General features: G+C 71.4%; 45 protein-coding genes and 1 pseudogene. 22 read left to right on the top strand and 24 right to left on the bottom strand.

Annotated elements, in window-relative coordinates:
* Positions 1-570 precede the first annotated feature (570 nt).
* The 8 genes from ACRDTB_RS15250 to ACRDTB_RS15215 all read left to right on the top strand — a co-directional run bounded on the left by ACRDTB_RS15250 (position 571) and on the right by ACRDTB_RS15215 (position 9592).
* Positions 571-921 (top strand): hypothetical protein, encoded by a 351-nt coding sequence (locus ACRDTB_RS15250; protein ID WP_431430922.1) that lies wholly within the window; start codon positions 571-573, stop codon positions 919-921.
* A 76-nt stretch (positions 922-997) separates the two neighbouring features.
* The gene (locus ACRDTB_RS15245; RefSeq protein ID WP_431430921.1) at positions 998-2185 is read left to right on the top strand and encodes a saccharopine dehydrogenase family protein; all 1188 of its coding nucleotides are present in this window, start codon (positions 998-1000) and stop codon (positions 2183-2185) included.
* A gap of 429 nt (positions 2186-2614) precedes the next feature.
* Entirely contained in the window at positions 2615-3772 is a 1158-nt protein-coding gene (locus tag ACRDTB_RS15240) for a BMP family lipoprotein (protein ID WP_431430928.1), read from the top strand.
* Between the two features lie 77 nt (positions 3773-3849).
* Positions 3850-5526, top strand: a complete 1677-nt coding sequence (locus tag ACRDTB_RS15235; RefSeq protein ID WP_431430920.1) for an ABC transporter ATP-binding protein — start codon at positions 3850-3852, stop codon at positions 5524-5526.
* The gene (locus ACRDTB_RS15230) at positions 5526-6632 is read left to right on the top strand and encodes an ABC transporter permease (protein WP_431430927.1); all 1107 of its coding nucleotides are present in this window, start codon (positions 5526-5528) and stop codon (positions 6630-6632) included. Before ACRDTB_RS15235 ends, ACRDTB_RS15230 begins: the two co-directional genes overlap by 1 nt.
* A 2-nt stretch (positions 6633-6634) precedes the next feature.
* The gene (locus ACRDTB_RS15225) at positions 6635-7921 is read left to right on the top strand and encodes an ABC transporter permease (protein WP_431430919.1); all 1287 of its coding nucleotides are present in this window, start codon (positions 6635-6637) and stop codon (positions 7919-7921) included.
* The gene (locus ACRDTB_RS15220; RefSeq protein WP_431430918.1) at positions 7914-8312 is read left to right on the top strand and encodes a cytidine deaminase; all 399 of its coding nucleotides are present in this window, start codon (positions 7914-7916) and stop codon (positions 8310-8312) included. Before ACRDTB_RS15225 ends, ACRDTB_RS15220 begins: the two co-directional genes overlap by 8 nt.
* Positions 8309-9592, top strand: a complete 1284-nt coding sequence (locus ACRDTB_RS15215) for a thymidine phosphorylase (protein ID WP_431430917.1) — start codon at positions 8309-8311, stop codon at positions 9590-9592. The genes ACRDTB_RS15220 and ACRDTB_RS15215 overlap by 4 nt, the downstream gene beginning before the upstream one ends.
* A gap of 65 nt (positions 9593-9657) precedes the next feature.
* Here ACRDTB_RS15215 and ACRDTB_RS15210 read toward each other — a convergent pair whose 3' ends face one another.
* Positions 9658-10758 (bottom strand): PA containing protein, encoded by a 1101-nt coding sequence (locus ACRDTB_RS15210; RefSeq protein WP_431430926.1) that lies wholly within the window; start codon positions 10756-10758, stop codon positions 9658-9660.
* A gap of 261 nt (positions 10759-11019) precedes the next feature.
* On the opposite strand from ACRDTB_RS15210, the gene ACRDTB_RS15205 reads away from it, so the two are divergent.
* Positions 11020-12123, top strand: a complete 1104-nt coding sequence (locus ACRDTB_RS15205; RefSeq protein WP_431430915.1) for an adenosine deaminase — start codon at positions 11020-11022, stop codon at positions 12121-12123.
* Here ACRDTB_RS15205 and ACRDTB_RS15200 read toward each other — a convergent pair.
* The 11 genes from ACRDTB_RS15200 to ACRDTB_RS15150 all read right to left on the bottom strand — a co-directional run bounded on the left by ACRDTB_RS15200 (position 12116) and on the right by ACRDTB_RS15150 (position 24329).
* Entirely contained in the window at positions 12116-13396 is a 1281-nt protein-coding gene (locus tag ACRDTB_RS15200; RefSeq protein WP_431430914.1) for a primosomal protein, read from the bottom strand. The two genes, ACRDTB_RS15205 and ACRDTB_RS15200, sit on opposite strands and share 8 nt — an antisense overlap.
* 76 nt (positions 13397-13472) lie before the next feature.
* Positions 13473-13997 (bottom strand): YbaB/EbfC family nucleoid-associated protein, encoded by a 525-nt coding sequence (locus ACRDTB_RS15195; protein WP_431430913.1) that lies wholly within the window; start codon positions 13995-13997, stop codon positions 13473-13475.
* Complete coding sequence (locus ACRDTB_RS15190) at positions 13994-14401, bottom strand: YbaB/EbfC family nucleoid-associated protein (RefSeq protein WP_431430912.1); 408 nt, start codon at positions 14399-14401, stop codon at positions 13994-13996. The genes ACRDTB_RS15195 and ACRDTB_RS15190 overlap by 4 nt, the downstream gene beginning before the upstream one ends.
* 161 nt (positions 14402-14562) lie before the next feature.
* Positions 14563-15666, bottom strand: a complete 1104-nt coding sequence (locus tag ACRDTB_RS15185; protein ID WP_431430910.1) for a C40 family peptidase — start codon at positions 15664-15666, stop codon at positions 14563-14565.
* 268 nt (positions 15667-15934) lie between these two features.
* A complete protein-coding gene (locus tag ACRDTB_RS15180) occupies positions 15935-16276 on the bottom strand; it encodes a hypothetical protein (RefSeq protein WP_431430908.1) in 342 nt (113 codons plus the stop codon).
* A 46-nt stretch (positions 16277-16322) separates the two neighbouring features.
* Positions 16323-17189: an aldehyde dehydrogenase family protein gene (locus ACRDTB_RS15175; RefSeq protein ID WP_431430907.1), complete on the bottom strand. Its 867-nt coding sequence runs from the start codon at positions 17187-17189 to the stop codon at positions 16323-16325.
* Positions 17182-18618: an aldehyde dehydrogenase family protein gene (locus tag ACRDTB_RS15170; protein ID WP_431430905.1), complete on the bottom strand. Its 1437-nt coding sequence runs from the start codon at positions 18616-18618 to the stop codon at positions 17182-17184. The genes ACRDTB_RS15175 and ACRDTB_RS15170 overlap by 8 nt, the downstream gene beginning before the upstream one ends.
* 1 nt (position 18619) lies before the next feature.
* Complete coding sequence (deoC, locus tag ACRDTB_RS15165) at positions 18620-19588, bottom strand: deoxyribose-phosphate aldolase (protein WP_431430904.1); 969 nt, start codon at positions 19586-19588, stop codon at positions 18620-18622.
* A gap of 10 nt (positions 19589-19598) precedes the next feature.
* Complete coding sequence (locus tag ACRDTB_RS15160) at positions 19599-20174, bottom strand: DinB family protein (protein ID WP_431430903.1); 576 nt, start codon at positions 20172-20174, stop codon at positions 19599-19601.
* Between the two features lie 169 nt (positions 20175-20343).
* Positions 20344-20994 carry a DUF1707 SHOCT-like domain-containing protein gene (locus ACRDTB_RS15155; RefSeq protein WP_431430902.1) on the bottom strand — a complete coding sequence of 217 codons (651 nt, stop codon included), beginning with the start codon at positions 20992-20994 and terminating at the stop codon, positions 20344-20346.
* Positions 20995-21089: 95 nt separating this feature from the next.
* Positions 21090-24329 carry an NHL repeat-containing protein gene (locus ACRDTB_RS15150; RefSeq protein ID WP_431430901.1) on the bottom strand — a complete coding sequence of 1080 codons (3240 nt, stop codon included), beginning with the start codon at positions 24327-24329 and terminating at the stop codon, positions 21090-21092.
* A gap of 130 nt (positions 24330-24459) precedes the next feature.
* Between ACRDTB_RS15150 and upp the strand changes: the two genes are divergently transcribed.
* Genes upp through ACRDTB_RS15125 form a run of 5 tightly spaced genes read left to right on the top strand, consistent with a single transcriptional unit; the run spans position 24460 to position 27162 of the window.
* Positions 24460-25083 carry a uracil phosphoribosyltransferase gene (gene upp / locus ACRDTB_RS15145; protein WP_431430900.1) on the top strand — a complete coding sequence of 208 codons (624 nt, stop codon included), beginning with the start codon at positions 24460-24462 and terminating at the stop codon, positions 25081-25083.
* A 40-nt stretch (positions 25084-25123) separates the two neighbouring features.
* Positions 25124-25330 (top strand): type II toxin-antitoxin system VapB family antitoxin, encoded by a 207-nt coding sequence (locus ACRDTB_RS15140; protein WP_431430899.1) that lies wholly within the window; start codon positions 25124-25126, stop codon positions 25328-25330.
* Positions 25331-25368: 38 nt separating this feature from the next.
* Positions 25369-25755 carry a type II toxin-antitoxin system death-on-curing family toxin gene (locus ACRDTB_RS15135; protein WP_431430925.1) on the top strand — a complete coding sequence of 129 codons (387 nt, stop codon included), beginning with the start codon at positions 25369-25371 and terminating at the stop codon, positions 25753-25755.
* 34 nt (positions 25756-25789) lie between these two features.
* Positions 25790-26185 (top strand): MerR family transcriptional regulator, encoded by a 396-nt coding sequence (locus tag ACRDTB_RS15130; RefSeq protein WP_431430898.1) that lies wholly within the window; start codon positions 25790-25792, stop codon positions 26183-26185.
* Positions 26182-27162 (top strand): aldo/keto reductase, encoded by a 981-nt coding sequence (locus ACRDTB_RS15125; RefSeq protein ID WP_431430896.1) that lies wholly within the window; start codon positions 26182-26184, stop codon positions 27160-27162. Before ACRDTB_RS15130 ends, ACRDTB_RS15125 begins: the two co-directional genes overlap by 4 nt.
* Here the strand turns inward: ACRDTB_RS15125 and ACRDTB_RS15120 are convergent.
* Positions 27159-27611: a flavodoxin family protein gene (locus ACRDTB_RS15120; RefSeq protein ID WP_431430894.1), complete on the bottom strand. Its 453-nt coding sequence runs from the start codon at positions 27609-27611 to the stop codon at positions 27159-27161. The two genes, ACRDTB_RS15125 and ACRDTB_RS15120, sit on opposite strands and share 4 nt — an antisense overlap.
* 202 nt (positions 27612-27813) lie before the next feature.
* On the opposite strand from ACRDTB_RS15120, the gene ACRDTB_RS15115 reads away from it, so the two are divergent.
* Entirely contained in the window at positions 27814-28023 is a 210-nt protein-coding gene (locus tag ACRDTB_RS15115) for a hypothetical protein (protein ID WP_431430893.1), read from the top strand.
* A gap of 216 nt (positions 28024-28239) precedes the next feature.
* On the opposite strand, the gene ACRDTB_RS15110 is transcribed toward ACRDTB_RS15115, so the two are convergent.
* The 3 genes from ACRDTB_RS15110 to ACRDTB_RS15100 are packed head-to-tail and all read right to left on the bottom strand — an operon-like array spanning position 28240 to position 32444.
* Complete coding sequence (locus ACRDTB_RS15110; RefSeq protein ID WP_431430924.1) at positions 28240-29838, bottom strand: phospho-sugar mutase; 1599 nt, start codon at positions 29836-29838, stop codon at positions 28240-28242.
* Positions 29839-29885: 47 nt separating this feature from the next.
* Complete coding sequence (locus ACRDTB_RS15105) at positions 29886-30683, bottom strand: purine-nucleoside phosphorylase (RefSeq protein WP_431430892.1); 798 nt, start codon at positions 30681-30683, stop codon at positions 29886-29888.
* 21 nt (positions 30684-30704) lie between these two features.
* Positions 30705-32444 (bottom strand): serine/threonine-protein kinase, encoded by a 1740-nt coding sequence (locus ACRDTB_RS15100; protein WP_431430890.1) that lies wholly within the window; start codon positions 32442-32444, stop codon positions 30705-30707.
* 58 nt (positions 32445-32502) lie between these two features.
* Between ACRDTB_RS15100 and ACRDTB_RS15095 the strand changes: the two genes are divergently transcribed.
* The 5 genes from ACRDTB_RS15095 to ACRDTB_RS15075 all read left to right on the top strand — a co-directional run bounded on the left by ACRDTB_RS15095 (position 32503) and on the right by ACRDTB_RS15075 (position 38942).
* Positions 32503-33972 carry a methylmalonyl-CoA mutase subunit beta gene (locus ACRDTB_RS15095; RefSeq protein ID WP_431430889.1) on the top strand — a complete coding sequence of 490 codons (1470 nt, stop codon included), beginning with the start codon at positions 32503-32505 and terminating at the stop codon, positions 33970-33972.
* Positions 33969-36161 carry a methylmalonyl-CoA mutase gene (gene scpA / locus ACRDTB_RS15090; protein ID WP_431430888.1) on the top strand — a complete coding sequence of 731 codons (2193 nt, stop codon included), beginning with the start codon at positions 33969-33971 and terminating at the stop codon, positions 36159-36161. Before ACRDTB_RS15095 ends, scpA begins: the two co-directional genes overlap by 4 nt.
* Positions 36161-37183 (top strand): methylmalonyl Co-A mutase-associated GTPase MeaB, encoded by a 1023-nt coding sequence (meaB, locus tag ACRDTB_RS15085; RefSeq protein ID WP_431430887.1) that lies wholly within the window; start codon positions 36161-36163, stop codon positions 37181-37183. The genes scpA and meaB overlap by 1 nt, the downstream gene beginning before the upstream one ends.
* A gap of 10 nt (positions 37184-37193) precedes the next feature.
* On the top strand, positions 37194-37514 hold the full coding sequence (locus ACRDTB_RS15080) for a hypothetical protein (RefSeq protein WP_431430885.1): 321 nt from the start codon (positions 37194-37196) through the stop codon (positions 37512-37514).
* A gap of 135 nt (positions 37515-37649) precedes the next feature.
* Complete coding sequence (locus ACRDTB_RS15075) at positions 37650-38942, top strand: M20 family metallopeptidase (protein ID WP_431430884.1); 1293 nt, start codon at positions 37650-37652, stop codon at positions 38940-38942.
* Positions 38943-38946: 4 nt separating this feature from the next.
* On the opposite strand, the gene ACRDTB_RS15070 is transcribed toward ACRDTB_RS15075, so the two are convergent.
* From ACRDTB_RS15070 to ACRDTB_RS15060, 3 genes and pseudogenes are all read right to left on the bottom strand, one after another.
* Positions 38947-39237 (bottom strand): hypothetical protein, encoded by a 291-nt coding sequence (locus ACRDTB_RS15070; RefSeq protein WP_431430883.1) that lies wholly within the window; start codon positions 39235-39237, stop codon positions 38947-38949.
* A gap of 303 nt (positions 39238-39540) precedes the next feature.
* Positions 39541-40718 (bottom strand): annotated as a pseudogene (locus ACRDTB_RS15065) (IS30 family transposase).
* 174 nt (positions 40719-40892) lie between these two features.
* On the bottom strand, positions 40893-41345 hold the full coding sequence (locus ACRDTB_RS15060) for a gamma-glutamylcyclotransferase (protein WP_431430882.1): 453 nt from the start codon (positions 41343-41345) through the stop codon (positions 40893-40895).
* Between the two features lie 130 nt (positions 41346-41475).
* On the opposite strand from ACRDTB_RS15060, the gene ACRDTB_RS15055 reads away from it, so the two are divergent.
* Positions 41476-42879 carry an NAD(P)H-quinone dehydrogenase gene (locus ACRDTB_RS15055; protein ID WP_431430880.1) on the top strand — a complete coding sequence of 468 codons (1404 nt, stop codon included), beginning with the start codon at positions 41476-41478 and terminating at the stop codon, positions 42877-42879.
* A gap of 7 nt (positions 42880-42886) precedes the next feature.
* On the opposite strand, the gene ACRDTB_RS15050 is transcribed toward ACRDTB_RS15055, so the two are convergent.
* From ACRDTB_RS15050 to ACRDTB_RS15040, 3 genes are all read right to left on the bottom strand, one after another.
* Positions 42887-43474, bottom strand: coding sequence for a hypothetical protein (locus ACRDTB_RS15050; RefSeq protein WP_431430878.1), 588 nt, complete (start codon positions 43472-43474; stop codon positions 42887-42889).
* Between the two features lie 119 nt (positions 43475-43593).
* A complete protein-coding gene (gene glpK, locus ACRDTB_RS15045; RefSeq protein ID WP_431430876.1) occupies positions 43594-45099 on the bottom strand; it encodes a glycerol kinase GlpK in 1506 nt (501 codons plus the stop codon).
* Positions 45096-46130, bottom strand: a complete 1035-nt coding sequence (locus tag ACRDTB_RS15040; RefSeq protein WP_431430875.1) for an MIP/aquaporin family protein — start codon at positions 46128-46130, stop codon at positions 45096-45098. Before ACRDTB_RS15040 ends, glpK begins: the two co-directional genes overlap by 4 nt.
* A 217-nt stretch (positions 46131-46347) precedes the next feature.
* Between ACRDTB_RS15040 and ACRDTB_RS15035 the strand changes: the two genes are divergently transcribed.
* A complete protein-coding gene (locus ACRDTB_RS15035; RefSeq protein WP_431430923.1) occupies positions 46348-48060 on the top strand; it encodes a glycerol-3-phosphate dehydrogenase/oxidase in 1713 nt (570 codons plus the stop codon).
* Between the two features lie 53 nt (positions 48061-48113).
* Here ACRDTB_RS15035 and ACRDTB_RS15030 read toward each other — a convergent pair whose 3' ends face one another.
* Positions 48114-48926: an ESX secretion-associated protein EspG gene (locus tag ACRDTB_RS15030; RefSeq protein ID WP_431430874.1), complete on the bottom strand. Its 813-nt coding sequence runs from the start codon at positions 48924-48926 to the stop codon at positions 48114-48116.
* A 13-nt stretch (positions 48927-48939) separates the two neighbouring features.
* The coding region (locus tag ACRDTB_RS15025; protein ID WP_431430873.1) for a hypothetical protein at positions 48940-49264 on the bottom strand (325 nt) is incomplete at its 5' end.

Below are 49264 nucleotides of genomic sequence, written 5' to 3'. Positions count from 1 at the left end.
AGCTGCCGCCCGGACTTGTCACTCTTACGTGGACTCACAAGGTCCGATGTCATCACTCTCAGTGCCCATCCCGCCGGACCTCAGCCCGGCGTGTCGGGCCAGAAACACCGATCTTGAAACAGTCCTGCCCCAGCTGACCGTCTGCGCGGTTGGTTGCATAGCTCGCCGCTCGTTGCCTTGGCTGCGGCCGGGTTGAGTTGGTCGGCTTGGCCGGGGGCTGGTGTGGGTTGGCGGGTTGGTCCGGGTTGCGGCTTGGCCTTGGCGGCTGGTTCGGGATGCTTGGTTCGGGTGGCTTTGTTCCGGTGGCACGGATCGCTCTGGCTCCGGTTGGGGTGGTTTGGGTTGCTCTGGCTGGGTCGGGTGGTTCGCGTTCTGTGGGTTGTGGGTTGGTGGGGCGACTCGGGTTCGATGGTGTGGTGGGTCGGGTTGGCATGAGTGGGCATGGGTCGGTTGGGGCGGTGCCTGTTCGGACTCGGGGTGGGTGGGGCGTGTGGACGGGTACGGGGACCTGCTAGAACTGGCTCTATCCAATGGGCTGATCCGGCCTGGCCGACTCGAGGGGAGCGATTCGTGGAGTTCGTTCGGCTCTTGCTGGTGTTTCTCCACCTGCTCGGTATGGCGGTTCTCGTCGGCATGTTTCTGCTGTCGCGGCGGGCTCCTGCCGGGGCGCCGTTGAATGTGGGGTGGGTGCATGGTGCGGCGCTCCAGCTGATCACCGGGCTGGCGCTGCAGCTGCTCGCGCCGTTCACGGATACCGAGTACAGCCACGTCAAGCTCGGCATCAAGCTGCTCGTGCTGCTCGTCATCGCTGGGCTCGCTCTCGTCTACGTGATCCGTCGGGTCGCCGCGCCGAGCTGGTTGCCGCCGACGCTGGCCGGGCTGGTCGTCGTGAACGTCGGGCTCGCTGTCTTCTGGACCTGAGCCGCCGGCCCCTTTCGTTCGCGGTGGGTAGGGTCGGCAACCCGGGTGGGAACGCCCGCGAGGAGGGAGTTCGGGCATGTCCGTCGGCCGTGAGTTCGACGTGGTTCTGTTCGGCGCCACCGGGTTCACCGGAGGACTGACCGCCGAGTACCTGGCGGCCAACGCGCCCAACGGATGCCGCTGGGCGGTCGCCGGGCGGAACCAGGCCAAGCTGGAGGCGCTGCGGACGCGGCTTGCCGCGGTCAACCCGGCCTGCGAGTCGCTCGACCTCCTCCACGCCGACGTCGCCGACCCCGTGTCCCTGCGCGCGGTCGCGGCCCGGAGCCGGACCGTGGTCACGACCGTGGGTCCGTACATCAACTTCGGTGAGCCGCTCGTCGCCGCCTGCGCCGAGGAGGGAACCGACTACCTCGACCTCACGGGCGAGCCCGAGTTCGTCGACCGGATGTACCTCGCTTACCACGCGCGCGCCGTCGCCTCCGGCGCACGGATCGTGCACAGCTGCGGGTTCGACTCCATCCCCGCCGACCTCGGCGCCTACTACACGGTGCAGCAGTTGCCCGACGACGTGCCGATCAAGGTCCAGTGCTACATGTCCGCGTCGGCCTCGTGGTCCGGCGGCACCTACCACTCGGCGATCACCGCGTTCTCCCGGATGCGCACGACGGCCTCGGCGGCGGCGCAGCGCCGTCGCGCCGAGGGTCGGCCCGAGAACCGGAAGGTGCACGGCCTCAAGGGCCTGCCCCGCCACGAGAAGGTCGTCGGCTCGTGGGTGCTGCCGGCGCCCATCATCGACCCGCAGGTGGTGCTCCGGTCGGCACGGGTACTGGACCGGTACGGGCCGGATTTCTCCTACGGCCACTACCTCGCGGTCCGCACGTTGCCCACCGCGACGGCGATCGCGGGCGGGGTCGGCGCGGCCGTGCTGCTGGCGCAGGTGCCACCGGCCCGCCGGTGGCTGCTCGGCCGGATGCGGGCGGGCGACGGGCCGGACGCGGAGAAGCGGGCGAAGTCGTGGTTTCGCGCGCGGTTCGTGGCCGACGGCGGCGGACGGCGCGTGCTCACCGAGGTCGGCGGCGGAGACCCCGGCTATGGCGAGACCGCGAAGATGCTCGCCGAGTCGGCCCTGTGTCTCGCGTTCGACGACGTGCCGGCCACGGCGGGGCAGGTGACCACGGCCGTCGCGATGGGCAATGCGTTGACAGACCGGCTCACGCGCGCGGGCATGACCTTTCGTGTGGTCGACGAACGGGCGGCCACCTAGCCAATCCGGCATGGACGGACGTGGTGGTGAGGTGGGGCTGATCGGGGTCATGCCTCGATCGTGCCCGCGGTGGCGGGGGCTGCGCCGGGACGCGGTGGGAACTGTGGACAACCGGGCGGGTTGTGGATGAAGCGCGTTGCCGGCGATCGTGTGCGGGCCTCTCGTCGGTGGTGTGCGCTAGAAGAAGGCAGGTGCGGCGGACGGCCCACCGCGGTCGACGCAGTACTACTTCCGTTGTAGGACGAATGGCCCTAGCGGTGATCTGACCGCACGTGAACGATCACCGTGTGTGCGCCTGAGGCGCGGCGCGAAAACGATTGGGTCACGCGCGTCTATGTGGCGGTGGCGCCGGACGACCCGCAGAGTACGGTCTCGCGAATAAGTTGGCGTTCGGTGTGTGCCGAGCGTGGAAGCCGGGAGGAGAAAGCCTTGCGCTTCAAGCGGGGAGTCGCGGTCGCCGCGATCGCTTTGACCAGCGTGCTGTCCGTGGTCGGCTGTGCGAAGGATTCGGGAACTTCGAACAACGCATCGGGCGGCACTGGCGGAACCGAGGGTTGCAAGACGGTGGACAAGCCGCCCGCCGCGGAGGGCGCGGCGAGCTCGTCCGATGCCGGAGCGGAGGTCGACGCGAGCAGTCTCAAGGTCGGCCTCGCGTTCGACATCGGCGGCCGCGGTGACGCGTCCTTCAACGATTCGGCGGCGGCCGGTCTCGACCAGGCCATCGAGCAGATGGGCGTGAAGAAGGAGAACACCAAGGAGCTCACCGCCACCGACCAGGAGAGCGAGTCCGCCAAGCAGTCCCGGCTCCGGCAGTTGGCGCAGGAGGGCCGGAACCCGATCGTGGCCGTGGGCTTCGCCTACTCGGCCGCGGCGGCGGAAGTCGCCAAGCAGTACCCGAACATCCAGTTCGCGGTGGTCGACGGCTTCGTCGAGGGCGCCCCGAAGAACGTCACCTTCCTCGGCTTCGCCGAGCACGAGGGTTCGTTCCTGGTCGGCGTGATCGCCGCACTGAAGAGCGAGAGCTGCACCATCGGCTTCGTCGGCGGCGTGAACATCCCGCTGATCCAGAAGTTCCAGGCCGGGTTCGAGCAGGGCGTGAAGGCCGTGGCGCCGGAGGCCAAGATCGTCTCGAACTACATCACCGAGGCCGGTGACCTGACGGGCTTCACCGACGCGCCGAAGGGTGAGGTGCTCGCGAAGGGCCTGATCGACCAGGGTGCCGACGTGGTCTACCACGCCGCCGGAGCCTCCGGTAAGGGCGTGTTCGCCGCGGCCAAGGCGGCTGACGTGATGGCGATCGGCGTCGACTCCGACCAGTACAACCAGAAGACCGTCGCCGAGTACAAGGACGTGATCATCTCGTCCATGCTCAAGCGGGTCGACGTCGCGGTGTACAACTACATCGCCGCGGTGGCGAGCAACGACCTCGCGAGCCTGCCGGAGGTCTTCGACCTCAAGGTCGACGGCGTCGGCTACTCCACGTCCGGCGGCAAGATCGACGCCGAGACCGAGGAGTGGGTGGAGGCATACAAGCAACAGATCATCGACGGCGAGATCACGGTCTCGGACACGCCGTCCGGTAGCTGACCGATTTCTGCGTGACACCCGTGGGTGTGCGGCGGGGCCGCACACCCACGGGTCTTTACCGTGAGAAGGGCTCCTCGATGACCGAGAGTGATCTCGACAGTGACGTTGCCGCGCCACCCGCGGTCGAGCTGACCGGCATCACGAAGCGGTTCCCCGGTGTGGTCGCCAACAGCGATGTCCACCTGACCGTGCGCGCCGGCGAGGTACACGCGATCTGCGGCGAGAACGGCGCCGGCAAGTCCACCCTGATGAAGATCCTCTACGGAATGCAGAACCCGGACGAAGGCACCGTCGCGGTGAACGGCGAGCACGCGCACTTCAGGTCACCGTCCGAGGCGATCAGAGCCGGGATCGGCATGGTGCACCAGCACTTCATGCTCGCCGACAACCTGACGGTGCTGGAGAACGTGGTGCTCGGCGCCGAGCCGATGTACGGCATCGGCCGCAGGGCCAAGGCCCGGGTCCGCGAGCTCGCCGGCACCACCGGCCTCGACGTCGACCCGGACACCCTGGTCGAGCGGCTCGGCGTCGCCGACCGGCAGCGGGTGGAGATCCTCAAGGTGCTCTACCGCGGCGCGCGCATCGTCATCCTCGACGAGCCGACCGCGGTGCTCGTGCCGCAGGAGGTCGACGAGCTGTTCGACACCCTGCGCTCGATGCGCGACGACGGCTACACCTTTCTCTTCATCTCCCACAAGCTCGACGAGGTGCGCGCGATCGCGGACACCGTCACGGTGATCCGCCGCGGCACCACGGTCGGCACGGTCGACCCGAGCACCGTGACCACGCGGCAGCTGGCCGAGATGATGGTCGGCAGCGAGCTGCCCAGCCCGGAGACCCGCACCTCGACGGTTACCGACAAGGAGATCCTGCGCATCGAGGGCCTGACCCTGCGCGCGCCGGACGGTCGGCCGCTGCTCGACTCGCTCGACATCGTGGTCCGCTCCGGCGAGGTGCTGGGCATCGCCGGCGTCGAGGGCAACGGCCAGACCGAGCTCGTCGAGACGATCATGGGCATGCGCAAGGCGGCCAGCGGCCGCATTTTCCTCGACGGGCGCAACGTGACCAGGGCCAGCACGCTCGCGCGGCGCGAGGCCGGCATCGGCTACATCCCCGAGGACCGCACGCGCTACGGCCTGCTGCTCACCCAGCCGCTGTGGGCCAACCGGATTCTCGGGCACCAGACCAGAAGTCCCGCCTCGCACGGCTTCCTGCTCAACGTCGCCGGCGCGCGGGCCGACACCAAGCGCATCGTCGAGCAGTTCGACGTCCGCACGCCGGGCATCGAGGTGACGGCGGCGTCCCTGTCCGGCGGCAACCAGCAGAAGCTCGTGGTGGGCCGGGAGCTGTCGGGCGACCCGGTGCTGCTGATCGCCTCGCACCCGACCCGCGGCGTGGACGTCGGCGCGCAGGCCGCGATCTGGGACGACATCCGCACCGCGCGCGCCCGCGGGCTCGCCGTGCTGCTGGTCTCGGCAGACCTCGACGAGCTGATCGGCCTGTCCGACTCCATCAAGGTCATGCTGCGCGGCAAGTTCGTGGCCGACGCCGACCCGGCCACGGTCAGCCCGGAGGACCTGGGCTCGGCGATGACCGGAGCCGGTGACGTGGACGCCGAGGGCCACCTCGTGGTGGACGCCGAGACGAGCGCCGAAACGACAGCCGAGACGACAGGCGGGACCGACGACAAGCCTGACGGCGATGGCAAGGCCGACGGGTCCGCCGCGCCCGCGACGGAAGGAGACAAGCAGTGATCGCGAAGCTGCGCTCGTCGCTGCTGGCGCCCGCGCTCGCGATCGTGGCATCGGCCCTGTTGTGCGCGATCGTCCTGCTGCTCTCCGGGGCGAACCCGTTCGACGCCATGGGCGCCATGATCGGCCAGGTCGGCCGGGGTCAGGTCGCGGTCGACATCGTCAACAGCACGGCCATCTACATGCTGGCCGCGCTGGCCGCGGCCATCGGCTTCCAGATGAACCTGCTGAACATCGGGATCGAGGGCCAGTATCGGATCGGTGCGCTGGTCGCGGCCATCGTGGGCAGCGCGATCGTGCTGCCGGCGCCGCTGCACTGGATCGTCATCCTGATCGTCGGCATGATCGCCGGCGCGCTGTGGGCGCTGCTGCCGGCGATCCTCAAGGTGACCCGCGGGGTGCACGAGGTGCTCTCCACGATCATGATGAACGCGATCGCGTTCGGGCTGGCGGCGTACCTGATCCGCCGCGACCAGTTCGGCATCCTGATCGGCAACAACGTCTCCACCGAGCCGATCCCGAGCTCCGGCCAGGTGCCCGGCATCTCCTTCGGCGATCGCGGCACGATGTTCGGGCTGGTTGTCCTGGCCGTGCTCGCCGCGGCCCTGTACGGCATGACGATGAACCGGACCCGGTTCGGCTTCGAGCTCAAGGCCTCGGGGCTGTCGCCGACCGCGGCGTCCGCGGGCGGCGTCAACGCCAAGCGGATGATCGTGATCTCGCTGCTGACGTCCGGCGCCGTGGCGGGCCTGGTCGGCATGCCGGAGATCCTCGGCCGCGACCACGCGTACACGCTGAACTTCGCGGCGGGGTACGGGTTCGCCGGTCTCGGCATCGCGCTGCTCGGCCGCAACCATCCGGTGGGCATCGCGTTCGGCTCACTGCTGTGGGCGTTCCTCGAGAAGGCGAAGGTCGCGCTCGACAACGTCGGCGTGCCCCGGGAGATCGCGACGATCATGCAGGGCTCGATCGTGCTGTCCGTCGTGATCGCCTACGAGGTCGTCAAGCGAATGGACCAGGCGGCCGAACAACGCAAGGTCGGGCGAGCCCTCGGTACGGCGGAGCCCGCCGGTCCCGCCGCCGACGCCGAGCCGGAGGGTGCGAAATGAGCATGCTCGATGTTCAGCCGGGCCTGCCCGGCACGCCCGGTGGAGCCGCGATGATGATGCCCCCGCCGCCGCGGCGGCGGGTCATGCCCGGCTGGGCGATCTTCGCGATCGGCATCGTCGCGGTGGTCGGCGTGCTGTCCGCCACCTCCTACCTGACCGGCCAGCCCGCGCTGACCTCGTCCTCGACGATGCAGAACACGGTGACCCTGGGGCTGCCGATCCTGCTCTGTGGTCTCGGCGGCATCTGGTCCGAACGCTCGGGCATGATCAACATCGGCCTCGAGGGCATGATGATCCTGGGCACCTGGGGTGCGGCGTTCGGTGGCCTGCACGGTGGTCCCTGGATGGCGGTGCTGGTCGGCGCGCTCCTCGGTGCCCTCGGCGGCCTGCTGCACGCGATCGCGACAGTCACCTTCGGCGTCAACCACATCGTGTCCGGCGTCGCGATCAACCTGCTCGGCGCGGGCGTCACCAAGTACCTGGCGACGCTGATCTTCGAGCCGCTGTCGAGCAACCCCCGTGACTCGCCGCCGGTCGAGCAGTTCGCCACGTTCTCCGCGCCGTGGCTGTCCGACTGGCTCGGTGAGCTGGAGGCCGGCCAGCGCGTGGTCATCTCGGACGTGGCCGGGCTGGTGCGCGGTCTGGTGACGCGGGTGTCGCCGATGCTGCTGCTGTCGATCCTGCTGGTGCTGCTCACCTACTTCGTGCTCTGGCGCTCCCGGTTCGGCCTGCGGCTGCGCTCGTGCGGCGAGAACCCGGTGGCGTCCGAGTCCCTGGGCGTGAACGTCTACCTGCACAAGTACATCGCGGTCACCGCGTCCGGCGCGCTCGCCGGGATCGGCGGCGCGGCACTCGTGCTCGGCTCCAGCCCGTCGATCTACTCCGAGGGGCAGACCGCGAACCGCGGGTTCATCGGCCTCGCCGCGATGATCTTCGGAAACTGGCGGCCGGGCGGCACGCTCGCCGGCGCGAGCCTGTTCGGCTACTCGGACGGCCTGCGGCTGTCGTCGGGCCCGGAGACCGTGCACGCGCTGCTGTACGCGGCGGTGATCTCGGCCGGGCTGCTGGTGATCTGGCAGCTGTTCCGGCGGAAGTGGAACGTCGCCGGGCTCGCCGCGTTCGGCGCGGTGGCGGTGTACGCGCTGTACTACACCACCGACGAGCTGCCCACCGAGTTCCTGCCGTACACGCCGCACATCATCACGCTGGTCGTGCTGGCACTCGCCGCGCAGCGGTTGCGACCACCCGCCGCGAACGGGATGCCGTACCGGCGAGGCGAGGGTGACTAGCCACGCCACCGTTGACTGGGACCAGCTGCGTGCGGCGGCGGTCGAGGCGGCCGCGCGGGCCTACTGCCCGTACTCCGGGCTGCGGGTCGGTGCGGCCGCACTGGTCGACGACGGCAGGCGGGTCGTCGGATGCAACGTGGAGAACGCCTCCTACGGGGTGGGGCTCTGCGCCGAGTGCACGATGGCGGGCCAGCTGCGGCTGACCGGTGGCGGCCGGTTCGTCGCGGTGGCGTGCCGCAGCGGTTCGGGTGCGCTGTTGATGCCCTGCGGGCGGTGCCGGCAGGTGCTCTACGAGCTGGGCGGGCCCGACTGCCTGCTGGACACGCCGGCGGGCCCGATGGCCATGCGCGACGTGCTGCCGCACGCGTTCGGACCGGACGACCTCCCATGACCCGCTTCTCCGCCGTCGACGTGATCCGCACGAAGCGCGACGGCGGGGTGCTGTCGGACGAGCAGATCGACTGGGTGGTCGATGCGTACACCCACGGCCTGGTCGCCGACGAGCAGATGGCCGCGCTCGCGATGGCGATCTACCTGCGCGGCATGACCACCGCGGAGACGGCCCGCTGGACGCGGGCGATGATCGACTCCGGGGAGCGGCTGTCGTGGCCGCGAGGGCGGCCGACGGTCGACAAGCACTCCACGGGCGGCGTTGGCGACAAGATCACGCTGCCGCTGGCGCCGCTGGTGGCCACGTGCGGGGCCGCGGTGCCGCAGCTGTCCGGGCGCGGGCTCGGCCACACGGGTGGGACGCTGGACAAGCTGGAGTCGATCCCGGGGTGGCGCGCCTCGCTGTCGTCCGCGCAGATCCGCGCCCAGCTCGACTCGGTCGGGGCCGTGGTGTGCGCGCCGACCGAGGGGCTGGCGCCGGCGGACCGCAAGCTGTACGCGCTTCGCGACGTGACGGGGACCGTCGAGTGCGTGCCGCTCATCGCGTCGTCGATCATGTCGAAGAAGATCGCCGAGGGGGCGGGCGCGCTCGTGCTCGACGTGAAGGTCGGCTCGGGGGCGTTCATGTCCTCGCTCGACCAGGCGCGCGAGTTGGCGTCCGCACTGGTGTCGATCGGCGACGAGCACGGCCTGCGGGTCACCGCGATGATCACGGACATGTCCACGCCGCTGGGGCGGGCCGTGGGGAACGCGGTCGAGGTGAGTGAGGCCGTCGAGGTGCTGCGGGGCGGCGGGCCGGCCGACGTCGTCGAGCTGACCGTGGCGCTGGCGGCGGAGATGCTGGCGCTGGCCGGGGTCGAGGCCGACCCGGCCGCCGTGCTGGCGTCGGGCGAGGCGTTCGAGACGTGGTGCGCCATGATCTCGGCGCAGGGCGGGGATCCCGCCGCGGCCCTGCCCGCGCCGGCCCGGGTCCGGATGGTGCCGGCGCCACGGTCGGGGGTCGTGGCGCGGTTGGACGCCCGGGCGGTCGGCGTCGCGGCGTGGCGGCTGGGCGCGGGGCGTGCGCGCAAGGAGGACCCGGTGCAGCCCGCGGCCGGGGTGCTGTGTCTGGCCAAGCCCGGCGAGTCGGTGTCCGAGGGGGAGCCGCTGTTCGAGCTGCGGACCGACACGCCGGAGGCGGTCGACGGGGCACTGGCCGCGCTGGAGGGCGCGGTCGACATCGCGGAGTCCGCTCCGCGGCGGTCGCCGCTCGTCGTCGAGATGGTCCACGGCAGTCGCTGACCCCATCCGGGTGGAAACGGGCCCCCGCAGCGTCGGCGAGGGCCCGTTCCAATGTGGACTGGCCGCTAACTGCTCGAGGTCTCGGCGTCCTCGGCGTCGCCGGACCGCGTGGGCTTCTGCGCCTTTCCGTTGCGGCGGCGGGCGGTCTGGCGGGGCAGGGTCGCCGGCGGCCGTGGCTGCGGGGCGCCGCCACCCATCATCAGCTCCGCGAACGTGGCCATGGCCTCGTCCAGGTGCCCGCCGATGCGACGCTCGGACTCCTCGTTGCTCTTGCGCACCATCGAGGCCAGCTGGTCGTTGTCCGGCTGCTTGCCGAGCGTGCCCTCGACCTTGGACAGACTGCTCGCGATCGCGGTACCCAGCTGGCCGATCTTCTCGGTGAACCCGTCCTCGACGGTGTCGAGCCGGGTCGTGAGCGCGTCCAGGTGGCCCGTCACGTGCTCCAGGCGTGCCGCCAGCGACTCCAGACGCTCGGTGCCGTCCACGGTCGTCTTCGTGTCCTCGACGGCGTCCTGCACCGACTTGCGGGCCTCGTCGACCGCGCCGCGTACGCCGGTCGCCTTCTCGTCGATGTTGTTGTGCAGGGCGTTGGACGCGTCCGACACGACCTGCTTGAGGGTTTCCTTCGTCGAGTCGACGTGGCCGCGCAGGCCGCCGCCGACCTCGTCGATGCGACCGCGCAAGGTGTTCTCCGCCTGCTCGATGCGCTCGCGGACCGGGCCGTGGACGTGGCCGGGCAGCACGTCCAGCTTGCCGTCCTGCTTGTTCAGGTGACCGTCGAGCTCGTCGATGCGGCGGTGGATGTTGGCGAGCTTGTCCTCGAGCCCGTCCATCCGGCCGGCCACGCCCTCGAACCGGCCGGCCACGCCGTCGAGCCGACCGTCGAGCTGTGCGAACGGCGTCGCGAGCTTGTCCACGATGCCTTCGACCGCCCTGGTGAGCGCCGCGATGGCACCGTCCTGGGCCTCGAGCCGGCCCAGCGCGTCCTCGACGCGCGCGGCGAGCGCGGTGAGCTCGGTGCGATCGGGCATCTCGGAGAGCCGCTTGCGGACGGATCCGATGGACTCCAGTGGGGACAGCCTGGCGTGGATCTCGTCCAGTGTGTCGAAGATCTGCTGTTGTTCGCTCTCGCGGATCTCGGCCGCGCGCACCAGCATGTTGCGCATCCGGTCGAACGACACCGTCGAGTTGTTGTTCTCGTTCACGGAGGTGACCTTCGTCGTGGGGAGGGGCAGGGCCGACGCAGGGGAGCCTAGCCACTCCCAGAATGCGTCCATACACCACCCGTTAGTTAGTCGCAGGCCCGATCACGATGCATTGGGCCGTTCGGCGGATGGTCCTGGCACGAATGCCGGGACCGGGTATGACCTTACGTGGTCCACCGCTTACCCGATCGGATGGCATCCCTCGTTGAGTACCGTTGCACCATGTCGACCACGAACACCGTTCCGGTGACCCCGGAGGCGGTCCGAAGTGCCCCCAAAGTTCTGCTTCATGATCACCTGGATGGTGGGCTCCGTGCCGCCACGGTCATCGAACTGGCCGATGCCGCCGGCTACCGCGACCTCCCCATGACCGACGCGGCCGAGCTGGACACGTGGTTCCGCAGCGCCGCCGACTCCGGCTCGCTGGTCCGCTACCTCGAGACGTTCGCGCACACCTGCGGCGTCATGCAGAACACCGACGCGCTCGTCCGGGTGGCCGCCGAGTGCGCCGAGGACCTCGCCGCGGACGGCGTCGTCTACGCCGAGGTGCGCTACGCGCCGGAGCTGTTCTGCGAGAAGGGGTTGAGCCTCGACGCGATCGTGGAGGCCGTGCAGGAGGGCTTCCGGCTCGGCGAGCGGCGCGCGCTCGAACAGGGCAGGCGGATCCGGATCGGCACGCTGCTGTGTGCGATGCGGCAGAACGCCCGCTCGCTGGAGATCGCCGAGCTCGCGGTGCGGCACCGGGACACCGGTGTCGTCGGGTTCGACATCGCCGGACCCGAGGCGGGCTTCCCGCCCACCCGCAACCTCGACGCGTTCGAGTACCTGCGCCAGCAGAACGCGCACTTCACCATCCACGCGGGCGAGGCGTTCGGGCTGCCCTCGATCTGGGAGGCCATCCAGCACTGCGGGGCCGAGCGCCTCGGCCACGGCGTGCGGATCGTCGACGACATCAAGGTGGACGGCGACGGGACCATCCACTTGGGGCGGTTGGCGAGCTATGTGCGGGACCGCCGGATCCCGCTGGAGATGTGCCCGACGTCCAACGTGCAGACGGGCGCCGCGCCCTCGATCGCCGAGCACCCGATCGGGCTGCTCACCAAGCTGCGATTCCGCGTCACGGTCAACACCGACAACCGGCTGATGTCGGGCTGCCTGCCGTCCACGGAGATGTCCGAGCTCGTGGACGCGTTCGGCTACGACTGGGCGGACCTGCAGTGGTTCACGATCAACGCGATGAAGTCGGCGTTCATCGGCTTCGACGAGCGGCTCGCCATCATCAACGACATCATCAAGCCCGGCTACGCGGCGCTGATGGCTACTTGACCTCGAGCCGGCTCTCGAACGACTCGACCAGGCGGCTCCACGCGTCCTTCTCGGCGTCGAACGGCGGGCTGGGCGCCAGCCTGGTCGGGCTCGGGTTCAGCACGAAGTTCACGAACCAGCCGAGCGGCTCGGACTGCGCCAGGGCCTGCTCGACGCTCTTGTCCTGGGCCCAGTCCGCCGTGTCGCGGAGCAGTTCGGTGGCCAGGTCCAGCTGCACGGGGTCGACCGCGTCGGTGCCGTCGCCGATGTCGTCGGCCAGGCCGTTGAGCACGTAGGTGTTGTCGGTCTCGACCTCCACCTCGAGGCTGCCGTCGGTGGCCTTGGTCCGCACCTCGTCCCAGGTCGACACCTCGGCGAGGTCGTTGTCGGCGGTGCCGTGCTGGGCGATGTACCGCGCGAGCGCGCGCGGCGACTTCGTCACCATGATCCGGCCGTCCGTGCCGAAGAAGATCGGCTCGTCGTCGAGGTAGCAGCGCAGCGTGTAGTACTCCGCCTCGGTCGTGATGATCTTGATGGGGTCGATGCCGACCTCACCCCAGAAGCCGGCCGGCTCCTCCTCGACCTCCTCGTCGGCCACCGCGTCAGCGTCCTTTTCGGACTCCTCGGTGTCCTCGGTGTCGACGTCCTCGGCGTCCTCGCTGTCGAGGGCGTTCTCGGCCTCCTCGGACTCGGCCTGGTACGCGGCCAGCTCGTCGGTGGTCTGGTCGAGCGTCGCCTTGTCCACCTCGGGTACGTAGACGACCTCGTCGATGGCGTCGAGAACCTCGTCCCACCGCTCGACGATGGTCTCCGCGAGATCGGTCCACAGCCGTTCGCCCTCGCGCCCGGTGAACGGGAACGTGCCCTGCTCGAGCACGGCGAACCCGGCGGCCGAGTTCAGCACCTCGTGCACCTCGTCGAGCTCGCACACGTCGGCGAGCGACCGCACGATCGCGATGATGTCGGCGAGCTCGCCGATCGTCCACGTGTCCGGCTCGTCCGCCGCGAGCTCCGGCACGCCGACGAGGTCGTAGGTGTGCGCGTCGTCCGGCAGCAGCTCGGGCACGGACAGCTCCGGCACCACGTCCCAGGCGGGGTGGTCGGTCAGGTCGTGCTCGTCCACCGTGCGCACGAACGCGGCAAGGTGTGCGGCGTCGGGGAACGCGTACAGATCGTCCTCGTGGCCGAGGAACGCCTCCCACTCTTCACCGTCTTCTCTCCACCGCGGTGCCCACAGCGTGACGAGGTCGCCCTGGGGCAGGCCGAGCTCGATCGAGACGATGTCCTGAGACATTGCTGGACCTCCTGGTCACGCAATCCATCGGCACACAGAACGTCGGCACTCTACGTGGTGGCGACATCGTGATGGATCACCGGTCGGAGCGTAGCGAGGATGGGTCGAAGGATGCGAGCTCATCAGCGGGATCCTCGCCGCCGTTCGCACCCGCACGAGCGGCGGTTTCCTCGGACGTCCGGCGCAGCCGCTCGTCGCGGCGGGCCTGGAACTCCTCCGCCGTGATGCCACCGTCGTTCCGGCGGCGTGCGGGGGTCGTGCGGCCGGAGAGCTGTTCGAGCGCGAGCGTGAGGTTGTCGCCGAGCAGCAGGGCCACCTTGTTGTAGCCGGACTGGGTGGCGTCGTCCATCGCGACACGGGCGACCTGGACGACGAGCCGGCCCAGGCCGTCCGCGCCGTAGCGGCCCGCGTCGGGGGCGAGCCGGAGCGCGAGCAGCTTGCCCCGACCGTCGACGGTGACCTCGACGGTTCCCTCGCGGTCGCGGGCGGTCCCGGTGACCCGCTCGAGGATGCCGTCTACTTTGGACAAGGCGTCCTGGCGGGCGCGGCCGTCCTCGATCAGCCGCTTCGTGGTGCGCTCCAGCGGTTCGCGTTCGATCATCGGCGGTGCCTGCCGTGCTTGAGTGGGTCGCCGAAGTCCGCGTCGGGGTCGGTCTCGGCCTCCGCCTCGTCGTCGACCGGGACGTAGCCCAGCGACTCCAGGTGCTTCTCGCCGACCACCCCGGCGAGCGCCTCGTGCATGTTCCCGCCGGCCAGGCGGGTTGCCCGGTCGGCGAGCACGGTGATCTGCCGGGCGAGGGTCTCCATGTCCGCGGACAGCGCGGCGGGCGAGAGCCGCACGTCGGTCAGCAGGCCGCCGGGCGCGACCTCGACGCTGATCCCGCCGTCCGGCGAGCTGGCCCGCCCGGTGATCCGGCCGGATCGCGCCACCCGCTCGGCCGCCTGGTCACCGGCCTGGTGCACGCGGCGGTCCACCACCGCCACCTCATGCTCGATGTCGATCACTTGTCCGCCTCCCCGGAATCGGTCCGCCTCCCCGGAATTAAAAGTGTTGGTTGCCTTCCCGCGGAAGGTGCGGTTGTTCACGTACTTGTGGCTGGGTGGCGTCACGGTCCCCTGAGGTTGCGTTGGCTGCTCCAAAGACTCTTTTATCCACGAGGTCGACGTTAGCCCGTCGGGCGGTAGAAGCCGACGAACGGCATGCCCGAGTTGGTCGTGCGCAGCGGGCTGACCTGTACCGGGTCGCCGGCCTCGACCATCTGGCCGTTGCCGATGTACATCGCGACGTGGCCCTCCCAGCAGATCAGGTCGCCGGGCAGCAGCTGGTCCGCCGAGGGCACCTCGGCGCCGATGTCCTGCTCGCGGGACGTGCGGGGGATCTCCAGGCCCGCCTCGCCGTACGCGTACTGGGTCAGGCCGCTGCAGTCCAGGCCGACGCCGGGCGCGGTGCCGCCCCACACGTACGGCACGCCGAGCTGGCCCAGTGCGGCGCGCACGGCCTTGGCGGCGGTTTCGTTGGGCGCCATCACCTGGCTGCCGTCGGGCAGGTTGACCGCGACGCCGGTGCCGGGTTGGGGCGGGATGGCGACCGGCAGGCGCTTCTTGGTGACCACACCGCCGCCGTAGTCGCCGCCGCCCCCACCGCCGCCGCCACCGCCGCCGCCGCCGGTGTTGTAGGCCGGCGGGGCGGTGTTGCCGCTGCCCGCGCCGCTGGGCGAGGTGGTGTCCCCGGCGCCGTCCAGCCGGGTGACGACGCCGGTGAGCTGGCCCATCACGGCCTGGAGGTTGGTGCTGCTCTCGCCGCTGACCTGGGCGCCGAGCCGGATCAGCTCGCTGATCTTGCGTTGTGCGCCGGCGGTGTCGCCGGCCTGGCGCAGGGCCGCCGCCGCGGAGAGCAACTCGGCGGCGCGGTCCATGAAGTCGTCGATCAGCTGCTGGTTGGTGGACTGGCCGACCTTGAGGATGCCGGCCGCCTCGCGCACGGCGGCCTGGACGTCGGCGCTGTAGGTGCTGATGTCCTTGGCGGCGGTGGTCATCGTGGCCGCGTCGGCGGCCTGCCGGTTGGCGGAGCTGCCCTGCCAGCCCTCCTGCAGCGTGCGGGTCTGGCCGCTCGCGTCGGTGTCGTAGGTGTGCAGGGCGGTCTGGACGCCGCCGTGGGCCTGGTCGACTCCGTCGATGGCGCCGTCGTCGGTGGCGAGCTGACGCTGGGCGTGGGCGGCCGGGGAGACGAGGGTCTCCACCATCGGGGCGGTCGGGCTCGCTGTGGTCATGGTTCGCTCCGCTCGGTCGCCGCAACGCCGTCTTCGCTCCAGCGCTGCTCGTCAGTCCGGACGGCGTGCACTCCTTCGCTCCCGCCCCGTGACACCGGTTCGCTCGCACGCTCGCTCACGACCGCGCCTCGCTGGTTCGGTGCGGCTGCTCGCGGTCGCCCTGTGTTGGGTGGTTCGTTGCGCGAGTTTCGCTCTCGATGCGTGCCTCGTTGGTTCGGTGCGGCCGCCTGCGCTCGCCCTGTTGGATGGTTCGCTCCGCGCGCTCCGCTCACGTCTGTTCTCCCGCGGCGCGGCGGATGGCCCGCTCGTGGTCGTCCTCGGTGGTGCGGTAGTTGGTCCAGGTGTTGTCGACGGCGTCGGCCATGGCGTCGGTGTTCGTGGCCAGGCCCCTGATGCGGTCGTGCTGGCGCTGGGTGGCGTTGCGGATCGCGTCGGCGAGCCCGACCTCGTTGCCGACCCGGGAGAAGGCGTCGCCGTGCAGGCTCGCGTGGGTGGCCAGCGGGTCGGTGGTCAGGTGGTCCGCGAGTGGCCGGAAGCCGCGGGTGAAGCCGGCGAAGGCGCCCTCGTCGGCGTCGTAGCCGGGTGGCGGTGGTGCCTGTTCGTGAGTCATGGATCCCCCCTCTGCCGGCTCTGACGGTAACCGGCACCGGTTGGTTTCACACGCCCATCGGGTGCCAGACGGTCTTCGTCTCCAGGAACGCGCGCAGCCGGGAGACGTCCGGTGGGGCGGCCCAGTCGGGCGCGGTCGGCTTGGCGCGCAGCACCCGCTTCACCGTGTTCGCCGCCGACTTCTCCAGCTCGGCCGTCATCGACTCGTGGGCACCGCACAGGTCCAGCGCGTTCACGTCCGCGTGGGAGGCGAGCCACGGGGCCAGCTCCGCGGTGCGGCCGGTCAGGATGTTGACCACCCCACCCGGCACGTCCGACGTCGCCAGCACCTCGGACAGGGTGATCGCCGGCAGGGGGCGGTCCTGGCTCGCCACGACGACCGCCGTGTTCCCCGTCGCGATGGCCGGGGCCAGCACGCTCACCAGGCCCAGCAACGACGACTGCTGCGGAGCCAGCACGCCGACCACGCCGGTCGGCTCGGGGACCGAGAACGAGAAGTACGGGCCGGCCACCGGGTTCGAGGCGCCGAGCACCGTGGCGATCTTGTCCGACCAGCCCGCGTACCACACCCAGCGGTCGATCGCGGTATCCACTATGGACTGCACGCGCTTGGCCGGCACGCCCTCGCTCGCGGCAACCTCGGCCATGAACTGCTCGCGCCGCCCCTCCAGCAGCTCCGCCACCCGGTACAGCACCTGACCGCGGTTGTACGCCGTCGCGGCCGACCAGCCGCCGAACGCCTTGCGCGCGGCCACGACCGCCTCGCGGACGTCCTTGCGGGACGCCTGCGCGGCGTTGGCGAGGAAGCCACCCTTCGAGTCGCGCACCGGGTAGGAGCGGCCCGACTCCGAGCGCGGGAACGCGCCGCCGATGTAGAGCTTGTAGGTCTTCGCCACCGAAAGTCGCTCAGACATCGAGGTAGGCCTCCAGTCCCGTGCGGCCACCCTCCCGGCCGAAGCCGGACTCCTGGTAGCCGCCGAAGGGTGCGGTCGGGTCGAACCGGTTGAACGTGTTGGCCCACACCACGCCGGCACGCATCTTGTTGGCCATCCAGAGGATCCGCGACCCCTTGTCGGTCCAGATCCCGGCGGAGAGTCCGTACGGAGTGTTGTTGGCCTTCGCCACGGCCTCGTCCGGGGTGCGGAAGGTGAGCACCGACAGCACCGGGCCGAAGATCTCCTCGCGAGCGATCCGCATGGCCTGGCTGACGCCGGCGAACACCGTGGGCGCGAAGAAGAAGCCCTTCTCCGGCAACGGGCACGGGCTCGTCCACCGGCTGGCGCCCTCCGCCTCGCCGGAGGACACCAGCTCGTTGATCTTGTTGAGCTGCGCGCGGGAGTTGATGGCGCCGACGTCGGTGTTCTTGTCCAGCGGGTCGCCGATGCGCAGCGTCGAGACCCGGGCACGCAGCTTGTCCAGCAACTCGTCGGCCACCGACTCCTGGACCAGCAGCCGCGAGCCGGCGCAGCACACGTGGCCCTGGTTGAAGAAGATGCCGTTGACGATGCCCTCGACGGCCTGGTCCAGGGGCGCGTCGTCGAACACCACGTTGGCCGCCTTGCCGCCCAGCTCCAGGGTCAGCTTCTTGCCGGAGCCGGCGAGCGAGCGCTGAATCAGCTTGCCGACGTCGGTGGAGCCGGTGAACGCGACCTTGTCGACGCCCGGGTGGTTGGTCAGCTCCGCACCCACGTCGCCGGCGCCGGGCAGGATGTTGACCACGCCCGGGGGCACGTCGGCCTGCTGGATGATCTCGGCGAGCACCAGCGCGGTGAGGGGGGTGGTCTCGGCCGGCTTGAGCACCACGGTGTTGCCGCACGCCAGCGCGGGCGCGAGCTTCCACGCGGCCATCAGCAGCGGGAAGTTCCACGGGATGACCTGGCCGGCCACGCCGAGCGGGCGCGGGTCGGGGCCCAGGCCCGCGTAGCCGAGCTTGTCCGCCCAGCCCGCGTGGTAGAAGAAGTGCGCGGACGCGGTCGGCACGTCCACGTCCCGGGACTCCTTGATCGGCTTGCCGTTGTCCAGGCTCTCCAGCACGGCGAGCTCGCGGGACCGCTCGGCGATCATCCGCGCGATCCGGAAGACGTACTTGGCCCGCTCGGCGCCGGGCATCCTGCCCCACACCCGCTCGTGGGCCCGGCGTGCCGCCTTCACCGCGTTGTCCACATCGGACGGTGCGGCCGTCGAGACCTCGGCCAGCACCTCCTCGGTGGCCGGGTTGAGCGTCTTGAGCGGCTCGCCGGCACCCTCGACGAACTCGCCGTCGACGAACATCCGGTAGCTGGGCTTGAGGTTCGCGACGTCCCGGTTCTCGAGCGCGGGCGAGTACTCCCACATGTCGTTCATGTCAGTCCACCGTCACGTAGTCCGGGCCGCTGTAGTGGCCGTCGAGTTGGGCGCGGCGCTGCATCAGCAGGTCGTTGAGCAGGCTGGACGCGCCGAAGCGGAACTTCCCCGGGTTGAGCCATTCCGGCCCGGCCACCTCGTGCACGGCCACGAGGTAGCGGATGGCGTCCTTGGTGGTGCGGATGCCGCCGGCCGACTTCACGCCCACCCGCGCACCGGTCGAGGTGTGCCAGTCGCGGACGGCCTGCAGCATCACGTGGGTGACCGGCAGCGTGGCCGCCGGCGACACCTTGCCGGTGGACGTCTTGATGAAGTCCGCGCCCGCGAGCATCGCGAGCCACGACGCGCGGCGCACGTTGTCGTAGGTGGCGAGCTCCCCGGTCTCCAGGATGACCTTGATGTGCGCGGTCCCGCACGCGTGCTTGACCGTGACGATCTCGTCGAACACCCGGCCGTACCGTCCAGACAGGAACGCGCCGCGGTCGATGACCATGTCGACCTCGGTGGCCCCGTCGGCGACCGCCAGCTCGGTGTCGGCGATCTTCACCTGGACGCTCGACCGCCCGCTCGGGAAGGCCGTGGCGACGCTGGCGATGTCGATGCCGCTGCCCGCGAGCGCCTCGACCGCCGTGGCCACCAGGTCCGGGTACACGCATACCGCGGCGACCCGCGGCACGTCGGGGCGCTCCGGGTCGGGTCGGCGGGCCTTGGCGCACAGCGAGCGGACCTTGCCGACCGTGTCGGCCCCCTCCAGCGTGGTCAGGTCGACCATGCGGATGGCGGTGTCGATGGCCCACAGCTTCGAGGCCTTCTTGATGCTGCGGGTCGCGAGGCCGGCGGCGCGCTGCTCGACGCCGACCTGGTCGACGCCGGGAAGGCCGTGGAGGAACCGACGGAGCGAGGTCTCGTCGCGGGTCGCGTCGGTGAGCTCGGGGGGTAACCCGGTTCTCGGCGGTGAGGGAGCTGCCATGCGGTCGAGTCTAGGCGGACCCGACCGGCTCCCACGGCTTCAGCCAGGGGGTCGGCTCCCAGCCCTCGGCGGCGGCCAGCAGCTCGTATCCGGTGGCACCGTCGATGGACTCCCGGACGATGTCGGCATGCCCCGCGTGCCGCGCGGTCTCCTCGATCAGGTGCAGTAATATCCAGCGCACGGACCAGGCTTCGACGTCCTTCGAGAACCACGGCTCGTCCGGCACCGGCACCGCCTGGCCGAGGTCTGCGACGCCGGCGACGACCTCCTCGGTGTGGGCCGCGACCCGGTCGTAGGCGGCGAGCAGCGACTCCAGCGAGTCGTCGGGAGTCATCCGGAACTCGGCGCCGTACTCCTCGACCGAGCCTGTGCGGGGCTTCGATCCGATCCTGTCGGTCCACCCGCGTTCGGTGTGCGCGACGTGTTTGAGCAGGCCGCCGACCGACAGCGCGCTGGCGCTGGGCACGAGCCGCAGCTGCTCCTCGGTCAGGCCGTGCGCGGCGATCTTGAGCACGCGCCGCTGCTGGGCGAGGAAGGTCAGCAGGCCGTCGCGTTCGTCGGCGACCGGCCGGGCGTTGGCGTCCATGGTCCCCTCTGGTGGTTCGAGGTCGGCCGCCTGTCGGCCGAGCTGGAAACGACCATGCCAGAGGGGTCTGACAATAACGCGAGCCCGGCCGAGCACTATTCAAAACTGGCCCGCAGCGTGGCCGGGCGCTGCTGATCCGGAGTGTTTTGAATAGTGCTCGCCGCGGCCGTCATTCCTCGATCAGCTTGTTCTTGTTCTTCTGCTTGGGCGGCTTGCGGCGCTTGACCTCCACGCCGCCCATCATGGCCAGGCCGGTGATCTTCACCAGCGGCGCGCCCGGGCGCGGTTGGGCCTGGTCCTGGGCACGGTTCTCGAAGGCGCCCATGAAGCCCGTGCCGTTGACCTGGACCGTGATGTCCTCGGGCACGAAGATGTCGATGCCGCCCATGAGCGCGAACGCCTGGATCGTGGTCTCCGCGTCCTCGAAGCGTGCCTCGGTGAGGTCGATCTCGACGCCGCCCATGATCGCCACCGAGGTGAAGGTCGGCGGGATCGTCCAGACACCCTTGCGGTCCGTGCCGGACATGACCGCGATCGCGGTCGAGGGCGTGCCGCGGCCGCCGATGCGGTAGCTCGGCGACGCGGCCGGCTGCGGAACCGCGACGGCCCGGGCCTGGTTGCCGGCCGGCAGGTCGCGCGTGAGCGGCTCCAGGTCGCCGAACGTCTTGGCGGCGTAGACCTTGTCGAGTCGCTCCTCCAGCTCGTTGACGGTCAGCCGGCCCTCGGCCATCGAGTCGTGCAGCACGCGGGCGACGCGTTCGCGATCGTCGTTGGACACCCGCATGTCCCGCGGGTCCGGTACGGCAGGCAGGTCACTCACGACCCGAGGCTATCGCGACGGCCCGGGCCATGGTGCGGCCATGTCCGCGGTCTGCTTGGTGAGCGCCGATCTCGCGACGCGGATCCCGCGCCGACTCAGCCGCCGTCGCGCGCCTCCGGCTCGTCGCGGTGCTCCTCGGGCTTGGGTTCGGTGGGTTTCGGCTCGTCCGGTTCGCCGGGCGCCGCTTCGGAGGTTGTGGATTCGCCGGGCGCCGGTTCGGCGGGGGTCGGTTCGGTTGGCCGGGGCTCGTCCGGTTGGGCGGGTGCGGGGTGGGCGAGTGCCCGCCTGGTCGTGTTGCGGTGGCGGAGCACGACCACCCCGACCGCCAGGACGGCGACCGCACCCGCGAGCCACCATGCGAGGGGCCACGGGAACCGGGACGGGGCCTCCCACTCCGCGGCGCCGACCAGCACCCGCACCTGGTTGCGCCGCACGAAGTACAGGTCATCGCCCGGGCCGACGGCGAGTTTGGCGGAGGCGGGCGACGTGCGGCCCCGCTCGGCCGGCACGACCGTCTCGATGACTCCGTCGGTGTCCACCCGCCGGATGCCGTCGGTGGTGCTGATGAACAGCGCGCCGTCGGAGGTCACCGCCACGTCGCTCGGGTAGGACAGCGGCGACTCCAGGGCAGGCCGGCCGTCCCGCTCCTCGTCCGGCCGCCCGTAGCTCTCCCCGTTGCCGGCCACCGGCTCGGCCTTGCCGCCGGCGACCGCGAGCACGCGGTGGTCGTTGGTCACGGCCACGTACACGGTGCCGTCCGGGCCGACCGCGATGCCGCCGACGTTGTCGGTCGGGTTCGTCAGCTCGTCGAGCGTGCCGTCCTCGCGCACCCGGAAGACCGCCTCGGGGCCGGCCGTGTACACCTCGCCGCGCGGGCCGATCGCGACGCCGGTCAGCGCGGCCGGCTCGCCGCCGCCCGGCGGGCGCACGATCCCGCCGTCCGGGTACCGGCGCCGCACCGTGTTCCCGCCGTGGACGAAGTACAGCGAACCGTCGCGGCCCGTCGCGATCACCGTCGGCAGGTTGTCGCCGGGCAGCTCGACCCGCCGCAGGACGCCGTCCCGCGACATCGCGCGCACACCGTTGACCACGTCGGTGACGTAGAGCGTGCCGTCCGCGCCCACGTCCATCGACTGGACCTGGCCGAGCGAGACCTCGGACGCCCGCTCGGTGTCGCCCGCCGGGGCGAGGTCGGCGAGTGTCGAGATCGTTCCGTCCCGCGCGATCCGCCTGATCCTGCTGGTCTGCGCGCTGGTCACATACAGCGTGCCGTCCCGGGCCACGGCGATGCCGTCCGGCTCGGTCAGCGCGGCCTTCGCCGCCTGGCCGCCGTCGCCCCGGTCGGCCCGCTCGCCGGTGCCGGCGACCGTGGAGATGACGCCGCGCCGGTCGATGCGGCGGATCCGGTTGTTGTAGGTGTCGGCGACGTACCGCGAGCCGTCCGGGCCGATCGCGACGTCGCGGGGCGTGTTCAGCTCGGCCCGGGTGGCCGGGCCGCCGTCGCCGCCGAAGCCGCCCTCCTCCACGTCGAGGTAGCTGCTGCCGGCGACCGTGACCAGCACGCCGTTCGGGCGGACCGCGCGGACGGCCGGCTTGCCGCGCTCGACGAAGTACAGCGTGCCGGACCGGTCGACCACGGGTGCGCTCGGCTCCCAGAGGCTGGCCTGGCGAGCCGGCGCGTTGTCGCTCTCCTGCGCCCAGCGGTCGCCGCCGCCCGCCACGGGGACCGGCTTGCCGTCGAGCCGGAATATCCGCTCGCCGTTCGCGGAGGTCGCGTAGACGATCCCGGTCGGGGCGACGGTGAGCGTCTCCGGAGCCGGCATCGTCATGTCCGTCTCGATGATCCCGGTGTCGGCGTCGACCCGGACGATCCGGTCGTTGCCGGTGTCGGCGACGTAGACGTAGCCCTCGGTGTCCGCGGCGACCGCGGTCGGCCGGTCGAGCTGCGCTCGTTCCGCCAACGGCCCGTCCTCGCCGGCCCCGGCCTCGCCCGTGCCGGCGAACTCGCGGACCGCGCCGTCCTCGCCGATCGCCAGCACCTGGTGCCGGGTCGGCATCGCGACGTACACCGTGCCGTCCGGGCCCAGGGTCATCCCGGCCGGGCCGGGCGGGGAGATCCGCGCCGCGACCTCCTCCGGCCTGGGCGGCGCGGGCTCGCGGCCGTTGCCGGCGACGACGCGTACGGTGCCCGGCTCCTCGCCCGCCCAACGCGACTCGGCCGGCTTCGGCGGCGTGGCGGCACCGGCGTCCCCGCCGACCGCCACCCGCACCGCGGTGGCCTCGGCCGCGACGTAGACATCACCGTCCGGGCCGACCGCGATGTCGTCGACGAACCCGAACCACGGGCCGGCCACCGGGTCGCTCGACGTGCCGTCTGCGGCGATCCGGTGGACCCGCCCGGCCGCGTCGGCCACGTGCAGGCGACCGTCGGGCCCGACCGCGATCCCGCCGATCTCCGTGTCTCCCGGCAGTTCGGCGGCCTTCGTCAGCGCGCCGTCCGCGCCGACTCCGTAGACCGTCGTGCCTTGCTCGGTGGAGAAGTACACGGTGCCGTCGCGGTCGACCGCCACCCGGTTCGGGTCGGGCAGCCGTACCGAGGTCGCCGGCCCGCCCTCGGCTGACCCGATTGGAGTCTCCCCGCCGCCGGCGATCGTGGTGATCCGGCCGCGCCGGTCGATCCGGCGGATACGCTGGTTGTTCGTGTCGGCCACGTAGACGCTGCCCGCGTCGTCCACGTCGATGCCGCTCGGCTCGTAGATCCACGCCGCCTTGGCCGGGCCGCCGTCGCCGCCGGTGCCGCCGTCCTCGGGGTCGAAGGTGAGCTCACCGCCGCCGCCAAGCACGGTGATCCGCCCGGACCGCTCGATGCGGCGGATGTCGTCGTTGCCGGCCAGGTAGACCGTGCCGTCGGCGGCGACCGCGGTGGCCGCCGGGCGGTTGCTCGGGCTGTAGATCCACCCGTTCACGTTGGGCCCGTCGTTCTCCGGTGCACGCAGCGAGCGGGTGCCCGGCACGGTGTCGATCACCCCGTCCGGCGTGACCCGGCGCAGGCGGCCGTTGGCCCGGTCGACGATGTAGACCGTGCCGTCCGGGCCGACGTCGATGTTCAACGGCTCGCCGAGCCGCGCGTCGCGGGCCGCCCAGCCGTCGCCGGAGTAGCCCTCCTCGCCGAGTCCGGCCACGGTGTACTCCTGGCCCGGCCGGCGGGGCAGCTGGTCGGGCTCGTCTGGTTGGGCCCGTCCGGCGGCGATCGGCGGCGCGGTCGTCAGTGTGAGGACGACCGCGGCGACGGCCGGGAGGGTGGGCAGCACGCGGCGGGGCAGGGTGGGCGACATTGGGGGTCTCCCTCGTGATGGTCCTGGCGGGTGGACGCATCCTGCCGGTACGGAGTTCCGCGTGGGGCCGGCTCGCCAAGGCCGGGCCATCCTGGCTCCGCGCGGACGTCCGGAAGTAGCGTGTCGCCTCATGGATGTGCGCACCGTCGACCACCCGCTGGCCAACGCGCGGCTGACCGTCATGCGGGACGCCCGCACGGACAACGCCACCTTCCGGGCCGCGCTGCACGAGCTGACCGTCATGCTCATCTACGAGGCCCTGCGTGACGCGCCGGTGCGCACCGAGCGCATCCACACGCCGGTCGCGCGTACCGAGGGCGTCTGGCTCGCCAACCCGCCGCTGCTGGTTCCCGTGCTGCGGGCCGGTCTCGGCATGGCCGACCAGGCGCACCGCCTGATCCCGGACGCACAGATGGGCTTCGTCGGACTCGCGCGCAACGAGGAGACGCTCGAGCCGACGCCGTACATGGAGTCGCTGCCCGCGGACCTCGCCGGCCGGCCGGTGCTCGTGCTCGACCCGATGCTCGCCACGGGCGGCTCGATGGAGTACACGATCCGGCTGCTGACCGACCGCGGCGCCACCGACGTGACCGCCGTGTGCGCGCTCGCGGCGCCGGAGGGCATCCGTCACCTGGAGAAGTCCGGGTTGCCGGTTCGGCTGGTCACCGCGAGCGTGGACGAGCGACTCAACGACTCGGGGTTCATCGTCCCGGGCCTGGGTGACGCCGGAGACCGGCAGTACGGCGCAGTCTGACCTTTCGTCGCTCTGGTATCACGGTGGTACCGTGAGATGCATGGCGATGACTCTGAGGCTGTCCGACGAGGAGAGTTCGCACCTCGCCGAGCTGGCCGCGGCGGAAGGCCGGTCGAAACAGGAGATCATGCGGCTCGCGCTCAACGACCGCTGGGCGCGGTTGCAGAAGGAGCAGCAGCTCGCCGAGGTGTTGAGCCGGGTGCTGCCCCGCTACCAAGGTCTGCTCGATCGGATCGGAACCGCCTGAATCCTGTCGGCGGCTAATGGCATGATCGCGCGGTGATCATGTACCTGGACGCCAGCGACCTGCTCGTGCTGGCCGCGGCCGTCACCGGTGGCGACCTCGTGGTGCGCGATCTCGGCCTGCTCGACGCCGCCGCGCATCGGCCACGCGCCACCGTCCTCGGCGTGCAGGCCTACGACAACCTGTGGCTCAAGGCCGCCGCCCTGCTCGACTCCATCGTCACCACCCGCCCGCTCGCCGAGGGCAACTGGCGCCTCGGCTGGGTCGCCGCGGTGACCCTCTGCGACATGAACGGCTGGTGGATCGACGCCGACGAGGACGACGCGCTCGAGGTCGTCCGCGACGTCGGGCGTGGCAACGTGGGCGTGCCCGAGATGGCCGCGCGGCTGGAGGAGTGGGCGCTGCCCAAGCAGAACGGCTCGGCTTGACCTGGAGCGCGCTCCAGCTCCTACCGTCGAACATGTGACTTACGCGATCGCGGAGGCAGCCCGGCGCAGTGGGTTGTCGATCGACACCCTCCGCTACTACGAACGAATCCAGCTGATCGACCCGCCCGCCCGCGACTCCGGCGGCCGGCGCGTCTACACCGACGAGGACCTTGGCTGGCTCGGGTTCCTCACCAAGCTGCGCACCACCGGCATGCCGATCCGGATGATGCGCGAGTACGCCCGGCTGCGGCATCAGGGCGACACGACCGCCACGCGGCGCAAGCAGATCCTCATTGAGCAGCGTGCCGAGGTGCTGGACCGGATCGTCGAGCTGAACGCCTGCCTGGACGTGCTGAACTACAAGATCGTCAACTACGAGCAGTGCGAGCGGGACCTCAACGAGAAGGCACCCGTGGAGGCGTCCGCATGACCGGGACACGGCGGCTCGGCGGGCTGGGGGTCTCCGCCCAGGGGCTCGGCTGCATGGGCATGAGCGAGTTCTACGGCGAGGCCGACGACACCGAGTCGGTCGCCACGATCCATCGCGCGCTTGAGCTTGGCGTGACGCTCATCGACACCGCGGACATGTACGGCCGGGGTGCCAACGAGGAACTGGTGGGCCGGGCCATCGCCGGCCGGCGCGACGAGGTCGTGCTGGCCACCAAGTTCGGCGTCGTGCGCAGTGACGACCCGAACGAGCGGGGCGTGCGCGGCGACCCGGAATACGTGCGCGCGGCGTGCGACGCATCGCTGGCCCGGCTCGGCGTGGACCACATCGACCTCTACTACCAGCACCGTGTCGACGCGAACGTGCCCATCGAGGACACCGTCGGCGCGATTGCCCAGCTCGTCGTGGCGGGCAAGGTCCGCCACCTGGGCCTGTCCGAGGCGGCGGCCGGCACGATCCGCCGCGCGCACGCCGTGCACCCGATCGCCGCGCTGCAGTCCGAGTGGTCGCTGTGGACGCGTGACATCGAGGCCGAGATCGTGCCGGCGTGCCGGGAGCTCGGGATCGGGATCGTCGCGTACTCGCCGCTCGGACGCGGCTTCCTGACCGGACGGTTCACGTCGACCAGTGACTTCGGTTCCGGCGACTTCCGCCGGTTCGGCCGGTTCGCCGAGGGCAACCTGCAGCACAACCTCGCGATCGTCGAGGCGCTGCACGCGCTCGCGGCCGATCGCGGGGTGGCCGCCGGGCAGTTGGCACTCGCGTGGGTACACGACCGTGGTCGCGACGTGGTGCCGATCCCGGGCACGAAGCGGCGGAGGTACCTGGAGGAGAACGTCGCCGCGGCCGCCATCGAATTGTCCGAAGAGGACATCACGGCGATCGAGGGCGCCGTCCCGGCGGACAAGGTCGCGGGCGAGCGCTACCCCGAGCAGGGAATGCGCCTGGTGGGTCGCTAGGGCATCAGCGTCGCGGCCACGGTCGCGCCGAGCTCCCAGCACTTCCGCAGGTCGTCCTTGGTCGGCTCGCCGGTGACCGACACCGTGTCGGTGGCCTTGGCCCAGCCGAGCCCGGTCGTGATCGACTCGATGCCGCGGATCGCGCCGGTGGTGTCGCTGTTGCCGTGGACGTAGAGGCCGAAGGGGCGACCGCGGGTGGCGTCGAGGCACGGGTAGTAGGCGAGGTCGAAGAAGACCTTGAGGGCGCCGGACATCATGCCGAGGTTGGCGGGCGTGCCGAGGAGGTAGCCATCGGCCTCGAGCGCGTCCTTCGCGGTCGCGGCGAGTGCCGGCCGCCGGATGACCTCGACACCCTCGAGCTCGTCGGTCGTCGCGCCGGCGAGCACGGCCTCGAACATGGCCTGCACGTTCGGCGAGGGCGTGTGGTGGACGATCAGCAACCGGGCCACGGCGCGAAGGATGCTCGGCCGCGGCACGCGACGCAACCCCACCGAGCAACCCCACAGACTGTCCACAACCGCGCGAGTTGTCCACAGCGGACGCCCAACCGCCGGATTTGTCAGTCCTGACAAGTAGACTGGGTGGCAAGACCCACACCGTGTACGACTCGGAGATCTGCAAGCAGTGCGACGGCTCAGGATGGGTGAACTGATGACGGAGAGCATACGAACGGTGTGCCACGGCTGCCGGCAGGTCACGCAGTACCGCGACGACGCCGGGAACATCCGGCCGATGGTCCTTCCCGGCAACGGCACCGTCTGGGTAGACCGGGCACCAGGTGGCATGGTCGAAGAGCCATGCCCGGTGTGCGGCGACAGCGACGACCCCGGTTGGCTGCCAGGTTTCGTGCCGCCCGTGTGACCTCGATATTCAGCGGACCTCGCCGGGTGTTCGGCGAGGTCTCATATCGACCTCAGTGACATTTCCGCAGGTCAGCGCGTACGCAACCAAGGACGGCTTGCCCCCCGGAGAGGGTGTGGGCCGCGGGTCACGGGTGCGCGCGTGGGGGTGTGTGCGGGCGCGTGCGAGGGGTTGTGCCGGGCTTGGGTGATGTGTGCGTGGCGTCGCCGGGCGGGCCTAGGTCTTGAGGACTTGGGAGACCTCGTCGCGCAGGGCCGTCAGGCGGGCGGTGGCCTTCGTGCGGGCGGTCGGCAGCGCGTCGGCGGACGGGACGGGTTCGACGACCTCCAGGTAGGCCTTCACCTTCGGCTCCGTGCCCGATGGGCGGATCACCACGCGCAGGCCGTCCGCGCGCAGCCGGATGATGTCCGGTGCCGGATTGTCCTGGCTCACCGCGACACCGCCCAGCCGCGCCGGCGGCGTCGTGCGGAGGGCGGTGACCAGCGGGGGAATGGCCGCCACGTCGGCGAACCGCAGGGAGACCTGGTCGGTCAGGTGCACGCCGTGCGCCACCGCCAGGTCGTCCAGGGCGTCCGGCAGCGCGCGTCCGGCGGCCTTGCGCGTCGCGGCCAGGTCGCAGGCCAGGATCGCGGCCGAGATGCCGTCCTTGTCCCGCACGGACGACGGGTCGACGCACAGGCCCAGCGCCTCCTCGTACGCGAACACCAGACCCTCGCCGGCCCGGACCAGCCACTTGAAGCCGGTCAGCGTCTCCGTGTGCCGCGCGCCCGTCGCCGCGGCGACCAAACCGAGCAGCGACGATGACACGATCGTCGACGCCACGAGCGGGTCCGGGTGCGCCGCTCTGTCCAGTGTGGACAGCACGTGCGCGCCGAGCAGGGCGCCCGTCTCGTCGCCGCGGAGCATGCGCCAGCCGTCGGCGAAGCGCACGCCCAGCGCGCAGCGGTCCGCGTCCGGGTCCAGGGCGATGGCCAGGTCGGCGTCCGACGACGAAGCCAATCCCAGCAGCAGGTCCGCCGCGCCCGGCTCCTCGGGGTTCGGGAAGTCCACCGTCGGGAAGTCGGGATCCGGCGCGGCCTGTGCGGGAACCAGCGTCACGTCCGCGAAGCCCGCGCGCCGCAACGCCTCCAGCGCCGTGTCGCCGCCGACGCCGTGCATCGGGGTCAGTACCACCCGCAGGTCCCGCGCGACACCACGCGGCAGCGCCGCGACGTGCGACAGGTACGAGTCCACCTGCTCGTCGCTCACCGGCAGGGAACCGGCCGACACGGGCACCGACCGGGCGGCCGGCGCGCCCCGGATCCCCGCCTCGATCAGCCGGTCGTCCGGCGGCACGATCTGCGAGCCGTCATCCGTGTACACCTTGTACCCGTTGTCCGCGGGCGGGTTGTGCGAGGCCGTGATCTGGATGCCCGCCACCGCCCCGAGCCGGCGCACCAGGAACGCCGTGATCGGCGTCGGCAGCGGGCCCGGCATGGTCAGCACCGAGAAGCCCGCCGCCGCCAGCACGCCGGCGGCGGCGTCGGCGAACGCGGCGGAGCCGTGCCGCGCGTCCCGGCCGACCACCACCGTGCCGCCCGCGTGTCCCTTGTGCCGCAACCACTCCGCGACCCCAGCCGTCGCGCGGACGACGACCGCGCGGTTCATCCCGTTGGAGCCCGCCCGGACCGGGCCGCGCAGCCCCGCGGTGCCGAAGGAGAGCGTGCCGTTCATCCGGTCCGCCAGGTCCTCGACCGCGCCGGGCACCCCGCCCATCGCGTTCGCGACGACCTGCTGCAGCTCCAGCTTCGTGTCCGGGTCGGGGTCGTCGGCCATCCACCGGAAAGCCGCGTCCCGCAACGAAGACGACAGACTCACCGTGCTCACGAACGTTCCACGAGCGCCCGCAGCAGGCCACCCATCCGCCCGGCGGCGGAGCGGCCGGCCTCGAGGACCTCCTCGTGGTTCAGCGGCTCGCCGGTGACGCCGGCCGCCAGGTTCGTCACCAGCGACAGGCCGAACACCTCGGCCCCGGCGGCCCGCGCGGCGATCGCCTCCAGGACCGTCGACATGCCGACGAGGTCCGCGCCCATCGTGCGCAGCATCCGGATCTCCGCCGGGGTCTCGAAGTGCGGCCCGACCAGACCCGCGTACACGCCCTCGACCAGCGACGGGTCGATCTCCCGCGCCAGCGCCCGCAGCCGCGGCGAGTACAGGTCCGTCAGGTCCACGAAGTTCGCGCCGACGAGCGGCGAGGCGGCCGTCAGGTTGAGGTGGTCGCTGATCAGCACCGGCGTGCCGACGGGGATGCCGTCCCGCAGGCAGCCCGCGGCGTTGGTCAGCACGACCGTCCGGCAGCCCGCCGCCGCGAGCGTGCGCACGCCGTGTGCCACCGAGGCGACGCCGCTGCCCTCGTACAGATGCGTGCGGCCGAGCATGATCAGCACCCGCCGGTCGCCGGCCCGCAGCGACCGGATCGTGCCGCCGTGCCCGGCGGCGGTCGGCGCGGCGAACCCGGGCAGCTCCGCCATCGGCACCTCGGTGGTGGCCGCACCGATCACGTCGGCGGCCGGCCGCCAGCCCGAGCCGAGCACCACGGCCACGTCGTGCTCGTCCACCCCGGTGCGCTCGGCGAGCGCGGTCGCCGCCTTCTCGGCCAGCGCGGCAAAGTTCTCAGTCACGGGCCCGACTGTAGCCGGGCCTCAGCCGGTGACCTTGAACGTCTTCGCGATCCGGTCGAACAGCTCCTGGCGGCCGGTGTCCTCCTGGTCCACCGGCACGGTCACCCCGACCACCCACAGGTCCTCGCCGAGCGGCAACAGGTTCGCGAACGTCACCCGGTTCAGGTCGTGCGCGCCCGGCGCCAGGCTGTCCCCGCTGGTCGTGGTCCGGTAGGTCAGGTGCACGCCGGGGTCGCCCCCGGGGAGGCCCCGGGTCGGGGTGGGCTCCACCAGGTTGACGGCCACGTCGTCGTTGTCGTCCAGGGAGTCGAGGTAGTCGTCCATCGAGTTGCCGGGGAAGTACCCGTTGAACCGTTCCACCGTCAGCATCCGTCTGCCGTCGGTCGAGACGTAGTACACCCGCGTGCTGTTCAGGTCGTCCGTGACACGCTCCTCCACGAAGCGCTCCCAGTCGCGCGGCACCCCCACCGAGTAGCCGCCGCCCTGCACGCCGTTCACGGTCGCCGCGTCGCCGGTCTGTGTCACCAACTCGGGCGCCGACGTCTCCGGCTCGGGGGTCGGCGCCGGAGCGGACGTCCGCTCCGGCGGCAGCACCGACTCGCCGCCGACCACCCGGGCGAGCGCGAACCCGCCGCCGGCCGCCGCGAAGAACAGCACCACCGCGAGGATCACGAGCAGGGCCGACACCACCCGGCTCCGGCCGCGGCGGGCCGGCGGGCGGCGGGCCGTCGTGTCGAAGGGCAGTGGGCCGGGGGCCGGGGCGAGCTGCGGTGCTCCCGTCGGCGTCTCCGCGGGCGCGGGCGTGGCGGGCGGGCGCGGCAGCGGGGGCGCGGACGGCTTGGGCGTGAGGCGGGTCGGTGTCTGGTCCGGGTCTGCCAGTGTCGCCAGGTCCTCGTCGGAGAGCAGCGGCGTGGTCGGCGGCGGCAACAGCGGGTGCAGCCGGTTGCGTACCTCGGCCAACGAGAGCCGCCGGGCCGGTTCCTTCACCATCAGTGCGGCGACGATGTCGGCCAGCGGCCCGGCCGCCTCCGGCCGCGGCACCTCGCCGTGGATCACCATGTTCACGATCTCGAGCACGGTGCCGTTCACGTCGTAGGGCGCGTGCCCCTCGAGCATCGCGAACAGCGTCGTACCGAGGCCCCACAGGTCCGCGGCCGACGTCACCTCCTGCCCGGCCGCCACCTCCGGCGCGATGTAGGCCGGCGAGCCGAGCATGATCCCGGTACGGGTCATCGTCCGCTCGGAGACGTTGCGCGCGATGCCGAAGTCGGTCAGCTTGACCTGCCCGTTGGTCGACGGCGTGGTGCCGACGAGCACGTTGCCCGGCTTGACGTCCCGGTGCGTGATGCCGACCTGGTGCGCGGCCGCGAGCCCGGCGGCGACCGCGTCGGCGACCGCGGCCGCGGCGGCGGTCGCCAGCGGGCCGAGCGTGCCCAGCACCTCGGCCAGGCTCTGCGCCGGCAGGTACTCGGTGACCACGAACGGCTCGCCGTTCTCGCGGGCCACGTCGTGCAGCGTGATCACGTTCGGGTGGGACAGCGCGGCGATCGCACGTGCCTCGCGCAGCGTCCGCTCGCGCAGCTCGTCGGCCTCGGCGTCCGGAATGCCCGGTGGCAGGAGGACCTCCTTGACCGCGACTGGGCGGCGCAGGAACTCGTCGTAGGCCTCCCACACCGTGCCCATCGCACCCTGGCCGAGTTGGCGGCGCAGCCGGTAGCGGCCGGCGATCTGGCGGTCGGTCGGGCTGGACACGGCGCCCATTCTGCGGCATCCACCACACCGTCAGGCGAGAACCGCCGATTTCCGTAGCATGCCGAGTATGACGTCAGCCGAGCCGTTGAGTCTGGCCGCCGAGTTCCCGGCGGCCACCCGGGACCAGTGGCGCGAGCTGGTCAGGGGGGTCCTGCGCAGGTCCGGAGTCGACACGGACGACATCGACGGGCCTGTCGAGGCCGTGCTCGCCAGCCCCACCTACGACGGGTTCCGCGTCCAGCCGCTCTACACGGCACAGGACGTCTCCCCGGACGCCGGCTTCCCCGGTCTTCCGCCGTACGTGCGCGGCGGCAACCCCGACGGGCGCGTGCTCACCGGCTGGGACGTCCGCCAGCGCCACGCCCACCCCGACCCGGACGTCGCCCGGCACGCGATCCTCGCGGACCTCGAGAACGGCGGGACCTCGCTGTGGCTGGTCGTGGGCGCCGCCGGGCTGCCCGTCGACGCGCTCGCCGGCGTGCTCGACGCGGTCCACCCCGCCGGCGGCCTCGTCACCGCCCCGGTCACCCTCGACGCGGGTGAGGACGCCGTGCGCGCGGCCGAGGCGCTGCTCGCCCTCCACGAGGACAGGGGCGTGCGGGCGAGCGAGGTCCGGGGCAACCTCGGCGCCGACCCGCTCGGCCTGCGGGCCCGCACCGGCTCCGAGACCGACCTCGGCCCGGCCGTCGAGCTGGCGCGGCGCGCACAGGCCCACCCGAGGTTGCGCGCGATCGTCGTGGACGCCCTGCCCTACCACGAGGCCGGCTCGTCCGACGGTCAGGAGCTCGGCTGCGCGATCGCCACCGGCGTCGCCTACCTGCGCGCGCTGACCGAGGCCGGGCTCGACGTGGACGCGGCGGCCCGGCAGCTGGAGTTCCGTCTCGCCGCCACCGCCGACCAGTTCGCCACGATCGCGAAGTTCCGGGCCGCGCGCCGGCTCTGGGCCCGGGTCACCGAGGTGTCCGGCGCGACCGTGCGCACCGCGCCCCAGCACGCGGTGACCTCCTCGACGATGATGACCCGCCGCGACCCGTGGGTGAACATGCTGCGCACCACGCTCGCCTGCTTCGCCGCCGGGGTCGGCGGCGCGGACGCGGTGACCGTGCTGCCGTTCGACTCCGCGATCGGCAGCCCGGACGCCTTCGCCCGGCGGATCGCCCGCAACACGCAGTCGATCCTCCTGGAGGAGTCCAAAGTGGCCGGTGTGATCGACCCGGCCGGAGGCTCCTGGTACGTCGAGCGGCACACCGACGAGCTGGCGCGCGCCGGCTGGGCGGCGTTCACCGAGATCGAGCGGGCCGGCGGGATCGCGGCCGCGTTCGACAGCGGGCTCGTCGGCGAGCGGATCGCCGCCACCCGCACCGCCCGCACCGCGCGGTTCGCCGCCGGCGAGGAGTCGATCACCGGCGTGACCGTGTTCCCCGACAAGGACGAGAAGCCACTCACCCGCGCCCCGGCGCCGGCCGAGCCCTCCGGCGGGCTGCCGAAGGTGCGGTACGCGGAGCCGTTCGAGGCGAAGCTGGAGGGGGAATCGTGAGCATTCCCGACTTCGCCGACGTCGAGCTGGGCGAGCCCGAGGTCGCGTCGGTCGCCGACTGGCTGGCCGCGCTGCAGGAGGCCACCGGCAAGGGCAGCGACGCGCTCACCACGGAGACCCCCGAGGGCATCGTCCTGAAACCCTTGTACGCCAGCGAGGACACCGACGAGCTGGACTTCCTCGGCACGTACCCCGGCATCGTGCCGTACCTGCGCGGGCCCTACCCGACGATGTACGTCAACCAGCCGTGGACGATCCGCCAGTACGCCGGCTTCTCCACCGCCGCGGAGTCCAATGCCTTCTACCGGCGCAACATCGCGGCCGGCCAAAAGGGACTGTCGGTCGCGTTCGACCTCGCCACGCACCGCGGCTACGACTCCGACCATCCGCGCGTCGCCGGGGACGTCGGCATGGCCGGGGTGGCCATCGACTCGATCTACGACATGCGCCAGCTCTTCGACGGCATCCCGCTGGACGAGATGTCCGTGTCGATGACGATGAACGGCGCCGTGCTGCCGATCCTCGCGCTGTACGTGGTGGCGGCCGAGGAGCAGGGCGTGGCGCAGGACAAGCTCGCCGGGACCATCCAGAACGACATCCTCAAGGAGTTCATGGTCCGCAACACCTACATCTACCCGCCGCAGCCGTCGATGCGGATCATCTCCGACATCTTCGCGCACACGTCCCGGCACATGCCGAAGTTCAACTCGATCTCCATCTCCGGCTACCACATGCAGGAGGCCGGGGCGACCGCCGACCTGGAGCTGGCGTACACGCTCGCGGACGGCGTCGAGTACATCCGCGCCGGCGTCGACGCCGGGCTGTCCGTCGACTCGTTCGCGCCGCGGCTGTCGTTCTTCTGGGCCATCGGGATGAACTTCTTCATGGAGGTCGCGAAGCTGCGTGCCGCGCGGCTGCTGTGGGCCAAGCTCGTCAAGCAGTTCGCCCCGGCGGGAAAGCCACTGTCGGACAAGTCGCTGTCCCTGCGCACGCACTGTCAGACCTCCGGCTGGTCGCTGACCGCGCAGGACGTCTACAACAACGTGATCCGCACGTGCGTCGAGGCGATGGCCGCCACCCAGGGGCACACGCAGTCCCTGCACACCAACGCGCTGGACGAGGCGCTCGCACTGCCCACGGACTTCTCCGCCCGCATCGCACGCAACACGCAGCTGTTGCTCCAGCAGGAGTCCAACACCACCCGGGTCATCGACCCGTGGGGTGGCAGCGCGTTCGTCGAGCGGCTCACCTACGACCTCGCCCGCCGGGCGTGGGGGCACATCAGCGAGGTCGAGTCGGCGGGCGGCATGGCCCGGGCGATCGACGCCGGCATCCCGAAGCTGCGCATCGAGGAGGCCGCCGCGCGTACCCAGGCCCGCATCGACTCCGGCCGCCAGCCGGTGATCGGGGTGAACAAGTACCGGCTCGCGGACGCCGACGAGCACGTCGAGGTGCTCAAGGTGGACAACGCCGGGGTGCGCGCGCAGCAGCTGGAGAAGCTGCGCCGGCTGCGTGCCGAACGCGACCAGACGGCCGTCGACCGAGCGCTGGACGCGCTGTCCGCCGCGGCGAACGGTACGCAGAACCTGCTCGCGCTCGCCATCGACGCCGCCCGCGCCAAGGCGACCGTCGGCGAGATCTCCGACGCGCTCGGCAAGGTGTGGGGTCGCCACTCCGCGCAGATCCGTACGATCTCCGGCGTCTACTCCGAGGAGGTCGGCGCCGTGTCCAATGTGGACCAGGCGCGCGCGGTGGTGAGCGCGTTCGCGGAGGCCGAGGGACGCCGGCCGCGCATCCTGGTGGCGAAGATGGGCCAGGACGGGCACGACCGCGGGCAGAAGGTGATCGCGACCGCGTTCGCCGACCTCGGTTTCGACGTGGACGTGGGCCCGCTGTTCCAGACGCCGGCCGAGGTGGCCCGCCAGGCTGTCGAGGCCGACGTGCACATCGTCGGGGTCAACTCGCTCGCCGCCGGGCACCTCACGCTCGTGCCGGCCCTGCGGGACGAGCTGGCCTCCCTCGGCCGGGACGACATCATGATCGTGGTCGGCGGCGTGATCCCGCCCGCCGACCACGACGAGCTGCGCGCCGCGGGCGCGGCGGGGGTCTTCGGCCCCGGCACGGTCATCGCCGACGCCGCCGCCGACCTGCTGCGCACGCTCGCCGACCGGCACGGGCATCGCACCTAGTGCCTCGCGAGATCGACGTCTCCGCGTACGCGAAGGGTGTGGTCGCCGGCGATCGCGGCACGCTCTCGAAGGCGATCACGCTCGTCGAGTCGCGGCGGGCGGACCACCGGGCGCTCGCCCAGCAGCTGCTCGTGGAGCTGCTGCCCCATGCCGGCGGGGTGGACAGCCCGGCGCACCGGGTCGGCATCACGGGCGTGCCGGGCGTGGGCAAGTCGACGTTCATCGACGCGCTCGGCTCGATGCTCACCGAGGCCGGCCACCGGGTCGCGGTGCTCGCGGTCGACCCGTCCTCGTCGCGCACCGGGGGCTCGATCCTCGGCGACAAGACGCGGATGGCCCGGCTCGCGGTCGACCCGGCCGCGTTCATCCGCCCGTCGCCGACCTCCGGGACGCTCGGCGGCGTCACCCGGGCGACCCGCGAGTCGATCGTGCTGATGGAGGCGGCCGGCTACGACGTGGTGCTCGTCGAGACCGTCGGCGTCGGGCAGTCCGAGATCTCCGTGGCTAACATGGTCGACTGCTTCGTGCTGCTCACCCTCGCGCGGACCGGCGACCAACTGCAGGGCATCAAGAAGGGCGTGCTCGAGCTCGCCGACGTGATCGCGGTGAACAAGGCCGACAGGGTGGATTCCGCCGACCACGAGGTGGCCGCCCGCAAGGCCGCCCGCGAGCTGTCCGGCGCGCTGCGGCTGCTGCGCACGGCCGAGGCCACCTGGATCCCACCCGTGCTGACCTGCAGCGGGCTCACCGGCGCGGGCCTGGACACCCTGTGGGAGCAGGTGGAGCGCCACCACCGCACGCTGTCCGAGTCGGGTGAGCTGGCCGAGCGGCGGCGGCGCCAGCAGGTGGACTGGACCTGGACGATGGTTCGCGACACGCTGCTCACCCGGCTGTACGAACATCCCGGGGTACGGGCGCTCGCCGCTGACCTGGAACGGGAGGTCGCGAACGGCGAGCTGACCCCGACGCTGGCCGCGGAGCGGATACTGGAGGTGTTCGCCGACTCACCGCCCGCTGACTAGAGTCGTGACCATGCGGAGCGCCTCCCGGCTCATGATCATCGCCCTGCTCGGTTTGTTCCTCGCACTTCCCGCCGTGTCGACCGTGTCCGCGTTACCGGCGTCGGCCGCGCCCGCAGACCGGCTCACCGCCCAACCCGCCACCCCGACCAGCCCGTCCTCGCCCGCCACCACGGCGCCGTCCGGCCCGAGGCTCCAGCCCGACGCCGAGGCCGACAAGACCGAGCAGCGGCGCAAGCTGATCATGGGCGTCGCGTCGGTCGTGCTGATCGCGCTCGTGATCTGGGGGAAGAGCGTCCGGCGCAAGCGCAGGAAGGCGGCCGAGGGCGGATGACCGGTCGTTGGTCGATTGTGATCGTTTAGCCAGGCTGAAGCGCATACACCGCTCGGCGCACGAGCAACACCGGCTGACCAGTCGACCAGCCAACCTCGTGCGATCCTGCATACCCGATGGTGCAGGATTGCCCGCGTGACAGTGCTCGAATCGCGGTCCGGGATGTCGCGGGACCGTGACGATGTGAATTCGGCGGGTGGGCCCGAGGTGCTCTTGACCGACAAGGGCGTCACCATGCCCAGTGTGGATGACCTTGGTGCGGGGCGCGGTCCCTCATGGCTCGACGACTGGCTCGGCCGCAGCGCGCCCGACGTACTCGCCTGGTATCGGCACATCCATGCGCACCCCGAGCTTTCCCGGCGCGAGTACGCGACCACCGAACTGGTCGCGGGCCTGCTCTCCGCCCAGGGGCTGCGCCCGAAGCTGTTCGACAGCGGCACCGGTCTGATCTGCGACGTCGGCGCCGGCGAGCGCTGCGTCGCGCTGCGCGCCGACATGGACGCGCTGCCGCTCACCGAGCTCACCGGCCTGCCGTACGCCTCGACCGTGCCCGGCGCCGCCCACGCGTGCGGCCACGACGCGCACACCGCGATGCTGGTCGGCGCCGGCCTCGCGCTGGCGTCCGCGCCGGAGCTGCCGGGCCGGGTGCGGCTGGTGTTCCAGCCGGCCGAGGAGGTCATGCCGGGCGGCGCCCTCGACGTCATCGCCTCGGGCGGGCTCGACGGGGTCGAGTCGATCTTCGGCCTGCACTGCGACCCGCGGGTGCGGGTCGGCAGCGTGGGCACCCGGGTCGGCGCGATCACGTCGGCCACCGACCTGCTGGAGCTGCGGCTGACCTCGCCGGGCGGGCACACGTCGCGCCCGCACCTGACCGCCGACCTGGTGCACGCGCTGGGCACGGTCATCACCGGCCTGCCGGCCCTGCTGTCACGGCGGATCGACCCGCGCTCGGGCACCGTGCTCGTGTGGGGCGCGGTGCACGCGGGTGAGGCGCCGAACGCGGTCCCGCAGGACGGCGTGCTGCGGGGCACGCTGCGCACCGGTGACCACGAGGTGTGGGCCGACCTGGAGCCGCTGGTGTCGGGCCTGGTCGAGTCGCTGCTGGCGCCGACCGGGGTCGGCTTCGAGCTGGAGCACCGCCGGGGCGTGCCGCCGGTGGTGAACGACGAGGAGAGCACGGCGGTCCTGCGGGCGGGTGTCGAGGCGGCGCTGGGCGAGCAGGCGGTGACGTCGACGAAGCAGTCGTCCGGCGGGGAGGACTTCGGCTGGTACCTGGAGCACGTCTCGGGCTCGTTCGCGCGGCTCGGCGTGTGGTCCGGCGAGGGCCCGACGCCCGACCTGCACCAGCCCACGTTCCACCTCGACGAGCGGGCGCTGCTGACCGGTGTCCGGGTGCTGACGCACACCGCCCTGGCGGCGCTCGCCTGACCCGTCAGTAGTGGTCGCCTCCGTCACGCCGGTTCGCGACGATGATCATTCCGATGACCACGACGAGGTAGGCGCCGAGCGCGATGCCGGCGTCCACGAGGCGTGTCACGCCGCCGGCGTTGTCGAGGAAGAAGCTGATCGCGCCGAACCCGCCGATGACGACGAGCAGCGCGAGGCAGACCTTGACGAAGCGGCCGTAGGAGCACCACCAGGTGCAGCTGCCCGGGCTGAGGTGCTTGCAGAGCGAGTCCCCGTGCCCGGTGCGGGGCAGCTGCTTGGCGGCGTGCCGACTCAAGCCGGCCCCCTCTTCGCCGGTGGTCGCCCTGTCACAGGGCGGCCCCGCAGAACGCGCAGCGGCCGGGGTCGCTGGCCTCGGGTTGATGACGCCCGCTGGGACTGTAAGGACACTCAGGCCGGGCACCCATGATCCCACTATCCCCTGCCCGGCGGACATCATCAAGGCCGCCCGCCCGGGGTCGGGACTGTCCACAGGTCGGCGGGTTGTCCACAGGAACCCGCCACCGCCCGGAAACCGTCGGTGCTCACACCTAGGCTGGAACCAGGGGTGGGTGGGTTCATGTGGTCGTGGCAACGTGGTCTATGTGGACTGTCGCTGGTTGGGTTTTTCTTTGGGGGTGAGCCAGTTCAGTGTTTTGCGGGGGCGGTCGTTGAGCTGGGTGGCGACAGTGGTGAGGTGGTCGGCGGTGTGGCGGGACAGGTCGGTGCTTGTGGGGAGGTACTGGCGGAGGAGGCCGTTGGTGTTCTCGTTGGAGCCGGGTTGCCAGGGTGCGTGGGGTCGGCGAAGTAGATCGCGGGGGTGGTGGCGAGGTGATCTCGGCGTGGCGGGCCAGGTCGGTGCCCTGGTCCCAGGTCAGCGACCGTGTCAGCGCCGTGGGCAGGGTCTGGATGGTGGGGATCATCGCGTCCCGTACCGCAGGCGCGTGGTAGCCGTTCGGTTGCGGCACCAGCAGGCGGAACCGGCTCGTGCGTTCGACCAGGGGTGCCGATCGCGGACTGGTTGTTCTTGCCGATGAGCAGGTCACCTTCCCAGTGGCCGGGGATCGCCCGGTCGGCGGCCTCGGCCGGCCGGCGGCTGATCTCGACGAGATCAGGGATCAGGGGTCGGTGAGCCCGCCGTGGTTGAGTCTGTCGACGCGGTAGGCGCAATGCCTGTCCGGTGCGCAGGCACCGGGCCAACTCCCGGACGCGGGGCGCCGCGGCCTCGCACGGAGAGGGATTGGTAGATCGTCTCGTGCGACACCCGCATCTCCGGCCGGTGGGAACTCGGCCGTCAGCCTGGTCGAGATCTGCTGCGGTGACCACCGCTCCCGCAACCGGGCCTGCACCCACTCCCGCAACTCCCATGAGCGGTGAGGGCGATCCTGGCTGGCTTCGGTCGCCGGGCCCGGCTCCCGCGCCGCCGCGTCGGCCACATGCGCCAGATACCGCGCCCGACCACCATTGCGGGTGATCTCTGGACTGATCGTCGACGCCGGCCGGCCCAGCTGCCGTGCGATCGATCGGACACCCTCGTCCCCGGGGCAGACCGAGCGAGATCCCCTCCCGCTCGGCCACAGACAGCTACCGACTCCCCAACTCGCCCGGCGCGTGACCGATCACCCCGCCAGCCTCGGCGAACCACCGCTTCCCCGGCTGCGACGACACACCCCGCCGCCCACCCGCCGCCCACGAGGCACGCAACACCACCTGCCCCACCCGAACCTCATCCCACAACCGCACCCGCACAGCCCGCGGCAACGGCAACCAACCCACCACAACACCACCTCACCAGAAGGGTGCTGCAACGACCGCGTCAATCCACCGACCCCTGGCGAGGACGCCGACGTGTGTCGACCGGCGTTTGCAAGTGCACCCGTTCCGCGCCAGGTTCGGGGACTCGCGGCGCCAGGGCTCGCGGTTGGGACCAGCAGAGCTGGGCAGGGGTGCGGGTCAGGGGCCGATGCCCTGGCAGGGGCGGATGCGCAGGTCTGCCACGTAGTCGGCGGGGGCGCCGGCCGACTCGGCCGCGTCGGAGACCACGCCGAGGTAGCGGGCCGAGGGAAGGCCGCCCTCGTAGGCGTCCAGCACGTAGAGCCAGGCCAACACCGAGCCCTCGAGCGTCTGCACCCGCAGCCGGATCTTCGAGTGGAGGCCCAGCTCGGAGCCCTCCCACCGGTCCAGTCTGGCCTCGTCCTCCGGCGTCACGTCGTAGAGCACCACGAACACCTGCGAGCCGGGCTCCTCCACGATCGTCGCGAGGGCGCCCTCCCAGCCCAGGTCCTCGCCACCGAAGGTCAGCCGCCAGCCCACGAGCCAGCCGGTACCCGCCATCGGCGAATGCGGCGCTCGCTCCATCATCTGGGCGGGATCCATGTTGGACCCGTACGCGGCATAGAGCGGCACCCGGACAGCGTAGCGATACACCGGATCATGTGCGCTCCCATGGGCGTTGGGCGTGTTCGCCCGCGGGCACGCCGCGTACCGTTGCCCGCGGAGACCGCGGAAGAGAACAGGGTGACGAGGGGAGCTCGGGGTGACCCGGATCGTGATCATGGGCGGTGGGCCCGCCGGCTACGAGGCAGCGCTGGTCGCCGCCCAGCACGGGGCCGACGTCACGATCATCGAACGGGACGGGTTGGGTGGCGCGTGCGTGCTCTACGACTGCGTCCCGTCCAAGACGTTCATCGCCTCCGCGGGAGCCAGGTCCGCCTTCCACAACGCCGACGAGCTGGGCATCCGCACGGACAGTCAGCTTCCGCCGGTCGACCTGCCGGTCGTCCACGGTCGGGTGAAGGGGCTCGCGCTGGCGCAGTCCGCGGACGTGCGCAACCGCGTCCAGCGCGAGGGCGTGCGGGTCGTCAGCGGCTCCGCGCGGTTCTGCGACGACCGCACGGGCCTGGCCGCGCACCGCGTCACCGCGGTCGGTCACGACGGCTCGACCGAGGTGCTCGACGCGGACGTCGTGCTGATCGCCACCGGTGCCACCCCCCGGTTGCTGCCCGGCGCGGAGCCGGACGGCGAGCGGATCCTCGACTGGCGGCAGATCTACGAGCTGCCCGAGCTGCCCGAGCACCTCGTCGTCGTGGGCTCGGGGGTCACGGGCGCGGAGTTCGTGTCGGCCTACACCGAGATGGGCGTGCGCGTCACGCTGATCTCCAGCCGCGACCGGGTACTGCCGCACGAGGACGCGGACGCCGCCGCCGTGCTCGAGGACGTCTACGCCGCGCGGGGCACCGAGGTCGTCAAGCACGCGCGGGCCGAGCGGGTCGAGCGCACCGCCAAGGGCGTCGTCGTGCACCTGCGTGGCGGGCAGACCGTCGAGGCCAGCCATGCGCTGATGACCGTCGGCTCGGTGCCCAACACGGGCGGCATCGGGCTCGACAAGGTCGGCATCGAGCCGGGGCAGGGCGGCTTCGTGTCGGTGGACCGGGTGTCGCGTACGAGCGTGCCGGGCGTCTACGCGGCGGGCGACTGCACCGGGCTGCTGATGCTCGCGTCGGTCGCCGCCATGCAAGGGCGGATCGCGATGTGGCACGCGCTCGGCGAGGGCGTCGCGCCGATCAAGCTGAAGACGGTGGCCGCCAACGTGTTCACCCACCCGGAGATCGCCACGGTCGGCATCAGCCAGCAGGCGATCGACTCCGGCGAGGTGCCGGCCCGCACGATCATGCTGCCGCTCGCCACCAACGCGCGAGCGAAGATGCAGGGCCTGCACCGTGGTTTCGTGAAGCTGTTCTGCCGCCCGGCGACCGGCGTGGTCATCGGCGGCGTGGTCGTCGCGCCCGAGGCGAGCGAGCTGATCCTGCCGATCGCGCTGGCCGTGCAGAACCAGCTCACCGTGGAGCACCTGACCCACACGTTCTCGATCTACCCGTCGCTGTCGGGCTCCATCGTGGAGGCCGGCCGCCGCCTGATGCGCCACGACGACCTCGACTGACTGTCCCTCAGCCGTCCAACGCCTCGAGTACTCGCTCGGCGATGGGCCGCACCTGCCTGAGAGTGGGGGGCTCCTGGCTCCGGACGGACACCGCGATGTCCCGGTGGGCGTCGTCGTACTCGGTTACGACCTCCAGCACATAGAAGTCCGGGACGTCGCGCCAGGGCCCGAAGCCGGCCGCGTCTCCCAGACCGTCGACGTCCTCGTACTCGCCCACGGCCTCACCGGTGAACTTCTTCTCGACTCGGTCCCTCGCATCCTCGCTGCCCGGCCAGATCGACACCTCGACCGACACCGCCACGGGGAACAGCTCATCGGCCGCCTCGTGCTCGCACGTTGCGATGGTCACGGGTTCCTGGTTGCGGTCATCGGGTTTCGTACTCGCGATCGTGATCTTGAAGAGGTCCGCCACGAACTTCGGGGGCACCATCTTGCACAGCTCGGCGCCGGTCATGTTCTCGCCGTTGATCTTCTCCTCGGCGGCGGCCGGCGTGGCCGGGACGTCGCGATGCCCGGAGCCGCCGCCTTCCTTCGTCGAGCACCCCAGCACCGCCGCCAGCATGCATAGCCCGACCGCGACCACACGCACGTACACGAATACCCCCCCAGCTAGGCGCTTCTAGGCGGGACCATAGCGTGAGCGGGACGCCGCGGGGCCGCAACGACGAAAACGCTCGTGGTGCGTCCGGGTGCACCACGAGCGTCCTTCGCCCGTCAGTCGACCCAGTCGAAGGTGCGGGTGACGGCCTTCTTCCACTGGGCGTAGGTCTTCTCCCGGGCGGTCTCGTCCATCGACGAGGCCCACTCCTTGTCCTTCGCCCAGTTGTTGCGGATGTCCTCCTCGCCCTTCCAGAAGCCGACCGCGAGGCCCGCGGCGTACGCGGCACCCAGCGCGGTCGTCTCCGCGACGACCGGCCGGATCACGGGCACGCCCAGGATGTCGGCCTGGAACTGCATCAGCAGCTCGTTGCCGACCATGCCGCCGTCCACCTTGAGCGCCGTCAGCGGCACCCCGGAGTCGGCGTTCATCGCATCGATCACCTCGCGGGTCTGGAACGCCGTGGCCTCCAGCACCGCACGGGCCAGGTGGCCCTTGTTCACGAACCGGGTCAGGCCGACGATCGCGCCGCGCGCGTCCGACCGCCAGTACGGTGCGAAGAGCCCGGAGAACGCCGGCACGAAGTAGCAGCCGCCGTTGTCCTCGACCGCCCGTGCCATGTCCTCGATCTCGGGCGCCGACGTGATCATGCCGAGGTTGTCCCGCATCCACTGCACGAGGGCGCCGGTGATCGCGATCGAGCCCTCGAGCGCGTACACCGTGTCCGCCGCGCCGATCTTGTAGCAGACCGTGGTCAGCAGGCCGTTCTGCGACATCACCTTCTCCGTGCCGGTGTTGAGCAGTACGAAGTTGCCGGTGCCGTAGGTGTTCTTGGCCTCGCCGACCGACAGGCACGCCTGGCCGAACGTGGCCGCCTGCTGGTCACCGAGGATCCCCGAGATCGGGACCCCGGCGAGCACGCCCTGCTCGCGCACCCTGCCGTACTCCTCCGACGAGGAGCGGATCTCCGGGAGCATCGACATCGGGATCTTCATGTCCTCGGCGATCGAGGCGTCCCAGGACAACGTGGACAGGTCCATCAGCAGCGTGCGGGACGCGTTCGTCGGGTCGGTGACGTGCACGCCGCCGTCCGGCCCGCCGGTCATGTTCCACAGCACCCAGGTGTCCATGTTGCCGAACAGCAGGTCGCCGGCCTCGGCGCGCTGCCGCGCACCCTCGACGTTGTCGAGGATCCAGCGGATCTTCGGCCCGGAGAAGTAGGTCGCGAGCGGCAGGCCGGTCTTGTCCTTGTACCGGTCCTGGCCGCCGCCGAGCGCCTCCAGCTCGGCGCATATCCGGTCCGTCCGGGTGTCCTGCCAGACGATCGCGTTGTACACCGGCTTGCCGGTCTTGCGGTCCCACACCACCGCGGTCTCCCGCTGGTTGGTGATGCCGACCGCCACGAAGTCCGATGGCGACAGGTCCGCGGTGGCCAGCGCCCCCGCGGTCACCTCCCGGGTGTTGCGCCAGACCTCCTCCGGGTCGTGCTCGACCCAGCCGGCCTGCGGAAAGATCTGCTCGTGCTCCTTCTGGTTGACGGCCACCACCTCGCCGGCGTGACTGAAGATCATGCACCGCGTCGAGGTGGTGCCCTGGTCGATCGCGGCGACGTACTGCGTCATGTCTGGTCGTCCTCCTTGTCGGCGGCCCGGTGGGCCCCCGTGTCGGCCGCTGTCCCGGTCCCTGTGCCGGTCGTCTCACCGGTGGGCGCCACGTTCGCATCGCCGGCCGACCCGGGCACCTGGCCCGGTTCCGTCGCCGGCGGCGTGCCGATCGTCTCCAGCTCACCACGTGCCTCGAGCACCTGCCCGATGAACAGGTCGTAGACGATGATGCCGACCACGCCGCCGATGAGCGGGCCGACTATCGGGATCCACCAGTAGCCGCTGAACCAGTCGAAGCTCCCCGGGAACGCGATGTCACCCCAGCCGGCGAAGAAGGTGAACATCCGGGGCCCGAAGTCGCGAGCCGGGTTGATCGCGTATCCGGCGTTGGTGCCGAAGGTCAGGCCGATCACGACGACGACGAGGCCGATGACGAACGGGGCGAGGTTGGCCGACGGTGCCTGGTTCCGGTTGTCGATGACCGCGGCGATCAGCGCGACGAGGATGGCGGTCCCCACGATCTGATCCACCAGCGGACCCCAGATGCCGCCGCCGAAGTACTCCGCGGGGAAGGTCGCGAAGATGGAGAAGGTGGACAGTGACTCCGGTCGTGACCCGATGTTCTGGGCCGTGTTGAAGGCGTCGATGGCGTCGTGGTAGGCCGCGTAGACGATCGCGGCGCCCACGAACGCGCCCAACACCTGTGCCACCCAGTAGGGCCCGACCTTCCGCCATGGGAAGCGCCGCCGGACCGCGAAGGCCAGCGTGACGGCCGGGTTGATGTGCGCGCCGCTGACACCTCCGGCGACGTAGACGCCGAAGACAACCGCCAGGCCCCAGCCCCACGCGATGATCAACCAGTTCGCGGGCCCGAAGTCGGCCGTCTGCCGGCCCGAGCCGGGCAGGCCGGCCACGGCGACCGCGACGGAACCACAACCGAGGAGGATCAGCACGAGAGTGCCGAGGAACTCCGAAAGTAGCTCTCCGCCAGTGTTCTGTCGCATTCGGGTAAGAGCGGTGGGCCGGCGATTCGAGATCCGTTCGCTCATGACAGCCCCTTCGTCTCATGCGTCCGGGACTACGGTGTCCCGGCGACTCGCGCTCTCGATAGTGCTCCGAACGCGGTGAGTGATCAATACTTTCCGGCGCGTCGCTACTTCGAGTCGAGCGGGCATCACGTTGCCGGTAGCGTTGTGGTCGACGACTGTCGTCTTTGGCAGGAGGCCGTTCGTGGCCAACGGAACGCGCGGAGCGACAACCGCGGACCTGCTGGCGGGGCGGCTCGGCAACGCCCAGCGCGAGTACGCCTGGCAGAGGCTGGGCGAGGAGACGTTCGACGTCGTGGTGGTCGGCGGTGGGATCGTCGGCGCGGGCACCGCGCTCGACGCCGCCACCCGTGGCCTCCGGGTGGCGCTCGTGGAGGCGCGTGACCTCGCGTCCGGTACGTCGAGCCGCTCGTCGAAGCTCTTCCACGGCGGGCTGCGCTACCTGGAGCAGCTCGAGTTCGGGCTGGTGCGCGAGGCGCTGCGGGAACGGGAGCTGATGCTCACCCGCCTCGCGCCGCACCTGGTGAAGCCGGTCAGCTTCCTGTACCCGCTGACCCGCCGCGTCTGGGAGCGCCCGTACACCGCGGCCGGCCTGTTCATGTACGACAGCATGGGTGGCGCGCGGTCGGTGCCGGGCCAGAAGCACCTGACCCGCGCGGGCGCGCTGCGGATGGTGCCGGCGCTGAAGCGGTCCGCGCTGATCGGCGGCGTCCTGTACTACGACGCGCAGGCCGACGACGCCCGGCACACGATGACCGTCGCCCGCACCGCGATGCACTACGGCGCGGTCGTGCGGACCTCGACCCAGGTCGTCGGGTTCATCCGTGAGGCCGACCGGGTGTCCGGAGTGCGCATCCACGACGTGGAGAACGGCCGGGAGACCGAGGTCCAGGCCAACGCGGTGATCAACTGCACCGGCGTGTGGACCGACGAGCTGCAGCGGCTGTCCGGCTCACGCGGGCGGTTCCGGGTGCGTGCGTCGAAGGGTGTGCACATCGTGGTGCCGCGGGACCGGATCGTGTCGGAGACCGGGCTGATCTTGCGCACGGAGAAGTCGGTGCTGTTCGTGATCCCGTGGCGAAATCACTGGATCGTGGGAACCACCGACACCGACTGGAACCTCGACCTCGCGCACCCGTCGGCGACCAAGCACGACATCGACTACATCCTCGATCACGTCAACTCGGTGCTCGCGACGCCGCTGACGCACGACGACATCGAGGGCGTCTACGCGGGGCTGCGGCCGCTGCTTGCCGGGGAGTCGGAGGAGACGTCGAAGCTGTCCCGCGAGCACGCGGTCGCGCGGGTCGCGCCGGGGCTGATCGCGATCGCCGGCGGCAAGTACACGACGTACCGGGTGATGGCCGCGGACGCGGTCGACGCCGCGTCACCCGACCTGCCGGGGCGCCTGCAGTCGTCGATCACGGACAAGGTGCCACTGCTCGGCGCGGACGGGTACCACGCGCTGGTCAACCAGGTCGACCAGCTCGGCGCGCGGCACGGGCTGCACCCGTACCGGGTGCGGCACCTGCTCGACCGGTACGGCTCGCTGGTGCACGAGGTGCTGGAGTTGGCGGCCGGCCGCCCGGAGCTGCTGCGGCCGTTGGTGGCGGCGCCGGACTACCTGCAGGTGGAGGTCGTGTACGCGGCGTCGCACGAGGGGGCGCTGCACGTGGAGGACACGCTGACCCGGCGGACCCGGATCTCGATCGAGTACCCGCACCGGGGCGTGGACTGCGCGGAGCAGGTCGCGCGGCTCATGGGCGAGGTACACGGCTGGGACGAGGACACGATCGCCCGGGAGATCAAGGTCTACACGGCCCGCGTCGAGGCCGAACGCGACTCCCAAACCCAACCCGACGACCAGGCGGCCGACGCCCGCCGCGCCGCCGCCCCCGAAGCCCGCCCCGAACTCCTGGAACCCACCAGCTGACGCTTCCGGTTCGCGAGTTCAACGCTCCGGACGTGTGTGTCCAACGCTCGGGATCATGTCTGGTCGGGGAGTTGCTCCTCGTGCAGGGTGGTCAGGTGCTGGAGCATGCGCCGGCCGTCCGCGGGGGAGATCGTGGTCCACGCCTCGCCGTCCTCCGACTCGCGGCGGACCTGCAGGTAGCGGCCGTCCTTCGTGTCGAAGAAGCTGATCACGCGGTCGGCCCGGACGCGCCTGCCCCACTTGTCCCGGACCGCGCTCCCGAACTGGCCCTGGTTGACCACGTCGCCGATCATCTCCGCCAGCTGGGTCGCGTCCGACGGTCGCACGCCGCGGTTGCGCAGCGTGGCCGCGAACTTGCCTTGGTCCGTCGACTCGCGGGCGGCCGCCTCGAAGTCCGCCGTGCGCAGTGTGATCGACTGGCCCGGGCCCGCCGGCGCGGGCGGCAGCACCGACAGGGCGTACCGCGGCAGGCCCGAGGCGTCGGCCGGGCGCAGAGCCAGCTTGTCGCCGGCCAGGGTGGCCAGCACGGCGTCGTCCTCGGTCGCCGCCGTGAACAGGCGCAGCTGCCGGCCCACCCACAACCGGCCGTCGATCTCCCGGTTCGGACGGCGCAGCAACGACAGCAGCCGGGCCAGCCTGGGGTCGGGCTCCACCGGCCGCCCGAGGCCACGCCGCTCGAGCCCGTCCCATGCCAGCCGAACGAGCCTCGCCCGTTCGGCATCGGTACGTCCGGGCGAGGGCACGCGCAGCACGAGCGGCATGGCATCCAGCGCGAGGTGTTCCCACAGCACGTCGAACTCGAGCGCGCTGACGGTCAGCGGTTCGTCTACTTCGGACTCACCGAGCCAGGGGAACGGTGCGGTCATCTCAGTCCAGCGGCTAGCGGTCGGTCGGGCCGTCCCCGATCACGTTCGGCGGCAGCTTGTGCTCCTCGCCGAGGATAGACACAGACTCCGTGACCTGCGCGTTTTCGCGGAAGTCGCGTCGTCGCCGTGTGCTCTCGCCCACGACCGCCTCGTCCCCGTCACCGAACCACTGGCTGGACCCGATCGCGTCCATGCCGAACCGGCGCAGCGCCAGCTTCTCCTGCGCGCCCGCGGCCATGCCCGAGGCCGGCGCGATCGGAGCCCCGCCCGCCTGGTGCACGGCCGCCGCCTGCCCCGCCGCCGCGTGGCTCGCCGCGGCCGCCTGCAGGTCGCTCGCC

It is taken from the genome of Actinophytocola sp. (assembly GCF_050699935.1).
Classification (GTDB): Bacteria; Actinomycetota; Actinomycetes; order Mycobacteriales; family Pseudonocardiaceae; genus Actinophytocola.
Note: the sequence above shows the minus strand (reverse complement) of the source record. Positions and strands in the feature narration are given on the sequence as shown.

Excerpts from the sequence above, each read along its gene's own strand:
- ACRDTB_RS15245 (WP_431430921.1), top strand. The coding sequence starts at position 998 with ATGTCCGTCGGCCGTGAGTTCGACGTGGTTCTGTTCGGCGCCACCGGG.
- ACRDTB_RS15235 (WP_431430920.1), top strand. The coding sequence starts at position 3,850 with ATGACCGAGAGTGATCTCGACAGTGACGTTGCCGCGCCACCCGCGGTC.
- ACRDTB_RS15225 (WP_431430919.1), top strand. The coding sequence starts at position 6,635 with ATGCTCGATGTTCAGCCGGGCCTGCCCGGCACGCCCGGTGGAGCCGCG.
- ACRDTB_RS15215 (WP_431430917.1), top strand. The coding sequence starts at position 8,309 with ATGACCCGCTTCTCCGCCGTCGACGTGATCCGCACGAAGCGCGACGGC.
- ACRDTB_RS15210 (WP_431430926.1), bottom strand. The coding sequence starts at position 10,758 with ATGCGCAACATGCTGGTGCGCGCGGCCGAGATCCGCGAGAGCGAACAA.
- ACRDTB_RS15205 (WP_431430915.1), top strand. The coding sequence starts at position 11,020 with ATGTCGACCACGAACACCGTTCCGGTGACCCCGGAGGCGGTCCGAAGT.
- ACRDTB_RS15200 (WP_431430914.1), bottom strand. The coding sequence starts at position 13,396 with ATGTCTCAGGACATCGTCTCGATCGAGCTCGGCCTGCCCCAGGGCGAC.
- ACRDTB_RS15195 (WP_431430913.1), bottom strand. The coding sequence starts at position 13,997 with ATGATCGAACGCGAACCGCTGGAGCGCACCACGAAGCGGCTGATCGAG.
- ACRDTB_RS15185 (WP_431430910.1), bottom strand. The coding sequence starts at position 15,666 with ATGACCACAGCGAGCCCGACCGCCCCGATGGTGGAGACCCTCGTCTCC.
- ACRDTB_RS15180 (WP_431430908.1), bottom strand. The coding sequence starts at position 16,276 with ATGACTCACGAACAGGCACCACCGCCACCCGGCTACGACGCCGACGAG.
- ACRDTB_RS15175 (WP_431430907.1), bottom strand. The coding sequence starts at position 17,189 with ATGTCTGAGCGACTTTCGGTGGCGAAGACCTACAAGCTCTACATCGGC.
- ACRDTB_RS15170 (WP_431430905.1), bottom strand. The coding sequence starts at position 18,618 with ATGAACGACATGTGGGAGTACTCGCCCGCGCTCGAGAACCGGGACGTC.
- deoC (WP_431430904.1), bottom strand. The coding sequence starts at position 19,588 with ATGGCAGCTCCCTCACCGCCGAGAACCGGGTTACCCCCCGAGCTCACC.
- ACRDTB_RS15160 (WP_431430903.1), bottom strand. The coding sequence starts at position 20,174 with ATGGACGCCAACGCCCGGCCGGTCGCCGACGAACGCGACGGCCTGCTG.
- ACRDTB_RS15150 (WP_431430901.1), bottom strand. The coding sequence starts at position 24,329 with ATGTCGCCCACCCTGCCCCGCCGCGTGCTGCCCACCCTCCCGGCCGTC.
- upp (WP_431430900.1), top strand. The coding sequence starts at position 24,460 with ATGGATGTGCGCACCGTCGACCACCCGCTGGCCAACGCGCGGCTGACC.
- ACRDTB_RS15140 (WP_431430899.1), top strand. The coding sequence starts at position 25,124 with ATGGCGATGACTCTGAGGCTGTCCGACGAGGAGAGTTCGCACCTCGCC.
- ACRDTB_RS15135 (WP_431430925.1), top strand. The coding sequence starts at position 25,369 with ATGTACCTGGACGCCAGCGACCTGCTCGTGCTGGCCGCGGCCGTCACC.
- ACRDTB_RS15125 (WP_431430896.1), top strand. The coding sequence starts at position 26,182 with ATGACCGGGACACGGCGGCTCGGCGGGCTGGGGGTCTCCGCCCAGGGG.
- ACRDTB_RS15115 (WP_431430893.1), top strand. The coding sequence starts at position 27,814 with ATGACGGAGAGCATACGAACGGTGTGCCACGGCTGCCGGCAGGTCACG.
- ACRDTB_RS15110 (WP_431430924.1), bottom strand. The coding sequence starts at position 29,838 with ATGGCCGACGACCCCGACCCGGACACGAAGCTGGAGCTGCAGCAGGTC.
- ACRDTB_RS15100 (WP_431430890.1), bottom strand. The coding sequence starts at position 32,444 with ATGGGCGCCGTGTCCAGCCCGACCGACCGCCAGATCGCCGGCCGCTAC.
- ACRDTB_RS15095 (WP_431430889.1), top strand. The coding sequence starts at position 32,503 with ATGACGTCAGCCGAGCCGTTGAGTCTGGCCGCCGAGTTCCCGGCGGCC.
- ACRDTB_RS15080 (WP_431430885.1), top strand. The coding sequence starts at position 37,194 with ATGCGGAGCGCCTCCCGGCTCATGATCATCGCCCTGCTCGGTTTGTTC.
- glpK (WP_431430876.1), bottom strand. The coding sequence starts at position 45,099 with ATGACGCAGTACGTCGCCGCGATCGACCAGGGCACCACCTCGACGCGG.
- ACRDTB_RS15040 (WP_431430875.1), bottom strand. The coding sequence starts at position 46,130 with ATGAGCGAACGGATCTCGAATCGCCGGCCCACCGCTCTTACCCGAATG.
- ACRDTB_RS15030 (WP_431430874.1), bottom strand. The coding sequence starts at position 48,926 with ATGACCGCACCGTTCCCCTGGCTCGGTGAGTCCGAAGTAGACGAACCG.